Source organism: Cupriavidus sp. D39, from assembly GCF_026627925.1.
GTDB lineage: Bacteria > Pseudomonadota > Gammaproteobacteria > Burkholderiales > Burkholderiaceae > Cupriavidus > Cupriavidus ulmosensis.
The window spans coordinates 1,079,690-1,137,360 of sequence record NZ_JAPNLE010000009.1; the positions used below are offsets into that span (position 1 = coordinate 1,079,690).

At 64.5% G+C, this 57,671-nt stretch carries 34 protein-coding genes and 13 pseudogenes (2 of these 47 running past the window's edge); 22 read left to right on the forward strand and 25 right to left on the reverse strand.

All coding sequences use genetic code 11. The annotated features are described in order from the left end of the window. The 3 genes and pseudogenes from OMK73_RS16895 to OMK73_RS16905 form a co-directional block, all read right to left on the reverse strand. Window positions 1-3,003: pseudogene (locus OMK73_RS16895) on the reverse strand (hydantoinase B/oxoprolinase family protein) (its annotated part extends 619 nt beyond the left edge of the window); the annotation flags it as partial. A 163-nt stretch (window positions 3,004-3,166) separates the two neighbouring features. Beyond that, window positions 3,167-4,503, reverse strand: a pseudogene (locus OMK73_RS16900) (MFS transporter). A gap of 169 nt (window positions 4,504-4,672) precedes the next feature. Then, window positions 4,673-5,446, reverse strand: a complete 774-nt coding sequence (locus tag OMK73_RS16905) for a putative hydro-lyase (protein WP_267606411.1) — start codon at window positions 5,444-5,446, stop codon at window positions 4,673-4,675. Between the two features lie 238 nt (window positions 5,447-5,684). On the opposite strand from OMK73_RS16905, the gene OMK73_RS16910 reads away from it, so the two are divergent. Further along, window positions 5,685-6,617: a LysR family transcriptional regulator gene (locus tag OMK73_RS16910; RefSeq protein WP_267603029.1), complete on the forward strand. Its 933-nt coding sequence runs from the start codon at window positions 5,685-5,687 to the stop codon at window positions 6,615-6,617. A gap of 406 nt (window positions 6,618-7,023) precedes the next feature. On the opposite strand, the gene OMK73_RS16915 is transcribed toward OMK73_RS16910, so the two are convergent. Further along, entirely contained in the window at window positions 7,024-7,455 is a 432-nt protein-coding gene (locus OMK73_RS16915; protein ID WP_267603030.1) for a host attachment protein, read from the reverse strand. A 314-nt stretch (window positions 7,456-7,769) separates the two neighbouring features. Here OMK73_RS16915 and OMK73_RS16920 point away from each other — a divergent pair, with 314 nt between their 5' ends. Continuing rightward, window positions 7,770-8,138: a VOC family protein gene (locus tag OMK73_RS16920; RefSeq protein WP_267603031.1), complete on the forward strand. Its 369-nt coding sequence runs from the start codon at window positions 7,770-7,772 to the stop codon at window positions 8,136-8,138. Window positions 8,139-8,287: 149 nt separating this feature from the next. On the opposite strand, the gene OMK73_RS16925 is transcribed toward OMK73_RS16920, so the two are convergent. Beyond that, on the reverse strand, window positions 8,288-9,454 hold the full coding sequence (locus tag OMK73_RS16925; RefSeq protein WP_267603032.1) for a hypothetical protein: 1,167 nt from the start codon (window positions 9,452-9,454) through the stop codon (window positions 8,288-8,290). A 599-nt stretch (window positions 9,455-10,053) separates the two neighbouring features. Continuing rightward, on the reverse strand, window positions 10,054-11,394 hold the full coding sequence (oxlT, locus tag OMK73_RS16930; RefSeq protein ID WP_267603033.1) for an oxalate/formate MFS antiporter: 1,341 nt from the start codon (window positions 11,392-11,394) through the stop codon (window positions 10,054-10,056). Between the two features lie 440 nt (window positions 11,395-11,834). Between oxlT and OMK73_RS16935 the strand changes: the two genes are divergently transcribed. Further along, window positions 11,835-12,107: a LysR family transcriptional regulator gene (locus OMK73_RS16935; RefSeq protein ID WP_267606412.1), complete on the forward strand. Its 273-nt coding sequence runs from the start codon at window positions 11,835-11,837 to the stop codon at window positions 12,105-12,107. A 202-nt stretch (window positions 12,108-12,309) separates the two neighbouring features. Here OMK73_RS16935 and OMK73_RS16940 read toward each other — a convergent pair whose 3' ends face one another. From OMK73_RS16940 to OMK73_RS16985, 10 genes and pseudogenes are all read right to left on the reverse strand, one after another. Continuing rightward, on the reverse strand, window positions 12,310-13,707 hold the full coding sequence (locus OMK73_RS16940; RefSeq protein ID WP_267603034.1) for an NAD(P)(+) transhydrogenase (Re/Si-specific) subunit beta: 1,398 nt from the start codon (window positions 13,705-13,707) through the stop codon (window positions 12,310-12,312). Between the two features lie 10 nt (window positions 13,708-13,717). Next, window positions 13,718-15,283 (reverse strand): Re/Si-specific NAD(P)(+) transhydrogenase subunit alpha, encoded by a 1,566-nt coding sequence (locus OMK73_RS16945; protein WP_267603035.1) that lies wholly within the window; start codon window positions 15,281-15,283, stop codon window positions 13,718-13,720. Between the two features lie 64 nt (window positions 15,284-15,347). Beyond that, complete coding sequence (locus OMK73_RS16950) at window positions 15,348-16,121, reverse strand: fumarylacetoacetate hydrolase family protein (RefSeq protein WP_267603036.1); 774 nt, start codon at window positions 16,119-16,121, stop codon at window positions 15,348-15,350. A 113-nt stretch (window positions 16,122-16,234) separates the two neighbouring features. After that, window positions 16,235-17,482, reverse strand: a complete 1,248-nt coding sequence (gene frc / locus OMK73_RS16955; protein WP_267603037.1) for a formyl-CoA transferase — start codon at window positions 17,480-17,482, stop codon at window positions 16,235-16,237. 62 nt (window positions 17,483-17,544) lie between these two features. Further along, a complete protein-coding gene (locus tag OMK73_RS16960) occupies window positions 17,545-17,976 on the reverse strand; it encodes a PAS domain-containing protein (protein WP_267606413.1) in 432 nt (143 codons plus the stop codon). 120 nt (window positions 17,977-18,096) lie between these two features. Further along, on the reverse strand, window positions 18,097-19,347 hold the full coding sequence (gene frc / locus OMK73_RS16965; protein ID WP_267603038.1) for a formyl-CoA transferase: 1,251 nt from the start codon (window positions 19,345-19,347) through the stop codon (window positions 18,097-18,099). An 81-nt stretch (window positions 19,348-19,428) separates the two neighbouring features. After that, window positions 19,429-21,182: pseudogene (locus OMK73_RS16970) on the reverse strand (thiamine pyrophosphate-binding protein). Window positions 21,183-21,775: 593 nt separating this feature from the next. Further along, on the reverse strand, window positions 21,776-22,492 hold the full coding sequence (locus OMK73_RS16975) for a GntR family transcriptional regulator (protein ID WP_267603039.1): 717 nt from the start codon (window positions 22,490-22,492) through the stop codon (window positions 21,776-21,778). Between the two features lie 303 nt (window positions 22,493-22,795). Next, window positions 22,796-23,769, reverse strand: a pseudogene (locus tag OMK73_RS16980) (2-dehydropantoate 2-reductase). Between the two features lie 293 nt (window positions 23,770-24,062). Next, a pseudogene (locus tag OMK73_RS16985) lies at window positions 24,063-24,278 on the reverse strand (DDE-type integrase/transposase/recombinase); the annotation flags it as partial. Between the two features lie 478 nt (window positions 24,279-24,756). Here OMK73_RS16985 and OMK73_RS16990 point away from each other — a divergent pair. Next, window positions 24,757-27,618: pseudogene (locus OMK73_RS16990) on the forward strand (adenylate/guanylate cyclase domain-containing protein); the annotation flags it as partial. A gap of 38 nt (window positions 27,619-27,656) precedes the next feature. On the opposite strand, the pseudogene OMK73_RS16995 reads toward OMK73_RS16990, so the two are convergent. Next, window positions 27,657-29,223: pseudogene (locus OMK73_RS16995) on the reverse strand (IS3 family transposase). An 86-nt stretch (window positions 29,224-29,309) separates the two neighbouring features. Here OMK73_RS16995 and OMK73_RS17000 point away from each other — a divergent pair. The 3 genes from OMK73_RS17000 to OMK73_RS17010 all read left to right on the forward strand — a co-directional run bounded on the left by OMK73_RS17000 (window position 29,310) and on the right by OMK73_RS17010 (window position 32,034). Then, window positions 29,310-29,852 carry a hypothetical protein gene (locus OMK73_RS17000; RefSeq protein ID WP_267603040.1) on the forward strand — a complete coding sequence of 181 codons (543 nt, stop codon included), beginning with the start codon at window positions 29,310-29,312 and terminating at the stop codon, window positions 29,850-29,852. A 534-nt stretch (window positions 29,853-30,386) separates the two neighbouring features. Continuing rightward, a complete protein-coding gene (locus OMK73_RS17005) occupies window positions 30,387-30,698 on the forward strand; it encodes a helix-turn-helix domain-containing protein (RefSeq protein ID WP_267603041.1) in 312 nt (103 codons plus the stop codon). 4 nt (window positions 30,699-30,702) lie between these two features. Then, on the forward strand, window positions 30,703-32,034 hold the full coding sequence (locus OMK73_RS17010; protein ID WP_267603042.1) for a type II toxin-antitoxin system HipA family toxin: 1,332 nt from the start codon (window positions 30,703-30,705) through the stop codon (window positions 32,032-32,034). A gap of 204 nt (window positions 32,035-32,238) precedes the next feature. On the opposite strand, the gene OMK73_RS17015 is transcribed toward OMK73_RS17010, so the two are convergent. Continuing rightward, entirely contained in the window at window positions 32,239-32,892 is a 654-nt protein-coding gene (locus OMK73_RS17015; protein WP_267603043.1) for a glutathione S-transferase family protein, read from the reverse strand. Window positions 32,893-33,333: 441 nt separating this feature from the next. Between OMK73_RS17015 and phaZ the strand changes: the two genes are divergently transcribed. Further along, window positions 33,334-34,281 (forward strand): polyhydroxyalkanoate depolymerase, encoded by a 948-nt coding sequence (phaZ, locus tag OMK73_RS17020; protein WP_420715543.1) that lies wholly within the window; start codon window positions 33,334-33,336, stop codon window positions 34,279-34,281. A gap of 200 nt (window positions 34,282-34,481) precedes the next feature. Here phaZ and OMK73_RS17025 read toward each other — a convergent pair whose 3' ends face one another. Further along, complete coding sequence (locus tag OMK73_RS17025) at window positions 34,482-35,099, reverse strand: phasin family protein (protein ID WP_267606414.1); 618 nt, start codon at window positions 35,097-35,099, stop codon at window positions 34,482-34,484. 377 nt (window positions 35,100-35,476) lie between these two features. Between OMK73_RS17025 and OMK73_RS17030 the strand changes: the two genes are divergently transcribed. Both OMK73_RS17030 and OMK73_RS17035 read left to right on the forward strand, forming a co-directional pair. Then, on the forward strand, window positions 35,477-36,514 hold the full coding sequence (locus OMK73_RS17030) for an IS630 family transposase (protein ID WP_267601124.1): 1,038 nt from the start codon (window positions 35,477-35,479) through the stop codon (window positions 36,512-36,514). 60 nt (window positions 36,515-36,574) lie between these two features. Beyond that, a complete protein-coding gene (locus OMK73_RS17035) occupies window positions 36,575-37,159 on the forward strand; it encodes a cold shock and DUF1294 domain-containing protein (RefSeq protein WP_267603044.1) in 585 nt (194 codons plus the stop codon). 94 nt (window positions 37,160-37,253) lie between these two features. On the opposite strand, the gene rpoD is transcribed toward OMK73_RS17035, so the two are convergent. Next, window positions 37,254-39,215, reverse strand: coding sequence for an RNA polymerase sigma factor RpoD (gene rpoD / locus OMK73_RS17040; RefSeq protein ID WP_267603045.1), 1,962 nt, complete (start codon window positions 39,213-39,215; stop codon window positions 37,254-37,256). A gap of 433 nt (window positions 39,216-39,648) precedes the next feature. Next, entirely contained in the window at window positions 39,649-39,939 is a 291-nt protein-coding gene (locus tag OMK73_RS17045) for a HipA domain-containing protein (RefSeq protein ID WP_267603046.1), read from the reverse strand. Window positions 39,940-39,980: 41 nt separating this feature from the next. Here OMK73_RS17045 and OMK73_RS17050 point away from each other — a divergent pair, with 41 nt between their 5' ends. Next, window positions 39,981-40,766: a TatD family hydrolase gene (locus tag OMK73_RS17050; protein WP_267603047.1), complete on the forward strand. Its 786-nt coding sequence runs from the start codon at window positions 39,981-39,983 to the stop codon at window positions 40,764-40,766. Continuing rightward, a pseudogene (locus tag OMK73_RS17055) lies at window positions 40,763-40,978 on the forward strand (spermidine acetyltransferase); the annotation flags it as partial. The gene OMK73_RS17050 and the pseudogene OMK73_RS17055, both read left to right, overlap by 4 nt. On the opposite strand, the gene OMK73_RS17060 reads toward OMK73_RS17055, so the two are convergent. From OMK73_RS17060 to OMK73_RS17070, 3 genes are all read right to left on the reverse strand, one after another. Next, on the reverse strand, window positions 40,978-42,828 hold the full coding sequence (locus OMK73_RS17060; protein WP_267603048.1) for an NAD(P)-binding protein: 1,851 nt from the start codon (window positions 42,826-42,828) through the stop codon (window positions 40,978-40,980). The pseudogene OMK73_RS17055 and the gene OMK73_RS17060 sit on opposite strands and share 1 nt — an antisense overlap. 37 nt (window positions 42,829-42,865) lie before the next feature. Next, on the reverse strand, window positions 42,866-44,170 hold the full coding sequence (locus OMK73_RS17065) for a cytochrome c (protein WP_267603049.1): 1,305 nt from the start codon (window positions 44,168-44,170) through the stop codon (window positions 42,866-42,868). A gap of 137 nt (window positions 44,171-44,307) precedes the next feature. Further along, window positions 44,308-44,460 (reverse strand): DUF2970 domain-containing protein, encoded by a 153-nt coding sequence (locus tag OMK73_RS17070; RefSeq protein ID WP_267603050.1) that lies wholly within the window; start codon window positions 44,458-44,460, stop codon window positions 44,308-44,310. 218 nt (window positions 44,461-44,678) lie between these two features. On the opposite strand from OMK73_RS17070, the pseudogene OMK73_RS17075 reads away from it, so the two are divergent. After that, window positions 44,679-46,102 (forward strand): annotated as a pseudogene (locus OMK73_RS17075) (PLP-dependent aminotransferase family protein). A 6-nt stretch (window positions 46,103-46,108) separates the two neighbouring features. On the opposite strand, the gene OMK73_RS17080 reads toward OMK73_RS17075, so the two are convergent. Further along, on the reverse strand, window positions 46,109-47,620 hold the full coding sequence (locus OMK73_RS17080) for a glycine betaine ABC transporter substrate-binding protein (protein WP_267606415.1): 1,512 nt from the start codon (window positions 47,618-47,620) through the stop codon (window positions 46,109-46,111). A gap of 252 nt (window positions 47,621-47,872) precedes the next feature. Between OMK73_RS17080 and OMK73_RS38365 the strand changes: the two are divergent. The 9 genes and pseudogenes from OMK73_RS38365 to OMK73_RS39280 all read left to right on the forward strand — a co-directional run. Beyond that, window positions 47,873-48,918, forward strand: a pseudogene (locus OMK73_RS38365) (LysR family transcriptional regulator). Beyond that, window positions 48,915-50,375, forward strand: a pseudogene (locus tag OMK73_RS17095) (NAD(P)-binding domain-containing protein); the annotation flags it as partial. The pseudogenes OMK73_RS38365 and OMK73_RS17095, both read left to right, overlap by 4 nt. Before the next feature lie 31 nt (window positions 50,376-50,406). After that, complete coding sequence (locus OMK73_RS17100) at window positions 50,407-51,393, forward strand: ABC transporter permease (protein WP_267603053.1); 987 nt, start codon at window positions 50,407-50,409, stop codon at window positions 51,391-51,393. Then, window positions 51,390-52,321 (forward strand): annotated as a pseudogene (locus tag OMK73_RS17105) (ABC transporter permease). The gene OMK73_RS17100 and the pseudogene OMK73_RS17105 overlap by 4 nt, the downstream one beginning before the upstream one ends. Continuing rightward, a complete protein-coding gene (locus OMK73_RS17110; protein WP_267603054.1) occupies window positions 52,318-53,328 on the forward strand; it encodes an ABC transporter ATP-binding protein in 1,011 nt (336 codons plus the stop codon). Before OMK73_RS17105 ends, OMK73_RS17110 begins: the two are co-directional and overlap by 4 nt. Further along, a complete protein-coding gene (locus OMK73_RS17115) occupies window positions 53,325-54,362 on the forward strand; it encodes an ABC transporter ATP-binding protein (protein ID WP_267603055.1) in 1,038 nt (345 codons plus the stop codon). The genes OMK73_RS17110 and OMK73_RS17115 overlap by 4 nt, the downstream gene beginning before the upstream one ends. A gap of 49 nt (window positions 54,363-54,411) precedes the next feature. Continuing rightward, window positions 54,412-55,986, forward strand: coding sequence for an ABC transporter substrate-binding protein (locus OMK73_RS17120; RefSeq protein ID WP_267603056.1), 1,575 nt, complete (start codon window positions 54,412-54,414; stop codon window positions 55,984-55,986). Window positions 55,987-56,001: 15 nt separating this feature from the next. Next, entirely contained in the window at window positions 56,002-57,300 is a 1,299-nt protein-coding gene (locus OMK73_RS17125) for an acyl-CoA thioester hydrolase/BAAT C-terminal domain-containing protein (RefSeq protein WP_267603057.1), read from the forward strand. Between the two features lie 44 nt (window positions 57,301-57,344). Then, a pseudogene (locus OMK73_RS39280) lies at window positions 57,345-57,671 on the forward strand (CMD domain protein) (it continues 794 nt past the right edge of the window).

Sequence of the window (57,671 nt, forward strand, 5' to 3'; positions counted from 1 at the left end):
AGCGGGATGTCGTCCTTCACCAGCGTGCGGAACACATACAGCACCGCCGCCATGCAGACCGCCTTCGGCGCGTTGAAATTGTTCGGCAACTGCGCCGACGTTCCGGTGAAGTCGATCGTCGCGCCTTGCTTGTCGGGGTCGACACGAATCGCCACTTCGATCACGGCGCCATTGTCGAGCGGATAGCGGTAGCGGCTGTCCTTCAAGGCGCCGACGACGCGGCGCACCGCGGCTTGCGCGTTGTCCTGCACGTGGCCCATATAGGCCAGCACCACATCGCGGCCGAACGCGCCCACCATGCGACGCAGCTCGTCCACGCCCTTCTGGTTCGCCGCCACCTGGGCGCGCAGGTCAGCCATGTTCTGGTCGATGTTGCGCGCGGGATAGCGCCCCGAGGCCAGCAACGCGCGCGTGTCGGCATCGCGCAGCGTGCCGCCCGCGATCAACTGCCAGTTGTCGATCAGCACGCCCTCCTCCTCGACGTGACGCGAGTCGGGGGGCATGGAGCCCGGCGTGGTGCCGCCGATGTCCGCATGGTGGCCGCGCGAGCCCACATAGAACAGAGGCTCCGCACCGCGCTCATGGAAGACCGGTGTAATGACGGTCACGTCCGGCAGATGGGTACCGCCATGGTACGGATCGTTGAGCATGAAGACATCGCCGTCACGCATCTTGCCGCGATTACGTTCGATCACGGTCCGAATACTCTCGCCCATCGAGCCGAGATGTACCGGCATGTGCGGGGCATTGGCAATGAGATTGCCGTCGCGGTCAAAGATCGCGCAGGAGAAATCGAGCCGCTCCTTGATGTTCACGGAGTACGCCGTGTTCTGCAAACGCAGGCCCATCTGCTCCGCGATCGACATGAACAGGTTGTTGAAGATCTCGAGGCGCACCGGATCGACGGCTGTATCGGGCGCACGCCGCGCGGCACGCGCAAGCACCCGCGTGAGCACCAGGTTGCCCTGCGTAGTCATCTCGCCGCGCCATCCCGGCTCGATCACCGTGGTTCCGCTCTTTTCCGCCACGATCGCGGGACCGTCGAGCGTATCCCCGGCGAGTAGCGCTTCACGCTGGAACAGGCCGGTGTCGAGCCAGGCGCCGCTGGCGTACATGCGCACGGTTGCCACGCGCTGCGGCGCCCCGATTCGCGCCGGACGAGCGGTGCGATGTCCACCGGCGCGTCCGAGCGCCCGATGGCCTCGACGGATGCCACTTCGGCAATCAGCTGCGCGCCGTCAATCAGGAAGGAGTAACGCTGGCGATAAGCTGCCTCGAACGCCGCACGCATATCCGCCACGGAGCCGAACGGCACTGCGATGGCCGAGTCGGTGCCGTCGTAGCGCAGATGCACGCGCCGGATCGTATCGATGCGCTCAGCCGCCACGCCCTGCGCGAGGAGGCTGCGTTGCGCGTTGGCGGACAGCGCGTCGAGCGCGGCCTCGAGTTCGGGCAATGCCGCGTCGCTCAGTATCGATTCGACCGCGCGCTCGCGCATCGCCGTCTGTTCCGCGAGGCCCATGCCATACGCCGACAAGACACCTGCCAGCGGATGCGCCAGCACCTGCGTCATGCCCAGCGCATCGGCCACGCCGCATGCATGCTGGCCGCCCGCGCCGCCGAACGTCGTCAGTACATAGTTCGAGACATCGTGGCCGCGCTGTACCGAGATCTTCTTGATCGCATTGGCCATGCTGCCGATCGCGATCTCCAGGAAGCCCTCGGCCAGGGCTTCGGGGGTCTGGCGCTTGCCGGTCGCCGCGGCGATCTCGTCGGCCAGCGCGGTGAACTTGCGCACCACGGCGTCGCGGTCGAGCGCCTCGTTCGCCTGCGGTCCGAACATCTTCGGGAAGTATTCGGGCTGGATCTTGCCTAGCATCACGTTGCAATCCGTGACCGCAAGCGGACCGCCGCGGCGATATGCCGCCGGCCCCGGATTGGCGCCGGCCGATTCCGGCCCCACGCGCAGGCGCGTGCCATCGAACCCCAGCACGGAGCCGCCGCCCGCTGCCACCGTGTGGATGCTCATCATGGGCGCGCGCATGCGCACCCTGCCACCTGGGTCTCGAACACGCGTTCGAACTCGCCGTGATAGTGCGAGACATCGGTGGAGGTGCCGCCCATGTCAAAGCCGATCACGCGCGGGAAGCCGGCTTGCGTGGACGCCCTCACCATGCCGACGATGCCGCCGGCGGGCCCGGACAGGATGGCATCCTTGCCCTGGAAGTTGTCGGCGCGCGTCAGGCCGCCGCTGCTCTGCATGAACTGCAGGTTGACGCCGGGCATCTCGCCGGCCACCTGCTCGACATAGCGGCGCAGGATCGGCGACAGGTACGCGTCCACGACGGTCGTGTCGCCGCGGGAGACCAGCTTCATCAACGGCGACACCTCGTGCGAGACGGACACTTGCGCAAAGCCGATCTCGCGGGCCAGCGCGGCCACGGCCTTCTCGTGCGCCTGGTGACGATAGCCGTGCATGAGCACGATGGCCAGCGCGCGCGTGCCCTTGCCGTACACGGCCTCGAGCGCACGGCGGGCGCTCTGCAGGTCGAGTTCGCTCACCACCTCGCCGTGCGCGCCGATGCGCTCGTCTATCTCCACCACTTCGTCGTACAGAGACTCGGGCAGCACGATATCGAGATCGAACAGTCGCGGCCGGTTCTGGTAGGCAATGCGCAGCGCATCGCGGAAGCCGCGCGTGGTCACCAGCGTGGTGGGCTCGCCCTTGCGCTCCAGCAACGCGTTGGTCGCCACGGTAGTGCCCATCTTGACCATTTCCACCTGCGCCGAGGTGATCGGCTCTCCGGCGGCCAGGCCCAGCAAGTGACGAATGCCCGCGACGGCGGCATCGCGGTACTGCTCAGGATTTTCCGACAGCAGCTTGTGGGTCGTGAGGGTGCCGTCAGGCCGGCGCGCGACGATGTCCGTGAAAGTGCCTCCCCGGTCGATCCAGAATTGCCAGCGGGAATCCATCTGCGGTGCGGGAGTATTCAGTTGAGTCATGATGCGAAATGCCAGAATTGCCAGGTGTGGAGCGCAGCGCTAGCGCGCGCTGCGCCGACGAATCCGCCCGCGAGCCGCGCGCAAGGCACGGCTCGCCGGACAAGGGGTAAGGAGGATACGGGTCGAGGTGGCGGCCGGCGCCCTGGCGCCGGCTGCCGGGGACTTACATGCCGGCGGCTTCGAGCTCGCGGCCACGGGTTTCCGGCAGCGTCAGCGCGGCAATGATCAGCACGCCATAGGCCGCCGCGGCGAAGATGCCGATGCTAGCGCCGAGACCATATTGCTTGGACAGCGCGCCGATCAGGAAGGGAAAGAGTGCACCGACAGCCCGGCCGAAGTTGTAGCAAAAGCCCTGGCCTGAGCCACGCACCCGCGTCGGGAACAGCTCGGTCAGGAACGCGCCCATGCCACTGAAAATCCCCGAAGCGAAGAAGCCGAGCGGAAAGCCGAGCCAGAACATGGCACTGTTGCTCAACGGCAGCATCGTGTAGCCAAAGGCAACCGTCATCGAGCCCACCGCGAAGAGAATGAAGTTCGGCTTGCGGCCAAGCCTGTCGGTCAGATAGGAACTGACGAGGTAGCCGATCCACGAGCCGAAGATGATCATGGCCAGGTAGCCCCCGTCCCCATCACAGTCAGGTGACGTTCGGTCTTCAGGTACGTCGGCAGCCAGGTAGTGATCGCATAGTATCCGCCTTGTGCGCCAGTCGCCAGCAGCGCCGCGCGCACCGTCGTCGACAGCAGCTTCGGGCTGAAGATCTCCGTGAAACGGGGACGATCGCTCGCCTTGCCTTGCGCCGCCTTCTCCTTTTCGTAGACGTCAGGCTCCTTCACATAGCGGCGGATGACTACCACCAGCAGCGCCGGGAGCAGGCCGATGAGAAACAGCGCGCGCCACGCCAGTTCAGCGGGCATGACCGAGAACAGCACGGAATACAGGATGGCCGTCAACCCCCAGCCAATCGCCCAGCCCGACTGCACGAGGCCGACAGCCTTGCCGCGATCCTTGGCGCGGATCACCTCCCCGATCAGCACGGCACCGGCGGTCCATTCACCGCCGAAGCCGAAGCCCATCAGCGCACGCGCAGCCAGGAGCTGCTCGTAATTTTGCGCCAGTCCGCACAAGCCGGTGAAGACCGCGAACCACACCACCGTCAATTGCAGCGTCCGCACCCGGCCGATGCGGTCCGACAAGATGCCGGCAACCCAGCCGCCCAGTGCCGAAGCCAGCAATGTGAGCGTGCCGATGAAGCCGGCGTCGGCCAGGCTGATACCCCAGGTAGCGATCAGCGTCGGAATGACGAACGAGAGCATCTGCGTATCCATGCCGTCGAGCATGTAGCCGACCTTGCAACTCCAGAAGGCGCGTTTCTCGCGCGGCGACGCATCGCCATACCAGGAGAACAGGCTGCCGCCGGCGTCGACGGGCGCGGCTGGTGCCAGGGAGGAAACCGTTGCGGGATTGGCGGCAGCCGCCGCCGCGGGGGTGTTGTTGTCCATGAAACGCTCCTAGGCGCGTAGGGTGAACGGTATTTCGCGCGAGTACCGGGGCCGGCCCCCTTTGGTGGATGAGTACGGCCTTCCGCCTCGCGCGGATCCTTCGGTAACCGCCGGTGGTCTTCGGCGTCCGGCCTTGCTAAGGGAAAACGGACCGCGTTGCTCCGGCGGCCTAAAACACGGCAAGCGAGGCGTTCTTGATATCGGTCACCAGCATGTGGCCGGGCTTGTGCGCGACCGCCAGCGGCAACCTGGCGGCCATGATCGCGGTCTGGGGTGTGACGCCGCAGGCCCAGTAGACCGGCAACTCGCCCGGCTTGATCGTGACGGGATCCCCGAACTCGGGCCTGGCCAGGTCTTCGATCCCCAGTTCGGCCGGGTCGCCGATGTGAATTGGCGCACCATGGACGGCAGGGAAACGGCTGGTGATCTGCACGGCGCGAATCGCATCGGCACCGCGCATGGGCCGCATCGATACCACCAGGTCGCCACCGAAAACGCCCGCGCGCCGGTTCGCGATCCTGGTGCGGTACATCGGCACGTTGCGGCCTTCCTCGACGTGGCGCAACGGAATGCCCTCCTTAGCCAGCATCTGTTCGAACGAGAACGAGCAGCCGATGGCGAACACCACGAAGTCGTTCTGCCACAGGTCGGCCAGCGATTCGGTTTCTTCGGCGAGCCGCCCGTCGCGATAGACGTTATACGCAGGCACGTCGTTGCGAATATCCACCTCGCGCCCGAGTACCGGCACATGCCATTGCCCCGGCTCACCTACGCCCAACAATGGACACGGCTTCGGATTGGTCTGGCAGAAGCGCAGGAAATCGCTGGCGTGCGCCGACGGCAGGATGGCCAGGTTGGCTTGGGCGTAGTCGCCGCAATAGCCTGCAGTTGGGCCACGGAACTGGCCGCTGCGCACGGCCTGGCGAAAGTCGAAAGGCATCAGGTTCTCGGGCATCTGCGTTCTCATGTCGTTATGACGTTGTCGTGTATGCATTGAACGATAGAGAGTAAAATTTTTTATCGCCAACGACTTTTTGTTGGCACCTCCGTATAGAATTTCTTAACAATTTTGCGGGTTTTCCCCTACCCGCACCGAGCTGGTGCCAAAGCGGGACGAACGCTAATTGCCGGGATATCCGCGGCAATTTGACGCCTTCTGCAGCGATCCGCTCCACCGCCTGATGAATACGCGATTCCTCGAAACCTTTGTCACGCTGGCCAAATTGCACAGCTTTCGTGCGACAGCCGCCGCGCTGCACGCGACGCCTGCTGCCATTTCCCAACGGATAAAGGCACTGGAAGATGAGCTGCAAACCGCGCTGGTCGATCGGGAGAGTCGCGAATTTCGCCTGACACCCAATGGCGAGTACCTGCTCGGATACGCCAAGGGCGTGGTTGAGGCCGCACGGCGGCTGCAGGCCGCCGCCTCGGGCGACAGCAAAATCCGCGGGCGCCTGCGCCTGGGCGTGATCGAGACCGTGGTGCACAGTTGGTTGCCGAACTACATGCGACGGCTCGCCGCAGACTACCCCCAGCTGGAAGTCGAACTGACCGCCGATGTGAGCGTGGTGCTCCAGCGCAGGCTGATTGCCGACGAACTCGATCTCATCATTCGCGTCGAAGGCAGCGACGAAACCAACGTGGTGTGCAATGCACTTGCCAACTATCCCGTGCACTGGGTAGCGCGCGCAGGCTTGCTGTCGCACGCGCGCGGCGGGCTCGCCAGACAGGTGCTGCAGCATCCCATCCTGACGTTCGGTCGAGGGACCGCGCCGCATCGCGCGCTGGAGGACATCGTGGCCAAACTCGCGGGAGCCAACGGTGTGCCACTGTCGGAAACCCGAATTACCGGGTCGCCGTCGATTGCCGTGATCGTGCAGCTCGTGCGCGACGGTTTCGGCGTGGCCGCTATTCCGCGCCTGTTCGTCGACAAGCTGATCGAGAGCGGCGAAGTCGTGGAGTTACCGCTGCAGCCCGCGCCTCCGTCCATCGTGGTGTCGATGTCGCGGCGCGCCGACGCGCCGCTATTCGTGCACGGCGCCGCCAACTCGGCACGCGCGGCCTGTGCAGAATACTGCCGCAACAGCAACAGGCGGCTGGTTGAGCCGCTGTGACGTCGAATGACCGCACGCGCCCCCTTTTTCGGTGACCAGGAAGATCTGAGCCACAAGTAATAAAGTGGAACTTGCAGCACTTATCTGCACTTTCTTGTGAGCGCGCGGCGTCGAGGCTAGATGGGTTCTGCGGGCGAGGGCCGAGGGACGGTCGCCTAGCCCGGTAACGATCCAGACCCATGCCCAGCGCGCGCATGATCGGTACGGCACCGGATCGGCGCCACCGTGGAACAAGCTCACATGAAGCAGGAAGCGGTTCCGTTGGACTCAGGTGCCGGCACGCCCACGCCGCGATGCGGCGTGGACGTTCAGGAAAGGCATCGCGATTCGCTTCGGCGGCGCGCCGCGCTGGCCTGGGCAAAACGGAAAGTCCGAGCGGGGATCCAGGCCAACGCCGGGGCCAAGCTCAGCGGGCGGCGAGACGGCTTTGCACCTCGCGCGCGCCCAGCCTGGAGATATCCTCGTTGAGCTCCTCGAACACCACCTTCTGCACTTCCTTGTCAAGGTGCTCGCGCAGCATGCCTAGGAACTTCGGCGCGGCGGCGAGGCGGAGCTTGTCGTAACGCTGCTCCACGCGCGCCTGTTCGAGATATTGGCTCAGCATGCGGGCAAACTCGACACGTTCTTTTTCGGCCTGATCGATCCGCGGCGCCATCGAATGCATCGGTTCGCCCTTGCCGGCAAAGCGTCCCTGCGCATCGTCGCGCAACTCGCCATCCTTGGCACGTCCCAGTGGATTGACGAAGCCCTTGATCTCCTCGAGATCCCGCTCCATCCCGTGCGCCTGGAAAATCCGGGCTCGGCTGCCATCTGCGGTAAGCGTCCAGATAGTCGTCATTTCTAACTCCTTTCGTCGCGGCAGTAGGGATGTAAAAAGGATAGGCCCGGACCGGGCGATAGTCCCGACGGCCTTTGTAACGCCAGCCGCAACACGCTAACCTCATATTCAGGCCCGGATACAGGTACATGCTGAGGATCGTGTACGCCGCATTTCCAAGCGCGCGGCCCTCTATCCAGAGCGCGGAAAGCCAATGGCAAAAGCTGGAACCGACCAGATCCCCGCCACCCTGATTCCCGGCGACGAGATCGGGCCTGTGGTTGCCACCACCACCGTGCCGGTCCTTGCACATACGCCTTCCCGGAGATTGCGACATGGCCATCCAGCTCAACCACACCATCGTCTTTTCTCATGACAAGAAGGTGTCCGCCGACTTCTTCTGCGAGATCCTCGGACGTCCCGCGGCCGTGCCGTTCGGGCCGTTTCTTGCCGTACGGCTGGACAACGACGTCACCCTGGACTTCATGGACGCGCAAGGCGATGTTGCCCTGCAGCACTACGCCTTTCTGATCAGCGACGTCGAATTCGAGCAAAGCCTCGCCCGAATCCGCGCGCGCAATCTGATGTACTGGTCGGACCCATACCGCCGCCGCCCCGGCGAGGTCAGCACGGACGATGGCTGCCGCAGAATCTATTTCGAGGATCCGAGCAAGCATTTTCTGGAAATCTTCACGAAGGGATAAGACGCATGCGCATCGAGAGGAGGAGGCCCGACGCCTGCCACGGGCTTCGGCATTGCGGCTGGCTGGCAGGACGACTCGATCTACCCTAAGGCAGGCAGATCGAGCCGGGCGCGAGCCGGGCGACTACGCAAGCACCGTCTCCCTTGCGCTCAGCGTACGGTGAACACCGAGATCCCGGCGTTAGGAAACGTCGCGTCTTTTCCCGGCAGGTATGGCACATAAACTTGACCCGACGGCCCGTCGACCGCAACCGAATGCGCGCCGGCGCCCACCGCCAGTTCGGCGATGATCGTTCGGCTGGACCCGTCCACAATAGCCATTTTCGGAGTGAAGCCCGAAGCCGCCGCCGTGCCATTGGCTGTCCAGTGCCGTGCGGGCAGGAAATAACGGTTCGACACGTTGTCGTAGGCAATCTGATCGACGCCGCCGAACGGAAGTCTCGCGAGCACGTTGCCGTTGGTGCGGTCGAGAATCAGCGTAATGAGTGGCTTGCCCGCGCCCGGGTCGCATCCGACCATCACATCCTGGTTCGGTCCGAGCGCAAGGCCGCTGGGCGCACACGAGCCCAGCGGAAACGCTTTCGTGACGACCGGTTTCCCGGCGACAATCGAACTCGTCGGGATCACGTCAAGTTCGCCGTCCGGATTTGCCGCAGTTCCGTCGTTGTTGATGAGGATGCTTTTCGTGCCCGGGTCGTACGCGCATGACTCGAGGCCCGACGAACCGGTGAACGTCAAGCGCCCAACGATGGCCTGCGTATCCGTGTTGATGAACGTCGTGTACGGCGGGGTCTCGGCTGGACTTGTAATGGCGACCAGGTGATCGTCGGAATCGAAACAGCCTCCGTCGACGCGCGTACCTGAAGTATTGAGCGGAATCGTCTTGACAAGTAGTTGGGAAGAGGTGTCGATGATCTTAACCGAATTGACGTCTCCCACGTACAACGTGGTCGTGCCAGGCAAGCCTACCAGTCCGTTCGGTCCCGAGGTGTCCAGGCTTGCCCCGATGCCCAAAAAGCCACCCGGGATTTGCTCGAGCAGTTTATTCGTACTGGTGTCGACCACATCGATCGCCTTGTTGTTGCGGTCTGCCAAAAAGTATTTGCCATGATCGGCATAGCTGACATCGAAGGTGAACGGCGGGTTTGTCGCATTCGGCACCGCAATATTTGTCACCAGATGAGGCTGAGTGAGGTTTGCCTGAGCGAGGTTGTCCTGAGTGGGGTTGTCGTTTGACCCTCCGCATGCAGCAACCAAATACACGGCAATCGAGCATACGGCGGCCAGCGCACCGCGGTGCACGTTCTGTCTTTTCATGGCTGTCTCCTGGAACTACGCCGACCGTGAACAGGTCGGGAGGTTTCGATTTAACTTGCTTGCGCACGATATATTTCCGTGCCGTCCATTTCCATGGCTCGACAATGAAAAACATCAAATTCTATTCAAAATCTTTAATCATAAAATCCCCTTGATAAATTGATTAACCAATGCGTTGATGCACTGAATATCGCTTGCCAGGTCGACGCCGGTATCAACGCGAGTGCAAACAACCGTCTTCGGGTTAGAGATCGCGTGGATGTGATTGCACAGGACCAGGCGGTGCTCGTCGTGTGTCTCTTTAAGAACGGACAAGATAAGAACGGACAAGAACGCGGACCACTGGCTGTATCGGCACCTACCACCCGCAAACCAATGTCTGGTGCCATTGGAAAGCCGTTGCAGACGAATTTCGAGCGTTATAGCTTGCCGGCTCGTTGCGAGACATTCATGGTCGGCCCTCCCTTTCGCCGGGTTGGCTGTGCAATTGCTTCAGCGGCATGGGCATGGGCTGTCTCCTCTTGCGGCTGCGGCGAACTCGCCCGGTAGCGTCACGAAAGTCCGCCCGCGTCGCACGGACCGGTCCATTTCTGCTGCCTTTACTTCCCCTTGCGCGCGGATAGCGGGGCCAAGCAGGCCTGGCTGTCGGTGACGGGCGTGAGCGCCGCGGCATGGCCGGTAATGAAGCGCCTTCGTATCGGCGCCAGCACGAACTTGGCGGACAGGCCGGCGGCAATGGTGACCAGTGCCGCCACCGTGAACACCGCGTCCCAACTGCCCCGCGCCGATAATACCGAAGCCAGCGGCACCAGGATCGCCGCGGTGCCCTTTGCGGTATAGAGCGTGCCGGCATTGGCGGCCGCGAACTTGCTGCCGAAGGTGTCCGCGCACAGGGCCGGGAAAATCGAGAAGATCTCGCCCCAGAAGAGAAAGGTCAGCGCCGCGAAACCCATGAACCAGTAAGGGTTGTGGCCGAACGTCATCAGGCCCAGTAGCGCCAGGCCCTCGCCAATGAAGATGAAAAACATGGTGTTCTCGCGGCCGATGCGGTCGGAGATGAAACCGCACAGCGGGCGCGTGAGGCCATTGCAGAGGTTGTCGATCGACAGCGTCATGGTGAGCAGCGGCAGCGTGAAGCCCAGCATGGTCACTGGCATCGAGGCGAAGCCGAAGTCCTTGGCAATGGGCCCCAACTGCGCGGTGGCCATGATGCCGCCGGCCGCCACCGCGACGAAGGACGCATAGATGATCCAGAATACCGGCGTCTTCACCATTTGCCCCGGCGTGAACTCGACCGGGTTGGTCAGCACAGCCTTGGCTGCGGCTACACCCTTGGGCGGTCGCGGCTTGACCAGCAACAGCGCCATCAGGAAGATGCACACGCCCTGCAGGATGCCGAAGGTGAGGAAGGCCTGCTCGTAGCCGGCGCGCTGGATCATATTGGCGATCGGAATCACCGTCAGCGCCGAGCCAGCACCGAAGCCCGCCGCGGTAAGGCCGGCGGCGAGGCCCCGCTTGTCGGGAAACCATTTGAGCGCGTTGCCCACACAGGTGCCGTAGACGCCCCCGGCGCCGATGCCGGCCACCACTGCGGCGAAGTACAACTGGGGCAGGCTGGTGGCATAGGCGTTGATCACCCAGGCTAGTCCGACGCAAAGCGCGCCGCCCGCCACCACGGGGCGCGGCCCTAGCTTGTCGACCAGCCAGCCCTCCAGCGGCACCAGCCAGGTCTCGGTCACGATGAAGATGGAAAAAGCGACCTGGATAGCGGATTCACCCCAGTGATGCTTGGCATTCATGGGGGTGACGAACAGCGTCCAGCCGTACTGGAGGTTCGCCACCAGTCCCATGCAGACCACACCGATACAAAGCTGGAACCATCGGTTGTGCAGCCAGCCGCCGTGACTCACGGCAGGGCCTGCCGCGTTAAAGTGCGCCATGTGTAGTCTCCTGGATGGTGCGTTTCGCGCTCTATGGCACGGATAGCGGGGCTTCTCTTGCGGGGGAGCCCTTGGTCTATTGGGCGCGCCAGACATTGCGGCACGTGAATTGATGCTAGCCCATCCCGGTATCAGCAATACATAAAGTTTTTTACCATTATCATTACTGATCGTTTATATATTGCACAGGACTGCACGATGAGGAACGCCACGTTGCGTCAGCTGAAGGTTTTCTAGACAGTCGCACGCCAGCTGAGCTTCTCCCGCGCGGCGAAGGGCGTGGAAGGCCTGACAAAACATAAGCGATGATTTATGGTCTTTCTATATAACTTTAATTATCGCAAATCGTTCGGCACACCTATGCTCCGCTCAAGCCCACCTCTTCCAGAGAGCAAGGAATCCGATCCTGAACCAGGGTCCAGTCCGAAACGCACAACAGCCTGCCGGCCGGCACCACGGCCTCGCGCAGCGATGACGAGGACCATTTGACCGCCTACGATGCGGCCTTCACCGAACTCGGCCTGCGCTTTCGCTGGGACGCCGGGATGTACCACTGGCTGTGCGGGATCGAATGCGAGAAGACGCGCGTCGCCCGCTATATCGAGGAATACCACGCCCATTTGCTGAGGGCCTACGACGCGGACTTCCTCAGCCAGCTAATCTTCGACAAGAAGAACGAGTACCTGCGGGCGAGGGGGCGGCAAGCCAACTGAGGCTGCGGTTTCACGTCGGTGAGAGGGGCGCTGACAGGCGCTTTTTTTGCCGTACATTGGACTCTCGTTTGGGCGTTGGTCTCCCGCGTCGGCAATCGTGCGATACGTGTGTGCAGTGCATGCTCGTTTCATCATTGTCCGACCATGTTCCGTAACATGGCATGACCCCACGTCGACCAAGGCGCCAGCCGTCGCACCAGGCTCAGGCCTGGACTGTCTCCAGCTGCCTCAACAACGAATCCACACTGCCCTTCGCATCCCCAAACCACATCCGCGTGTTGTCCTTGTAGAACAGCGGATTGTCCACCCCCGCATATCCTGCGGCCATGCTGCGCTTGGACACCACCACTGTCTTCGCCTTCCATACCTCGAGGACCGGCATGCCGGCAATCGCGCTGCCCGGATCTTCCAGCGCGCCGGGGTTGACGATGTCATTGGCACCCACCACCAGCACCACATCGGCCTTGTCGAAATCCTCGTTGATCTCATCCATCTCCAGCACGATGTCGTACGGTACCTTGGCCTCGGCCAGCAGCACGTTCATATGGCCGGGCAGGCGCCCCGCCACCGGATGGATGCCGAAGCGCACCTTGACGCCCTGCGCGCGCAGTCGCCGCGTGATCTCGCTGATGGTGCCCTGCGCCTGCGCCACCGCCATGCCGTAGCCTGGCACGATGATCACATCGGCCGCGTCGCGCAGTAGCGCCCCGACCTCTTCACTTGACACCGGCACCACCTCGCCTTCCGCGGCGGCGCCAGCCTGCGCCGCCGCGGTGCCGAAGCCGCCCAGGATCACCGAGAGGAATTTCCGGTTCATTGCCTTGCACATGATGTAGCTGAGAATGGCGCCGCTCGACCCCACCAGCGCGCCGGTGATGATCAGCAGATCATTGCCCAGCATGAAGCCGGTGGCCGCCGCGGCCCAACCCGAGTAGCTGTTGAGCATCGACACCACCACCGGCATGTCTGCGCCGCCGATGGCCATTACGAGGTGCGCTCCGGCCAGCAGCGCGATCGCCGTCATCACGGCGAGCGGGACCAGGCCGTCCTGCGCCGACGGCGCGGCCAGAAAGGCGTAGCCCAACCACACGCAGGCACCCAGGGCGGCGGCGTTCAGCAAATGCCGGCCCGGCAGTAGCAGCGGCCTGCCGCCCAGCGTGCCCTGCAGCTTGAGAAAGGCAACGAGGGAGCCCGTGAGGGTAACCGCGCCGATCAGAATGCCCAGATAGGTCTCGATCTCGTGGATGCTCTTCTCCGCGCCGGCCAGCGGCGCCGCGCCGAGATAGTTGGCATAGCCCACCAGCACCGCCGCCAGGCCGACGAAACTGTGCAGCACGGCCACCAGCTGCGGCATCTGCGTCATCTCGACGCGGCGTGCCAGCAGCGCGCCGGCCGCCGCGCCCACGGTCATCGCCGCCAGCACCACGCCGATGCCGTCGCGGCCCGACACCAGCACGGTGGTCACGATGGCGATCACCATGCCAGCGATGCCGAGCAGGTTGCCCCGGCGCGCCGTGGCCGGGTGGCTGAGCCCGCCCAGGCTCAGGATGAAAAGCGCACTGGCGCTCACGTAGGCGATCTCACTGATTCCCGATGGCATGGCCTTCTCCTCAATCGCGCCGGAACATCTTCAGCATCCGCTGGGTCACCAGGAAGCCCCCGGCGATGTTGATGGTGGCAATCAGCACCGCGATGCCCGCGATCACGCTGCTAACCGCCGAAGGACTGCCCAGTTGCACCAGCGCGCCGACCACGATAATGCCGCTGATGGCATTGGTCACGCTCATCAGCGGCGTATGCAGCGACGCAGTGACATTCCACACCACCTGGTAGCCGACGAAGATGGCGAGCACGAACACCGTGAAGTGCGCCAGGAAGGCCGGCGGCGACACCGCGCCGAGCGCCAGCAGCGCCACTGCCCCCAGCACCAGCAGCGCGACCTTCCAGCCGGTGCGTTTGCCGCTTTCCGTGGCCGTGGCCGCGGCCGCGGTGGGCGCCGGCGTTTCAGCCGGCGCAGCAGGAGCAATTTCCACCGTCTTCGGCGGCGGCCACGACATGGCGCCACGATGGAGCACGGTGGCGCCGCGGATCATGTCGTCGTCCATGTCGACCGCCAGTTCGCCATCCTTGCCTGGCGTCAGTTCCGCCAGCAGGTGGCGCAGATTGGTGGCATAAAGCTGGCTGGCCTGGGCGGCCATGCGGCTGGGCAGGTCGGTGTAGCCGATCACCGTCGCCCCCGCGCGCTGCACGATCTCGCCGGGCGCCGTCAGCTCGCAATTGCCGCCCTGCTCCGCCGCCATGTCGACGACTACGCTACCCTGGCGCATGCTCTCCACCATGGCCGCCGTAATCAGCCGTGGCGCGGGCTTGCCGGGGATCAGCGCGGTGGTGATGATGATGTCCACTTCGCATGCCTGCTCGGCGAACAGCTGCATCTCCGCCTCGATGAAGGCCGTGCTCATCTCCTTGGCGTAGCCGCCGCTGCCGCTGCCGTCTTCATCCACTTCCACCGAGAGGAACTCGGCGCCCAGGCTTTCGATCTGCTGCCGCACTACCGGGCGCGTATCGAAGGCGCGCACCACCGCGCCCAGGCTGCGCGCGGCGCCGATCGCAGCCAGCCCGGCCACGCCGGCGCCGATCACCAGAACCCGCGCCGGCGGGATCTTGCCGGCGGCGGTGATCTGCCCGGCAAATGGCCGGCCAAAGGCATGAGCGGCCTCGATCACCGCGCGATAGCCCGCCATATTGGCCATCGAACTGAGCGCATCGAGCTTCTGCGCGCGCGAGATGCGCGGCACGCAATCCATCGCCAGCACGGTGGCGCAGCGCTGCGACAGGCGTTGCAGCAGCGCGGCCTGCTGCGCCGGCCAGATGAAGCCGATCAGGGTCGCACCCTTCTTGAGCAGGGCCGCCTCTTCCACCCCGAGCGTGGGGTGGGCCTGTGGCGGCCGCACCTTGATTACGACGTCGACCGTGGCCCACAGGCTGGCGGCATCGACGATGTCAGCACCAGCCGCACGATAGGCCTGGTCGGGGCACGCCGCCTGTGCACCGGCGCCGCTCTCGACCACCACCCTATAGCCGAGCTTGATCAGCTCCCTGACCGAATCGGGCGTCGCGGCGACCCGCCGCTCCCCGGCGTGTACTTCGAGGGGCACACCGATTGTCATTGCCATCTTGTTCACCGTTCCCTGGATGTGCGCGGCCTGCCGGGGCTTGAGACCCTGCCGCGCCGGCTGCCTAGCCGCGCAAATGGTTCACCAGCGCGCCGATCCCTTCGATCGCCACCTCCACCACCGCGCCGTCCTTCATCGAGCCGACGCCGAGCGAGGTACCGCAGGCGATCACGTCGCCGGGCATCAGCGAGAGGTCCTGCGAGATCCGACTGACCTGCTCCTGCGGGGAAAAGATCATGTCGGCGAGCGGGTAGTTCTGCCGCTCCACGCCATCGAGCCGCGTCACCACGCTGGCCGAGCGCCAGTCGAAATCGGCGACGATGACGGGCCCCAGGCAGCCGAAGGTATCGAAGCCCTTGGCGCGGCACCATTGCGGGAAGCTGGGGTCCGCCGCGATCAGGTCGGCCGCCGTCACATCGTTGACGATGGTGTAGCCGAAGATATGGTCGGCAGCCTCGGCCGGCGAGACATTGCAGCACTTGCTGCCGATCACGATGCCCAGTTCGCCTTCATAGACGATCTTGCCGACATAGCTTTTGGGCCGCACGATCGCATCGCCGGGCCCCGCCACCGAGCTGGCGGGCTTGATCAGGAACAGCGGATGTAGCGGCACGGGCTTTTCCAGCTTTTTGGCCAGCGCATGAAAATTGTTCCACAGCGCTACCAGCTTGCCTGGCTCGCAGGGGCTGAGCGGCGTCACCTCGCCCAAGTCCAGCACGATGCCGGTTGGGACCGGCTCACCGAACATGTCTCCGCCGTATTCGGTGACGCGATCGTTCTCCAGCACGCCGAAGCCGATATTGCCATCGGCGAGCCGAAAGCGTATCCACGATTTCATCGCAATGTCTCCTGCATGATTATGGGGTGCGCTCGGGCCGTGCCGAGAGGCTGCGGGCCGTCGCATCTTGTCCCGCATGCTAAGCACGCGCTCGATCACCGTTTAGTGCGCGGTCAAATGGCACCGTCGGCGCGCAATTGAGCAACCTGATCCGGGGTATAGCCAAGTTCGGCCATCACTTCGTCGGTGTGTTCGCCCAACAGCGGCGAGCGCGTAACGTCGGTGGGGCTGTCGGACAGCTTGATCGGGTTGCCGACCGTCAGGTACTTGCCGCGGGTCGGGTGGTCGACCTCGACCACGGTGCCGGTCTTGCGCAGCGACGGCTCCGCGGCGATCTCCGTCATCGACAGGATCGGGCCGCACGGGATGTCGTACTTGTTCAGGATCTCCATCGCCTGGAATTTGGTCTTCGACATCGTCCAGCGCTCGATCTCGGCGAAGATCTCTTGCAGCTTCGGCAAGCGCGCGGCCGGCGTCTTGTACTCGGGGTCGTCGATCCACGCCTCGCGGCCTATCACCTTGCAGATCGCGCCCCATACTGGCGCCTGCGTGATGAAATAGATGTACGCGTTGGGATCCGTCTCCCAGCCCTTGCACTTGAGGATCCAGCCCGGCTGGCCGCCGCCCGATGCGTTGCCGGCACGCGGCACCACATCACCGAAGGTGCCGTTCGGATACTGCGGATACTCCTTCATTACGCCGGTGCGCTCGAGCCGCTGCTGGTCGCGCAGCTTCACGCGGCACAGGTTCAGCACGCCGTCCTGCATGGCGGCAAGCACCTTTTGGCCACGACCGGTGGTCTTGCGCTGGTACAGCGCGGTGACGATGCCGAGCGCGAGATGCAGACCGGTGCCGCTGTCGCCGATTTGCGCGCCCGAGACCATCGGCGGGCCGTCGTCGAAGCCGGTGGTCGACGCGGCGCCGCCTGCGCACTGCGCGACATTCTCGTAGACCTTGCAATCCTCGTAGGGGCCCGGGCCGAAGCCCTTGACCGACGCGACGATCATCGCCGGGTTCAGTTCCTGGATGCGCTCCCAGGTGAAGCCCATCCGATCCAGCGCGCCAGGCGCGAAGTTCTCGACCAGCACGTCGCACCCCTTCACGAGCGCCTCGAGCACCTTTTTGCCTTCCGGATGCTTGGTGTCGATCGTGACCGAGCGCTTGTTGTGGTTGAGCATCGTGAAGTAAAGACTGTCGACATCCGGAATGTCGCGCAATTGCTCACGCGTCACGTCCCCCACGCCCGCTCGTTCGACCTTGATCACATCCGCTCCGAACCACGCCAGTAACTGCGTACAGGTCGGCCCGGATTGCACATGCGTGAAATCAAGGATGCGAACACCATCCAATGCTTTGCCCACTTCAGTCTCCCGGCTTAACTTATATATCGTCTGCTGGTTCGCGCCCGGCCCATACACGCGAGTCATGCGCTGGAGGTGGCCTCCAGTTCCGCCAGGCGTTTGCTCAAGTTGCGCTCCTCGTTAAAGCGGCTGGTTTCATCGCGGATCACGGCCACGATCCCGGTCACGGCTTGTTGGGGCGAATGCAGCAGGGCTACCGTAAAGGCGATCGATAAGGCTCGCCCATCCTTATGCGCCGCCGGAACGCGCAGCACCTTGTTACCGTAGCGGGTTTGCCCGCTTGCCATGGTCTTGTGATAGCCGTCCCAATGACGCCCGCGCAAGCGTTGCGGAATAATCAAGTCCAGCGACTGCCCGATCGCTTCGCTTTGCGTGAAGCCAAACATGCGCTCGGCGGCAGGGTTCCATAGCGTGATGGCCCCGCTGGCGTCCGAGATGACGATTGCATCGCCGACTGCCGCGATCAGTTGCTCGAAGTCGATAGCTGCTTGCATAGACCTACCCGAAGTTGAAAAACTGCTGTTCAAGTGATGAACCGACTCAGTACAGCGCTCGGACGGGGCGCCGTACCTGGCAGCACCGAAGCCGAAGCTTCGGATCCGCGGTTGCCGTCTTCAAACAGCCTGGAGGTCGCGCAAGCGCGCGATCTGCGCCTTGCTATATCCGAGGCTGGCCAGCACATCCTCGGTGTGCTCGCCCAGCAACGGCGAAGCGGTGATTTCAGGCTTCAGGTCGGAGAACTTGATCGGGCTGCCTACCGTGAGATAGGTGCCGCGCTCCTTGTGCGGGACTTCGGTGATGCTGCCGCTCGCGCGCAACGACGGGTCGTTGGCGAGTTCTTTCATGGTCAGCACCGGCGCGCACGGAATATCGAACTTGCGCAGAATGTCCACCGCTTCGAACTTGGTCTTGTCGGCCAGCCAGTCTTCGATGGTCTTGAAAATCTCGAAGATATGCGGCTGGCGCGCCTGGGCCGTGCTGTAGGCCGGGTCCTCGATCCATTCGGGCTTGCCCAGCGCCTTGCAAATCGGCGCCCATGCGTGACCCTGTATGGTGAAGTAGATGTAAGCGTTCGGATCGGTTTCCCAGCCCTTGCACTTCAGCACCCAGCCCGGCTGGCCGCCGCCGCCGGCATTGCCGCCACGCGGCACCACATCGCTGAATGTGCCGTGCGGATACTGTGGATATTCCTCCAGGTAGCCTAGCCGGTCCAGGCGCTGCTGGTCGCGCAATTTGACGCGGCACAGGTTCAGCACGCTGTCCTGCATCGACACCGCCACCTTCTGGCCGTTGCCGGTTTTATCGCGCCCGATCAGGGCGGTCAGGATGCCGATCGCCAGGTGCATGCCGGTATTGCTGTCGCCCAGCGCCGCGGCGCTGATGGTCGGCGGGCCGTCCCAGAAGCCGGTGGTGGAAGCCGCGCCGCCGGCGCACTGCGCGACATTCTCATAGACCTTCAAATCGTCGTAGTGATGCCCGTCGCTGAAGCCCTTGACCGACGCCACGATCAGCTTCGGGTTGAGTTCCTTGAGGCGCTCCCAGGAGAAACCCATCCGGTCTAGCGCGCCTGGGCCGAAATTCTCCACCAGCACGTCGGATTCCCGCACCAGCTTTTCCAGCACTTCCTTGCCTTCGGGCTTCTTGGTGTCCAGGGTCAGCGACTTCTTATTGCTGTTCAGCATCGTGAAATACAGTGCGTCGACATCCGGGATGTCGCGCAACTGGCTGCGCGTCACATCGCCCGAACCGGGACGTTCGACCTTGATCACGTCGGCGCCGAACCAGGCCAGCAGTTGCGTGCAAGCGGGACCGGCTTGCACGTGCGTAAAGTCGATGATTCTGATCCCTTCGAGTGGCATGCTCATGATCGGTGACTCCTGAATAGCTATCGTTGGTTATGCGCTGATGCAGAAATGTTCGCTGCGCCCCGTTCCGGGCCCCACGCCTTACTTGTACATGGTCTGTGCCATCGTCCCCGGCGCGTAGACCGAGGGATCGACCCAGATGTTGATGACCGCGCTCTTGCGCGTCTTTTGCACCGACTCGCGGGCGCGCTGCAGTGCGCCCGCGATCTTCGCCGGGTCGCGGACTTCCTCGCCATAGCCGCCAAGCATCTCGGCGAACTTGCCGAACGGCACGTCGCTGAGCAGGTTGCCGACGTTGCCGCGTTCGTCACCGTACTTGGCAAGCTGCCCGTAGCGAATCTGGTTCATTGCCGAGTTGTTGCCGATGACCGCGATGTACGGGACGTTGAAACGGTTGGCGGACTCCATGTCAAACGCCGTCATGCTGAAGGCGCCGTCGCCGTAGTAGCACAACACTTCCTTTTCGGGATTGGCGAGCCCGGCCGCGATCGCAAAACCGGTACCGACGCCGAGCGAACCCAGCGCTCCCGGGTCCATCCATTGGCCCGGACGACGCGGTCGCACTGCCTGCGCCGAGATCGTCACCACGTCGCCGCCGTCGCCGATATAAATAGTGTCGTCGGCGAGGAATTCGTTGATTTCATAAGCGACCCGGTATGGGTGAATCGGCGTGCTGTCGGATTTGAACAGTGGCATCAGCTTGGCCGTTGCCACTTCCTCAGCTGCGGCCAGATCGCGCATCCAGGCCTGGCGAACCTGGCGCTTGTCATGCTTGATACGGCCGCTGGCAGCCTGCAGCACCGCGCCCAGGATCGCGCCCGGATCGCCGACCAGGCCCAGGTCGATGTCGCGGTTCTTGCCGACCGTGCGGTAGTCCATATCGATCTGCACCAGCTTGAGGTCCTTGCTGATGCGTTTGCCATAGCCCATCCGGAAGTCGAAGGGCGTGCCAACGATAATGATCAGGTCGGCTTTGGCGAACGCTTGCGAACGGGTGCGATCGAAGTGATGCGGGTCGCCCGGCGGCAGCAGGCCGCGGCTGGCGCCGTTGAAGTAGCCTGGGACATCGAGCCCGCGCAGCAGCGCGACCGCCTCCTCATGGCCGCGCGCGGTCCAGACCTGTTGGCCGTACAGGATGGCCGGCCGCTCCGAATTGACCAGCATGTCGGCCAGCTTCTCGATGTCCCGCGGGTCGCCGATCGACCTGGTGGAAGCACGATAGTGGCCCGGGCACGGAATCACCGCCCGCGCGAGGTCGACTTCGCGGTCGAGCACGTCGCGCGGGATCTCCAGGTAGGCCGGGCCGGGCGCGCCGTTGAAACATTCGCGCGCGGCCATCGAAATCATGTCGGCCACCCGCTCCGTGCTCGGAATGGTGGCGGCGAACTTGGTGATGGGCGACATCATGTCGACGTGCGGCAGGTCCTGCAGCGAGCCCATTTTGTGCTGGGACAAGGCGCCCTGCCCGCCGATATGGATGATCGGGCTTTCCGAACGGAAGGCGGTGGCCACCCCGGTGACGGCATTGGTGCAGCCAGGGCCGGCCGTGGTCACCACGCAGCCGAGCTTGCCGGTCTGGCGCGCATAGCCGTCCGCCGCATGCGCGGCGATCTGCTCGTGGCGCACGTCGATGATGCGGATGCCTTCGTCCACGCAGCCATCATAGATATCGATGATGTGGCCGCCGCACAGGGTGAAGATGGTGTCCACCCCTCGTTCTTGAGCGCGCGCGCCACCAGGTGGCCGCCGGAAACGACGCCGGCATCGCGCGTCTTCTGCTTGAGAGTGTCTTCGGCCGTGGTGGTCTCGGGCCGCGTGGATACGACTGCAGACATGTTTGGGTCTCCTCGTTGACTTTTGCGACTGGGGTGAACCAGCGTTGCTGGTATCTCGACGCCCTTTCGCCCTTGGTTCGCCTACTGGCAATTGCTGCCGGTCTCGTGGCTTCGATCATCTGCTGACCGCCTCGTTGACATACAGTATGTGATATATCAAAAGGCCACAAGAAGAATTTGCATCTTTGATCTAAAAATTGACGCTGCGGTGCAGCAGATAGCTATTTTTTGCCGTGAATTGAGCGAAATCACTGAATTTGACCGATTCATTCCAGTTCCGCACAAGATTTCAGGCAACCGAAAAAGCGTTTTTACAATCACTTTATCTAGTTTATATATATTACATATAACATTTCACAAATCGAGTTATCCGGTTTCGCGGCTCGCCTGTGCCCGGCAGCGATCGCCTGAAGGTGTTCCAGGCCGCCCACGGCACCGAGGGGCATCTTCATGCTCGGCAAGATCGGCGACTCGGCCGAGGAAGAGGCGGCCCGGTCCCTGAAGGACGCCCGCGCGAGCGGCAAGAAAGCCATCGCTAAGTAAGCAGAAGCGGCGGACAGGTCTGCCGCTTCTGCTTCAGCCCGCCCAGCTCATTACAGGAAATCGGCGTGCTTCTCGACGTATTCCGCCAGGTTGAGCGAGTGCTGCCGTACCAGTTTCTCGGCCAGCTCGGTATCGCGCTTTTCCAGCGCCTCGATGATGCGCAGGTGGTCCATGATCGAGCGCACTCCGCGCTCGCTCTGCGAGATGGTCATCTTCCGGATCGCGCGCACGTGGATGAAGATGTTCTTGATCGCGTCCATGATGGCTTGGGACTTCGACAACTGCACGATCGCCTGATGGAAGACTAGATTGGCGTCCGAGTATTCCTCGATATGCTCGGCCGGGGTGGCATCGCGGAAACGGTCGAACATATGCCGAAGCCAGGCGATCTCGTTGTCGGTGGCGCGCAGCGTGGCCAGGCGGGCCGCCATGCTCTCGAGCGCCGCCCACACCTGGATCATCTCGATGATCTCGCGCTTGGTCTTGCGCACAATGTAGATGCCGCGCCGCGGCACGGTACGCAGGAAGCCCGCCTGCTCCAGCAGCGTCATGGCTTCTCGAATCGGCGTGCGGCTCACGCCCAGTGCCTCGCTGAGGACCCGTTCATCGAGCCGGATCTCCTCGTGTGACTGGTAGATGTCGGCGTCGGCAATGGCCTGCCGCAGCATCGCGTAGGCTTGGTCGCGCAAGCTAGCCCCGGCATGGATGGGCTGCAGCGACAGGGTCAGGGCAGCGGGTTGAACCTCGATTTGGCTTTGCGCAGACATGAATGAACTTGTTTCGGACCGGGGCCGTGGCAATCGGAATGGCTGCCCCCGACGAGCCCGCACAACTTACCCAAGAACAACGTCTCATCAGCGCAAAGCACAGCGCAATCCGCCTTTGTCATGAATCACGCCGTCGGGGCATGGGCGAGTTTCACCACGGGAATATCACAACGACTGCAATGTCAGCCCGACGACGCGGCCCGCCGTGCCGTCGGGGTGATGCCGCGGCAGCCACTGCGCCGCATGAGCCGCTCACTCGCGGCCGGCACAACGGCATCCGCCAGCTCGCTTGGCTCCCGCTTGCTAGGCCGCCTGCGCCATCCGCTCGCGCTGCTTGATCAGGGCAAGCACCGCGTCGATCATCGGCGTGCGCTGCCCGACCAGATGGCCCATTTCCTGCACCACCGTCAGGAGCGGATCGATCTCCATGGCCCGCCCCCTTCCAGGTCCTGCAGCATCGAGGTCTTGTGTGCCCCTACAGCCCCTGCACCGTCGATACGCCGCTCCACGTCGACACGGAAGTGCACGCCAAAGCGTTCTGCAATCTCCTTGGCTTCCAGCATCATCTCGCGCGAAAGCGCTCGCGTGCCGGGGTCCGAGGTAATCACATCCAGGGTCGCATGGGTGAGCGCGCTGATCGGGTTGAAGCACAGATTGCCCCAAAGCTTGAGCCAGATCTCGTCGCGGATACTGTCGCGGATGGGTGCATCGAGGTCGGCGGCCACCATCATCTCGCTCAGGCGCCGCACCCGCTCGGACTTCGAGCCGTCTGGCTCCCCCAGCGGGAATTTCTTGCCATAGACGTGGCGGATGACGCCGGGCGCGACGATCTCCGCAGCCGGATAGAGCACGCAGCCGATCGCCCGCTCCGGCCCCAGGCCCCGCCACTGGCGGCCACCCGGGTCAACGCTTTGCAGCGTGGTGCTGGCGTACTGGCCGCCGTGTTGATAGAAGTACCAGTAGGGAATGCCGTTGACGCCAGTTACCACCGCCGTATCCGGCCCCAGCAGAGGCTGCATCAGATCCACCACCCCCGGCACCGAATGTGCCTTCAGCGTGATGAAGACGTAATCCTGTGGCCCCAGTTCGCGTGGATCGCTGGTGCAGTTGACCTTGGCCACTCGCTGCTCACCGTCGATCTGCAGCGTGACGCCGTTGGCCTGCATGGCCGCCAGGTGTGGCCCCCGCGCCACGAAGCTCACCTCTGCTCCCGCGCGCGCCAGTTGTGCGCCGATATACCCGCCGATGGCGCCGGCACCATAGATGCACACTTTCATATTGCTGTCTCCCGCTGGATCGTTTTGATATATCACATACTATATTTCATCGCGGGAGGCCACAACCACAATCTGAGGCGACCGTCGTGCCATCGGCACCTCATGCGGGGCAAGGGCATGTACCAACGGCAGCTACAGGAGGGCCGTCGGGCTTGCCGTATGAATCTTGCTGTGTCGCCGGCGTGGCGCCGGATCGTCGCAATGCTGTTTGGCGAACCAAAAATAATGCCTGGCGCGGAGGGCTCTGGTGCAAATTACGGGCTCGTGCGAAGAACGGCGTCTTCACCGTTACGTCATCGTGCTGAAAGGACGGCCTTCCGAACAGCAGGCGCAGTGGAATCCTTGAGGCGCAGCTCTGTGAAGTTGAATTGACCTTTGCGAATGCGATGCATCAACTCGATGCCGGAGATCGTAGCGGCTGCATGCCTGAAGCGTTTGCAACCGAGCATCGCATTGACCCTGGACTTGATGTTGCGATGATCCTGCTCGATCAAGTTGTTTAAGCACTTCGATGATCGCAACATCGTGTCCTCGGGCAGCAACGTCACGCGCGATGAGACGCCGCTTAACCGTCCAGCGTGATGGTTTTCGGAGCGAGCCCTTGACTCGAGATCGCCTTCGCGACGAAGGCCTTTTTCAAGACTATCTTTCGATCCACCTGATCGGCCTGTATCGAAGATAAAGCGGCCAGGTCATTGAGGACTGCCCCGAGGACGCATTCAGATGGCCATGGTCACAAGCAGCAAGGCGAGATTGAAATTCTGAACGATCGCACGCTGTTCATCCTTGTCGAATCCGGCCGGCATGGAGAACGAGAGCACTATTCTGTGTGTGCGCTGGTACTGTCGCCATAAGCTGTGGTACCGCGATGTGGTCGAAATGATGGCCGAGCTCGGACCGGGGTGCACGGCAAGCCGCCGATCTTGATGCGGAAATCGATAAGGCGTCTAATTACTCAGAAGCAGGCCGAGGAAGTCAAGAGGCTGTATGCGCTGTGCAAATTGCGGGTTCGAGAGTGCCATGAGAGCCAGATTCTGCGAGGCGTGCGGGACCAAGCTTGCACGGATCTGCCCGAATTGTGGCTACGAACTGAGTCCCACCGCCAAGTTCTGCAGCGAATGCGGCTCGCCCCTGAACGAGTCATCCCAAACGTCGTCCGCCCTCCCTGATCCCGCCGTTCCCGCGCCCATTCACTACACCCCTGCCTACTTGGCCGAGCGCATCCTGGCCGAGCAGGCGGCCCTGGAAGCCAGGGGCGCAACGGCCGGCGAGCGCAAGACCATCACGGCCCTGTTCGCCGACATGGCCGGCTCCACGGCGTTGATCCACGACCTGGACCCGGAAGAGGCCCGCCGCCTGATCGACCCCGTCATCGCCCTGATGATGGAGGCCGTGCACCACTATGAGGGCTACGTGGCCAAGTCCCTGGGCGACGGGATACTGGCCTTGTTCGGTGCCCCCATTGCCCACGAGGACCATCCCCAGCGGGCGTTGTATGCGGCGCTACGCATGCAGGACGCGATGCGCCGCCACGGTGGCCGGATCCGTCTGGAGCAAGTAATACCGCTTCAGATCCGGGTAGGAATCCACACCGGAGAGGTGGTGGTGCGCTCGATCCGCAAGGACGACCTGCGCACGGACTACGACCCGGTGGGGCACACGATCCACATCGCCTCCCGGATGGAATCGATGGCCACGCCCGGCTCCGTCCTCATGAGCGAATCCACCCATAAGCTGGCCGAGGGGTATTTCGAGTTCAAGGCCCTGGGGGCCACCCAGGTCAAAGGAATTCCCGCGCCGCTCGCCGTCTATGAACTCCTCGGCCTCGGGGCGTCGCGCACGCGCTTGCAAGTGGCAGAGCGCCGCGGCTTGGCACGGTTTGTGGGCCGGGAGGCCGAACTGGAGCAATTGCGCAGGGCGTTGGAACAAGCCAAGGCGGGGCACGGGCAAATCGTCGGGGTGGTGGGCGACGCCGGGGTCGGGAAGTCGCGGCTCTTCCATGAGTTCAAGGCGCACTCACAGCGAGGCTGTCTGGTGCTGGAGACCTTCTCGGTTTCGCACGGCAAAGCCTTTGCCTATTTGCCGTTGATCGAACTCTTGAAGAACTATTTTCAGATCACCGCCCAGGACGATGAGCGAGGGTGCCGCGAGAAGATCACCGGCCAGGTGCTGAACCTGGAGCGCAGTCTGGAAGACTTGTTGCCCTACCTGCTCTATCTGCTGGGGATCAGCGCGCCGAGTTCGGCATTGCCGCACATGGACCCCCAGATCCGGCGCCAACGCACTTTCGAGGCAATCAAGCGATTGCTGGTGCGCGAGAGCCTCAACCAGCCCGTCGAACTCCTGTTCGAGGACCTGCAATGGCTCGACAGCGAGACCGAGGCTTTCCTCGCGTTTCTCATCGACCGCATGGCAAGCGGGCGGATTCTCCTCCTCGTGAACTACCGGCCCGAGTATCAGCCTGGCTGGGGCCACCGAAGCGACTACACCCAACTGCGGCTGGATCCCTTGGGCCAGGTCGAAGCCCAAGGATTGCTCACTGCCCTGCTGGGCAATGATCCCGGACTCATGTCCCTCAAACTGCTCATCCTCAAGAAGACCGAGGGCAACCCCTTTTTCATGGAGGAGGTGGTTCAAACCCTGGCCGAGGAGAAAGCACTGCTCGGCGAGCCCGGGCATTACCGGATCGAGAAGACCCCGCCTGCGCTGCATATCCCGACCACCGTGCATGGCGTACTCGCCGCCCGCATGGATCGGCTCCCCATCGCGCAGAAGGAGTTGCTGCAGAGCCTTGCCGTGATCGGCAAGGAGTTTCCTTTGGGCCTGATCCAGCAGGTCGTCGCGCAGCCTGAGGACGACCTGCGCCGTCTTCTGTCCGGCCTGCAGGTCGCAGAGTTCATTTACGAGCGGCCAGCATTCCCGGAGGTGGAATATACATTCAAGCATGCCCTCACCCAAGAAGTCGCCGGCAACTCCCTGCTCACGGAACAACGCAGCGTGCTGCATGAACGCACGGCGCAGGCCATCGAGGCGCTCTTCCACACTCGGCTGAAGGACCACTGCGGCGAGCTGGCACACCACTACAGCCTCAGCGGCAACATCCCGAAAGCGGTGGAGTACCTGCGCTGTGCGGGGCAACAGGCCCTCCAGCGCTCCGCCAATCTCGAAGCGATCCGGCACCTCGGCGCGGCCCTGGAGCTGCTCAAGCGCCTGCCCGACACACCGGAACGCGCTCGCCAGGAACTCACATTGCAGCTTACCCTCGGTCCGGCCTGGATGGCCGCCAGAGGTTATGCCGCCCCGGAGGTGGAGGTGACCTATACCCGCGCGCTGGCATTGTGCGAGCAGGTTGGCGAGACGCCGCAGCGCTTCTCAGTGCTGTTGGGACTGCGGATGTTTTATCAATTGCGTGCGCAGTACGAAACGGCACATAAGCTGGGTGAGCGGCTGCTCAGCTTGGCTCAGGACGCGCAAGACCCGGAGTTCCTCGTGGAGGCTCATAATCTGCTGGGAACGACGTTGTTCTTTCTGGGCGAGTTCAGAGTCGCCCGTGCCCACCTGGAGCAAGTGCTGGCCCTCTATGATCCGGAGCAGCATCACGCCCATGCCTATCTGTATGGGCTGGACCCGGGCATACGTGGGCTTACGTTTCTGGCCTGGATCTTGTGGTATCTGGGCTATTCGGATCAGGCCCGCAAGCGAAGCCAGGAGGCGCTTACCCTGGCCCAGGAGGTGTCTCACCCCCATAGCCTGGCGCACGCCCTGGTGTTTGCCGCCGAGCTCCATCAGTTTCGGCGGGAGGCGCAACTGACCCAAGCATGCGCCGAGGCCGTCATCACGCTCTCGACCGGCGGATTTCAAGCTAGTTGACGCCTAAACTTTTGACTTTAAGCGGCAAGTTTTGAGTCTAAGCCCTCCAATGGTTGGCGTCGCTGTTCGGTGGCGTGGTGATCGGGGTTGAGATGGACGACGAGGACCGGCTGCCAGTTACGAATCGGGCCGCTCCAGCGATGCGGGTGCCGTGCTTTTGCAGCTTCGTAGACAGCAGCGCGTTGGATGAGCAGCGCAGTGTCCAAGCCGGCATGTCGCTCCGCGGGCGTGACGAAGTTGATTGCACTATGACGATGCTCGTGGTTGTACCACTGTACAAATGTGTCGACCCAATGCCGGGCGGCGAACACAGTGGCGAACGGCCGGCATGGATGAGTGGGCCGGTATTTCATCGTTCTAAAGAGCGATTCAGAGAACGGGTTGTCGTTGCTGACCGCGGGGCGGCTGAACGAAGGCGCTACGCCCAGCGCTTGCAGGGTAGCGAGCATCGTGGCCCCCTTCATTGGGCTGCCGTTGTCCGAGTGCAGCACAACCTGATGCGGCGCAATACGCTCGCGCAGGCAAATATCGCGCATCACCTGGGCGGCCAGTTCGCTGCTCTCGGTTTCATAGACTTGCCAGCCAACGATCTTGCGGCTAAAAATATCCAAGAACAAGTACAAGTAAAAATACAGGCCTTTCACATGGGTAGGCAAATAGGTGATGTCCCAACTGAACAACTCATTCGAGGTCGTCGCGCATAGCGCGCGCGGCTTGCTGCGAGGCTGGGCCGGCTGCTGGGCACCTCGGTGTTTGAGCTGGTTTTCCGCTTTCAGAATGCGATTAAATGTCGACTCCGAGGCAAGGTACTGCCCTTGATCGGCCAACCGCGGGACGATCTGGCTGGGCGGGAGATGACCGAATTCGGCCGAGTTGGCCACTGCCAACACGCGCTGGCGCTCCAGGGCGCTGAGTCGGTTTTTAGGCAGTTGCACCCGCATAGGCCGCTGATCGCCTCGTTGCGTATCGCGCCGCCAGCGTTGCAAGGTGCTCTCACTCAGATTGATCGCCGCACAAGCCCGATCCTGCCGTGCCCCCATCGTCATGGCCTCTTCCAGCAAACCAATGATCTGATTGCGCTCTGTCAGGGCGGTCATCTGACCTCGTCCTCCCAGAGCGCTCGGAACTTTTTTGCAGCACCAGCAATGCCGCCGCCTCCGCTAAGGCGCGGTCTTTGCGCTGCAGCGCTCGCTTGAGCTGCTCTACTTCTTCTTTCAGCCCACGCAACTCCGGACCAGCACCGGTCGCGACACCTTTGCCTTGGAGACAAAACGCCGCCTTCCACTCCGCCAGGTGATGGGCAAACAAGCCTTTTTCCCGGCACCATGCATGCAAAGCTTCCTCCGACAGACCGTGCGTTTCCTGCAGCGCCAGCAATTGCTCTTCCGCCCGCCAATCCTGCGGGCGTCTCTCATGCTGCGCTAGCGCGCCAACCTGGCCTGCCGGTTTCTTTTTCATCCAGTTCTTTAAGGTGTGATAGCTGACGTTCAGATCTTCCGCCACGGCATGTACTGTCCGCTCTCCGCGGGAATACGCCTTGACCCGCGCTTGCTCTATGAATGCCGAAGAATACTTTGCTTTCATCTATGCCTCTATCTTTCTCTTGAAAAGAATTTAGAGGCGTCAACTAGTCTGCCACGGGGGCGACCGAGCAAGGGTTTCCGTTCTGGTTGGCTTGGGGAACCATCCTTCGGGGCTGGGCGCTGGCCGAGCAGGGAGGCAGCGAGGAGGGAATCGCCCAGATACGCCAAGGCCTGACCGCCTACGAGGCCACGGGGGCTGAGCGGGCACGGTCGTATTTTCTGGCGCTGCTGGCCGAATCCTATGGGAACGCGGGGCAAGCCAAGGCGGGACTGAGCGTGCTGGCCGAGGCGCTGGCGATGGTGGACAAAACAGGAGAACGTTGCTACGAAGCGGAGTTGCATCGGCTCAAGGGAGAACTGCTGCTCCATCCGTCGAGCATCCAGACCCGCGCATCCGCGGGCCACGAAGACGCTGAGGCGTGTTTTCACAAGGCGATCGCGGTAGCCCGCCACCAAGGCGCCAAGTCGCTGGAGCTGCGCGCGGCGCTGAGCCTGGCTCGGCGATGGCAACGACAGGGCAAGACGGAGACAGCCCGACAGAGGCTGGCCGATATCTATGGCGCCTTCACGGAAGGCTTCGACACCGCTGACTTGCAACAGGCCCAGGCGCTGCTCGAGGAGTTAACGTAAGCGAAGGGGGACGCCCGGGCCCATATTCGAGTGCGGTTGTTAAGGATCGTTAATTCTGCGAATGGCGACCACTAATTCTGCGAACGTGGCGCGACGTAGGCAACCAGCCGAAGAACGGGTACTTCCGCAATGTCCGTGGTGCGACGAACAGTTGCCCGAGAAACAATGAGCGTTTGGCGGCGCGGTCAGGACAATGCACGCCAAGGCCGAAGGGATTCACTGCTTCGCGACCCAGTAAATCGTAGCCCGCCATCCGGTGGGCTTTTCGACAGGTTTTGAATCAGCCGGCGAAGCGCCGGTTCAGGCTTCTACCCGCTGTTCCTTGAACAGAACAACCGCGCAGAAACTCAGCTGTCCCACGCCATACTGTCATTATGGCATCGTTACGCCTCCCTTTCCGGTAGTTATGTTATCTAATAGCACAATACGCCTGCTATAGCGGGTATATCGACGTCTATATTGACATACCGATATAGATACCGGACCATACGGTATATCCGCGTGTCCGGGCGTACTTGCCGAGTAACCTACGTTATGCCTGCTATTCGAAGCACATCGACAGGTGATGAAATCGCCGCTGAAATCGGTGCAAGACTGCGCTCCAAGCGCCTAGAACGCAACTTCACGATCGAAGACCTGGCGAAGCGCGCCGGGATCGGCCGGACCGCTCTAGGCGATCTAGAGGCCGGACGGGATGTCCGCGTATCCACGCTGGTGAAGGTGATGCGAGCGCTGAGCATGATCGGCAGCCTAGATGCGGCCCTCCCGGATACCTTGCCATCAAGCGAAGCGCTGTCCGCGCGAGGCGAAGTCCGCAAGCGCGCCTATAAACCCAAGGAGCGATAGTTTGGTGACGCAAAGGATAACGCAAAGGAAGTCGCGCTCGCCGCAGCGTGCCCGTCCGGCACAAGGCGTTCTCGCGAGCGCCCATGTCCTCATGCACGGCCAGACCGTCGGTGCCGTCACTGAGTTCGATAACGGCCGGATTGGCTTCAACTATGACCCGGAGTACCTGGGCACCGGGGGACCGAGCATTTCCCCTGAGTTCCTGCCATCCCAGTCAGGCACGTTCGAGTTTCCCGAACTGCGGCGGGTCGACGCGTTTCTGGGTCTGCCCGGCGCCCTGGCGGACGCGCTGCCGGACACCTTCGGCAACCTGATCATCAAGAAGTATTTCGAGGACCGAGGCGAGCCTGACAAGGCGATGAGCCCCGTGCAGCGCCTGCTCTATATCGGCGACCGCGCAATGGGGGCGCTCGAGTTCCGGCCCAGGATCGACCGGCGGGCGACGGCGGGCGAGAGCGAAGCCCTTGAGGTTGGCACGCTCGTGGAGGCCGCGCGCAAGCTCGTGGCCGGGGAACAGGATGGCGCGATCCAGGAACTGATGCGGATTGGCGCAAGCGCCGGCGGCGCGCGGGCCAAGGCGCTGATTCTTTGGAACCGTCGGGATAAGCAGATCCGTTCCGCGTTCGTCAAACCGCGCAAGGGCGAGGAAAGCTGGCTGATCAAGTTCGGCGGCGTCGAGTCGGCCAACCCGAATGACCATCACGCCCAGCCTTTCAACCGAGTTGAATACACTTACGCTCTCCTGACGAAGGAACTCGACATCGACATGGCGCCGGTCGACTTCATCGAAGAGGACAACGGCCGCTTCCACTTCCTGACCAAGCGATTCGATCGCGGCGAAGGCGGTGGCCGAGTGCATATGCACAGCCTGGCCGGTCTCACGCACATCGACTACAACATCCCGCGCGCCTACAGCTACGACCAGTACTTCCGCTGGATCCGGGCCTTCCAGATGCCCCATACAGCGATCGAGGAAGCCTACCGCCGAATGATCTTCAACGTAGTGGGACGCAACCAGGACGACCATGTGAAGAACTTCGCTTTCCTGATGTCACCCACCGGCGAATGGAGCCTGTCACCCGTCTATGACCTGACGTTCTCCGCAGGCGCTGGTTACACGCTGCAGCACCAGATGACCATCGGCGGCAAGGCGGACAATTTCACCGTGGACGACCTGGTCGACTTCGGCAAGAAATTCGACGTGGCCAATCCCAAGGCCGTGATCGAGCGCACCGTCGATGTCTTCAGCGGCTGGGCGGCGCTGGGCCAACACTGGAAAGTAGCACCGAAGGAGATTGAGGCGCGCGCCGGGCGCCTGCGCCTGTTCAAACTCTGAGCGCTCGGCTTCTTCTCCCGCCTGAAAGGCCGGAGATTCCTACTGCACTACCCGATGTCTCGACAGGCAAATTGGGCGTGCCCCGCCTAAAATATTGATCGCGCCGACCACGTCGGCGTGCCCCTCGACGCAGCACTCCACGCACATGCAGCGCTTGTGTGCCGCGATTCTCGCCGTTCTTTGCCTGGCAGGTATCCTGGCCGCTCAGAACTCCATATCCAGCTCGTCGATCTCTTCGGGCTCCCGCCCTGCCGCCTCCATCCATTCCAGCATCTCCGGCAACGCCATGATCGTGCGGCAATAGCCTTCCGATACCACATCAAGCTTGACCTCGTAGGTGCGAAACCGGGTGACGACTGGCGCATACATGGCATCGGCCATGGTGCGCGCTCCGAACAGATAGGGCCCGCCATAAGCCGACAGGCATTCGCGCCAGATGGCGGTGATCCGATCGATATCGCTCTGGGCGCGCGACCAGACCTTGAAACCGGAGCGGTGGACACGCAGGTTCATCGGCAAGGCTGCGCGCATGGCGCTGAATCCCGAATGCATTTCGCCGCAAATCGCCCGGCAGTGAGCTCGGGCAATGCGGTCCTCGGGCAAAAGCCGAGCCTCCGGCCGCACTTCGTTCAGATACTCGGCAATGGCCAGGGTATCCCAGATCGTGACACCCTCGTGTTCCAGTCGCGGCACAAGGGTCGAGGGCGACAGCAGCAAGAGTTCCGCGCGGCTGGCCGCGTCCGTCACCGGCACCAGGATCTCCTCAAAATCCATCCCGCTGAATTTCGCCAGCAGCCAGCCGCGCAGCGACCACGCGCCATAGTTCCTGCTGTTGATGGTCAGGGTTGTCCTTGACATGGCGAACTCTGAGATATAAAGGAGTGACTTAGTAATATCGACGCAACGTCATGCGTATCGCAGCGGCGTATCGCAGCGTGGCTGCCGATGTGCGTTTTGTGAGTCACCCCATGATTTACCAGGCGTACCAGATGCTGGCCGACCTGATAGCTCCACTGCAGTCGGCGACCGACGATGCAGCCGCGTCCTGCGCTGCGTCGCCAATGCTTGCGTCCGGGCCCGCATTCGCGCGGGAGTGGTGCGCGCTCCTGGAATGGAGTTCGCTAGTGCGCCTGCGCCACGAGCGCCCCCTTTTGACATCCCCGCGGTCCGAGGTAACGGTGCCAGCGGTGCCAGCGGTGCCAGCGGTGACAGGGTTGCGGTGAGCGAAGAGGTGGTGCTCGCCACGCCGTTTTGCTCCCTTTGCATTTTAGGCGGGACATCACGCCCGGACAACCACGTGTGCTGCTGATCGCGCCTCTGGCGGGCCATTTCGCCAGTTTGCTGCGCGCCACGACAGCCACAATGCTGGCAGACCACGATGTCTATCTCACCGACTGGCATAACGCGCGCGACATTCCGTTGTCCTGCGGGTCCTTCGGCTTTGACGAGTTCGTCGCCCAGTTGATCAGCTTGCTCGGCTGGCTCGGCCCAGGAACGCACGTAGTGGCGGTCTGCCAGCCGGCGGTGGCCACCCTGGCCGCCGTCGCGCTGATGGCCGAAGACCGCGATCCTGCGCTACCGCGCAGCATGACGCTGATGGCCGGGCCGATCGACACGCGCATCAATCCGACCCGCATCAATGAACTGGCGGTACGCACCCCGCTCGCGTGGTTCGAGGCCAACCTGATCGACACCGTGCCGGCACGCTTCGAGGGAGCGATGCGGCGTGTCTACCCCGGCTTCGTGCAGGTGTGCGCCTTCCTGTCCATGAACCTGGATCGGCATATTGCCTCGCTGATCCAGGCTTACCAGTACAAGCTGGATGGCGAGACGGCCAAGGCCGAGGCGATCCGGGCCTTCTACACCGACTATTTTTCGACGATGGACCTGCCGGCCGAGTTTTATCTCGAGACCGTGAGCCGGGTGTTCCAGCAGCATGCCCTGCCGCGAGGCTGTTTGACGGTCGCTGGGCGGCCCGTGGACCTGCGCGCCATCCGCCACACGGCGCTGCTGACGGTCGAGGGGGAAAACGACGATATCTGCGCGGTTGGGCAGACCGAGGCGGCGCAGGAGTTGTGCAGCGCGTTACGGCCCAACCTGAAATCCCACTATGTCCAGACTGGCGTCGGGCACTACGGCGTGTTCGCCGGCCGGCGCTGGGCGACGCAGATCTATCCACTGCTGCGCAAGCTCATCCACGAAACGGAACAGCGCTGCGTGGAGGCCGCCCAGCCGGTGCACGGCTGATGGCGCTCTCGAGAGGCCCGCCCTTCCCGTCCCACATCAGAGAAGCACCAGCCCACGCATGCCACTTGCCTGCAATTGCCTGCAATTCCCCGCCGGGCCGACCGTCCAATACGCGTTCGAGGCTGGGCAAGGAAAGCAGGCGCCACCTGCCCCGCATCGCACGGGCGCAGATCAGCCGCTGCGGGTGGCTTGCTTCTCGGTCAAGCCTTGGCGGTGCGCGACGCGTGCTCGACGATCTGCTTAGCCGTTTTGGATGCCGTGTGGCTCGCAGTGCTGAAGTTCTGCTCTGCGGCCTCGACCGCTTGCTTCGCGGTTTGGTACATCGACTCACACAATTTATTGGTTGCGGCGATCACCGCGGTGAGGGTGCCCACTGCGCCTTCCGAACCGGCCGGGGCGCTGCTGGCGAGAGCATCGACCAACTCCTGCATGCGGCGCGTGTACGCTTCGAACTGCGCCTCGCTCACCTTGGTGAACTCGGCCTGGGTGGCCGCCCCGATCTCGCCAAGGCGTTGGCTGTAGGAGAGCACCTTCTCGCCGACGGGCTTCATCAGGCCGGCCTGCAGCGCGAGCCACTCCTGCGGGCCCTTGGCGGACAACGCCATCTGCAAGTTCTCCTGCGCCTCTACGATCGTCGACTTCATGACTTGCAGATTCAGCTCAACCAGTCTCTCGAAGCCATCGAAGGCCTTGTTCACCAGGCCGAACATCACAGCGACGTTGGCCTGCTGTGTGGCGGTGAATTGTTCGGGGGAGATGGGTTCATCATGCACTCCTGAAATTGGCCGGGTGCGCGGCACCTGCCGTCGGACGGCCATGCTTGTGCGATTGCCAAGGCTCGAGATCAGCGTGAACGAGTGACGTGAGATCCCGGACGTTCTCGACAAGGAGGGGAATTGCCAGTTCATGGCGGACCCGATCCATTCAATATCGCCCCACCCGTATTTGCAAGGCTAGGCATGCGTTTTTTTGAGCGCTTTCGCGCCTGATACCTGCAGCGCATACGCAGCCACCTACATATTGAGGACGATGCGTGGCACCAGGGCACGCAGGAGCGCCACCGGCTGGGCTGGAGCACGAAGCATGGGCGATCACTTGCGCATCGAGGCGTGGCGCTGGAAGGCTGGCGTTAAACATGACGACATAAGTATTGCAGCATGTATGATTGCGTGGTTACTCTAATGGAGAGGCAGCCATGCGCAGACTCGAGATTGCAGACGCACAGATCATGCAGTTGGCGATTCGACAGGAGATCGAGCGAAGCGAGGAGTCGCGGTATGACCACCGCCTGCACGGGGTGCTGCTGGTCAGCATCGGTTACTCGTGCACTGAAGTGGGCCAGATGTTCGGTCAAGCGGCCACGACAGTTCAGCGATGGGTCCGACGTTTCGAGCGGGGCGGTTTCGACGGATTGCGGGAAGGTGAACGGCCCGGTCGCCCGCGTGCGTTGAATGACTCGCAATGGCGTCGCATCGAGGCGGATCTGCGCAAGACACCACGCGACTTCGGATTTGAAGCGGGCCTGTGGGATGGGCCCGTTCTATCGGAGCACTTGCGTCAGCGCTATGGCATCAAGCTGGGCGTGCGGCAGTGCCAGAGGCTGTTTCGCCAGATGGGTTTCCGGCTGCGCAAGCCGCGCCCGCAGGTCGCCCAGTCTGATCCTGTTCGCGTTGCGGCGGTAAAAAAACTGCGGCGACTGGCAAAGCGCGACGACATTGAGTTATGGAGCCTGGACGAATGCCATTTCCAGCAACACGGATCGCGCTGTCGCATGTGGGTGGCCCCGGAAATCCGCGATCCGGTGTTGATGCATGCGCCGACGCGAAAGTCGGTGGCATGTTTTGGCGCCGTCAGTCTGAGCACGGGTCGCTTCATCTGGCAGGTATGCCCTGTCTTCAACGCAGAAACGTTTGCATCCTTTCTTCGCCAACTACTGCGCCATCGACGTCGCGGCAAGCGCATCGTCGTGGTCCTGGACAACGCCAAGTACCACCATGCCGTTCTGCTCAAACCGTTACTGCACAAATACAGGCGGCACATGACGTTGTTGTTCCTGCCACCATACAGCCCGCAACTGGCGCCTATCGAACGCGTATGGAAACTGACACGGCGCCTGGGGTTACATAACCGGTACTTCGCCACCCTCGTAGAAGTTCTCTCGGCAGTCGACGCCTGCTTCCAGCAATGGAAGAGACCAAACGAGGTACTACGACGACTATGCTGCATTATTTAAGACGTTGTGTTTAGAAGGGTGGCGTTAAAATGTGCGCCGCCGAGAGACCTACAAACAAAAATGAAAAAAGCGGGCCGCGTCAAATCCTGGCATGCCGACAAGGGCTATGGGTTCATCGACATCCATGCCGACTTGAACGACATCTTCTTTCACATCACCGCGCTGCAGAGCCGTGCCGTCCAGCCCAAGCCTGGCGACGGCGTGACGTTTGAACTGGGCAAGGGCAAGGACGGCCGCACGCAAGCTACCAGCGTCTCGATACTGGGCGCGCCGAAGGGGCAGAGCCAGGCGAGCCGGGCAACCCTGCTGCCTGCCTTCATGGCGGCAGTGGCGTTGATGGCCATTGCGGGCGGCGCCCTTTGGGGATACCTGCCACGATATGCCGGCCTCGTCAGCCTTGTGATGAGTGCCGTTGCGTTCCTTGCCTACGCGTTCGACAAGAACAGCGCCAAACGCAATGCATGGCGCACGCCCGAGGCCTGGCTGCACTTCCTGGCGCTGTGCGGCGGCTGGCCGGGCGCGCTTGCCGCGCAGCGCCTGCTGCGCCACAAGAATCGGAAGCAGCCGTTCCAGCTGGTCTTCTGGGGCACCGTTGTCTTGAACCTTGGCGCCCTCGTCATGTGGAAGACGTATTTGCCTGGCTGAAACAACGAAGGGGGTTACGGCTTTTTACTTCGCCGTAACCCCCTTTGCCTTGTCTTCGCCTGGCGCGGCCTGCGCGCCAGGACCAGAACCCTGCTTAGCCTTCCTTCAGGAACGCCTTCAGATGGTCCGCGCGGCTGGGATGCCGCATCTTCTTCATCGCCTTGCTTTCGATCTGGCGAATCCGTTCGCGGGTCACATCGAACTGCTTGCCGACTTCTTCCAGCGTGTAGTCGGTAGACATGTCGATGCCAAAACGCATGCGCAGCACCTTGGCTTCGCGCGGCGTCAGGTCGTCGAGCATCTCGCGCACGGTGGCGCGCAGGCTCGCGTGCAACGCGGCTTCGGCGGGAGACGCGGTGTCGGAGTCGGCAATCATGTCGCCCAGGCTCGTGTCGCCGTCTTCGCCAACCGGCGTTTCCATCGAAACCGGTTCCTTCGCGATCTTCATGATCGAACGGACCTTCTCTTCCGGCATTTCCATGCGCTCGGCCAGGGCCGCGGGATCCGCTGCCTTGCCGGTGCGCTGCATGATTTCGCGCGAGATCCGGTTGAGCTTGTTGATCGTCTCGATCATGTGCACCGGCACCCGGATCGTCCGGGCCTGGTCGGCGATCGCGCGCGTCACGGCCTGGCGAACCCACCAGGTTGCATAGGTGGAGAATTTCCAGCCACGACGATACTCGAACTTGTCGACTGCCTTCATCAAGCCGATGTTGCCTTCCTGGATCAGGTCCAGGAACTGCATGCCGCGATTCACGTACTTCTTGGCGATCGAGATCACCAGGCGCAGGTTGGCTTGCGTCATCTCGTGCTTGGCCTGGCGCATCTGCCGCTCGGCCGCCAGCATCTGGCGATTCACCAGCTTCAGCTCCGACAGGGGCAGCACCACGCGGGCGTGGATGTCGATCAGCTTTTGCTGATGCGCTTCGAGGTCCGGCAGGCTACGGGAGACGGAGTCGCTGTACGAACGCGACTCGCCGGCGATCCCGCGGCCCCAGGCGAGATTGGTCTCGTTGCCGGGGAAGCGTTCGATGAACTCCTCACGGGGCATGCCGCAACGCTCGACCATCAGCTGCAGGATCTGGCGCTCGACCACGCGCACTTCTTCCACCACCGTCTGCACATCGGCACACAGGCGCTCGATGGTCTTTGCGGTAAAGCGGATCGACTTGAGTTCTTCCCGAACCGCGAGCTGTGCCATGAGGAAGCCTTCCGACTCCACGCCGTGCGCGGTGTAGGCCTTGCGCATGGCTTCGAAATGATTGGCGACACGAGCGAAGCGGGTCAGGCAATCGTCACGCAGCTTGGCCAGGCTGGCGGTTTCGTTGGCTTGCGCAGCCGCACCTTCGTCGACGGGCTCGTCCGAGGCGCTTTCATCCTCGGTGACGACTTCGTCGCGGCTGGTGTCGTCTTCGGCTTCGGCGACTTCGCCCTCGCCTTCGATCAGGCCGTCGACGAGTTCATCGATACGCGTTTCGTCGCGGGCGACACGCTCCGACAGCTCAAGAATCGTCGCAATGGTGGACGGGCAGGCAGCGATGGCGTGCACCATGCGGTTCAGGCCATCCTCGATGCGCTTGGCGATCTCGACTTCCTGCTTGCGGGTCAGCAGCGTTGCCGAGCTCATTTCCCGCATGTACATCCGCACCGGATCGGTGGTGCGGCCGAATTCCGAGTCGACCGTCGAGAGCGCGACTTCCGCCTCTTCATCGGCCTGGTCGTCCGAGGCGGCGACCGCGCTGTCGCGCAGCAGCAGCGCTTCGGCATCCGGCGTCTGCTCGTAGATCGTCACGCCCATTTCGGCGAACGTGCTGACGATGCTTTCCATCGCCGCGGTGTCCGTGAAATTGCCTTGCAAATGGTCGCTGATGTCCGCGTGCGTCAGGTAGCCTCGCTCCCTGCCCAGCTGGATCAGTGCGCGCAGTTGCTGGCTGCGCTCCGTTGCTTCGGTTGCGGGATCAGCTTGAGTCGTGGACGCCGCACCCCTGCCGACAGGCTTTTTGCCGGTCAATGCTGTCTTTGTTTCTGCCACCGTCCGTTGTGCGCCACTCGCCATTAACTGCTGCTCCCTTGCTGAATTACTTCTTAACTGTTGCTGTTGCCCGTACGAGGGTACACCCAACGCACCTCTGGCTGTGACCCATCACAGGATGGGTACCTGTCGAGAGATGCATGGCTGACGCCACCACTACCGGGTTCTCCCAGTATGGTGGTCTGCGCTCGTTTAGGCCAAAGGGCGATATTCTACCTTCGTTGGTGCGACGCAGCACGTGCTAAAAGTTATTTACCGCATCGCCGAGGTCCTTCAGCCCCTCTTAAATTTGCGTTGCCAGGCCACTCCATGCTAGGCAATAGCCCCTTTTTACCCACAAAACGGGCAAATTACCCGTTAAATGTGATGCAAAAGGCCGATATGGCATCATCGAGATTTGTGGCCGAAAGTACCGTCAGGATTTACATACACATTTGTTTTTTTCTTGCCAGCCAGGCTACCAGGCCCGGAAAGGCCGACTTCTTCTCTTGGCGGGGCGGATGCCGATTTCCCTGCCCGGATGCCCAGGTCCGCTTGCCTGCCAGCGGCAGCCCCGGGATATCCGCCTGGCCTGGTACTCGCGGTAGGCCGTCACCGTGACAATGTTGCACACCGGCGCCAGCCGCACTTCCTCTACAGAGATATAGACCACTGCGAAGTTTTTCAAGTGCGCGTCTGCATTGCGCAACGCATAGTTCACGAGCAACCGCGCAAACAACCGCCTCGCACTGTCCTGGTTAGACTGCACGCCTGTGTATCGCCAGCCACCCCACTCCCTTAGCCAGAGACATGCACCTGATCGACATTGGCGTGAACTTCCACTCCTCCCAGATCGCCCCGCACACCGACGCGATCCTTGAGAGGGCCACCGCAGCGGGCGTGGTCGGCATCCTCGCCACCGGCACCTCGTTGGAATCGAGCCGGAAGGCACGCGACCTGGCCAGCCGGCATCCCCATCTCCTCTTTGCCACGGCCGGCGTCCACCCGCACGGCGCCAAGGACTGGTCGCCAGCGGTCCTGCAGTCCCTCCAGGCCCTTTGGGAGAGCCCTGGCGTGGTGGCAATCGGGGAATGCGGGCTCGACTACAACCGCAACTTCTCGACGCCCGCCGACCAGCGCCATGCCTTCGAGGCACAGCTTGAGGCCGCGGCTCGCTGGAAGAAGCCGCTGTTCCTCCATTGCCGGGACGCCTTCGAGGATTTCTACGCCATGGTGGCACCCGCCGTGCGCGCGGGCGCCCACGGCGTGGTGCACTGCTTCACTGGCGCAGCCGATGAAGCCGCCGCCTTCGTAGCGCTAGGCCTGGACATCGGCATCACCGGCTGGGTCACGGATCTCAAGCGCGGCCAGGCGCTGCGAGCAGCCGTGCAGGCCATCCCGCTCGAGCGGCTGCACCTGGAAACGGATGCCCCCTATCTCGGCCCGAAGAACCACAAGAACCGGCGGCCCTACAACGAGCCCGCCAATCTCCCCTGGATCGCACAGGCGGTCGCCGAATTGAAGGGACTGACCACGCGCGAAGTGGCGGAGCAGTGCACCCGCAACAGCCGCCGCCTGTTTGGCATTGCGGCATGAGGCGCCCTGCCTCAAACCTGCTCCTGCGCCCGCTGGAGCGCAGCCACCTGCATTTCGTCCACAGCCTGAACAACGACGTCGAGATCATGCGTTACTGGTTCGAGGAACCGTACGAAACCTTCACCGAGCTGTCGCAGCTATACGACCGCCACGTGCACGACCAGCGCGAGCGCCGCTTTATCTGCGAAAACCTGGACGGCGAGGCCGTCGGTCAGCCAGCCAGCTCGCCCACCGCCCTCCACGCCTGATCAATGGCGGACGTCAACGACGGGCTGCCGGCGCTGTCGCTATTGGCGATCACCACGTTGCCGGCGCGGGCGCGCAGGCGCTCCAGCACGGCCTGCGCTGCCGCTTCTTCCTCGAACAAGCTGTTGGGCATGTAGCTGTAGCCGTGCGCCCAGCGGTTGACCGTGATGCCACGGATGACGTCCTTGGCGGCAAAGCCGCCTGGCGCCAGCATGCGATCGAGCTGGCTGCGCACGCCCTTCTCCAGCTCGCTGAATGGCGTTCCCAGCAAGAAGGCGCGCCCCGCGCGAAAGCGCTCGCGCGCCTGCATGCCGCTGTCCGGCACGGTGGGCACATAGAGCATATGCAGCACCACCGGATCGGCCGGACGCGCGCCGGCCGGCTTCTCCAGCCACAGGTCGGTGTAGGCCATGGCGGGCGCGTGGATGCGGCTGGTCTTGAGCGCCTCGAAGGCACGCCAGTTGTCCAGCGCCACCTTGGTGTAGACCACGGGCGCCTTCACGTCGGATCGCAACGCTTGCTTTTGCGCATCCGGCAGGCCGGGCATGATGAACGGGATCATCATGTTGTAGCCGGCCAGCACCACGTGCGCGGCTTCGACCCTGTGCAGGTTGCCCTTCCAGCCGTAGGTCACACGCGTGATGCGCTGGTCGGGTTCGACGGCGATGGCCGTGCTGTTCAGCCGCACCTTCACCTTTGCATCCTCGCTATCGAGCCGGCTGTAGTCGAAGCTAGCCGCGCCGATCGCGTCGGGGCTGGCGATGCTTGCCACGCCCGGGATCAGGTTCTGCACCAGCAGCCGCGCCAGCGTGGCGTTGCCATCGGCAAACCAGAGCTTGGACGCGGGCGACTTGCCAAGGCGCTGGTTGAGGCTGGGCGCTGGCATGCTCTTGCCGGCCGGCAAGCCGATGGCCAGCGCGTCGAACACGGACACGCCGTCGGCGTCGAGCGCATAGGCATCGTTGCTGCGGCTGCGGAACAAGCGCTGGCCGTCCAGTCCCAGGCCGGCCTTCTCGCGCAGGAAGGCCGCGTAGCTGGTGCGCTTCAGGTAGGCCAGCCGCTCGCCGTCGCTCATGCCGGCCAGGTAATCCGTGCCGCCGTCGGCCAGCCGCGCCAGCGCGGCGCGGTCCTGCTGCGGCAGCGGTGCCTGGTCGAGGAAGGCCTTGAAGGCGGCGGCATCCGCAGGCTGCGCGCCCATGCCTGCGCCCATGCCATTGCGGGCATCGATCAGCCCCGCAAACGGATCGCCGGCAAGCAGCTGGTCCCGGCCAAAATGCTCCTGGTCGAAGAACACCGAGCGGCCCATGCCCAGCTCGCGGTACGGGTCGCGCTCGGCGGCCTGATGGCGCTTCGCGTCCACACCGAGGCCGGCCAGCAGCGTGGCCACCGCGCGGCTGTCCAGCGCGGTCGATGGCATCTCGGCGCTGCCGCCGTATGTCACCAGTTTCTGCCCGCGCACAGTGAACTCGTTGCGCTTGGCGTGCCCGCCGAAATCGTCGTGGTTGTCCAGGATCAGGATGCGCTTGCCGGCGCCAAAGCGGCGCTGGTAGAACCACGCGGCCGCCAGCCCGCTGAGCCCGCCACCCACCACCACCAGGTCGAAGACTTCGCGCGCCATCACGGCGGGATATTTGGCGCCCTCGCGGGCCAGGCTGTGCGCGAGCGTGTAGGTGCCCGCATGGTTGCCGCGCAGCCCGGTCAGCGCCGGCGGGTAGCCGGCGCCACGTTCGGCGGCCTGCAATAGCTGGGAGGGCGCCAGCCCCGCGGCGATGGTGAGTGCGGCGCCGTTGAGGAAATCTCTGCGCGTGATGGTCATGGCAATAGGATTCGCTTGATTTGGGTGGCGCGCGGGCTCAACGGGATGCGGCGGCGTCCCGCTGGCGGCCGAGCGCGGCGCGGCGGGCAGCGACAGTCGATTCCTTGACCGGGCTGGCCTGGTTGCCCCAGCCCGTACGGATAAAGGTCAGCACGTTCGCCAGTTCCTGGTTGTCCAGCGTCCAGCCATAGCCGGGCATGTGGTAATCGGTGGCCGCGGTGCCCACGTGCGCGGTCACGGCGCCATCGAGCAGCAGGTTGGCCAGCGAGGACGGATCGGGATCCACCACGGTGGGATTGCCCGCCAGCGGCGGGAAAACACGGGCAAAGCCCTTTCCGTTGGCGCCATGGCAGGGCATGCAGAACTCGGCGTACTGGCGCGCGCCGGTGGCGTCGAAACGGCCCTGCGCGAGCGTGTCGGCGGTGCTGGCGTCATAGACATATGGCGTTTCGTCGCTGCGCGCTCCGGGCACTGACTTGAGGTACGCGGCAACGGCCTCCAGGTCCGGGCGTGTCATGAACTGCGTGGACGACGCAATCACCTCGGACATCGGTCCAAAGGAGGTCGCGTGCGTGTTGCGGCCGGTTTGCAGGTATTCGGCAATGTCCTCGCGCGACCAGTTGCCCAGCCCGGTGCGCGGATCGCCGCGCAGGTTGGTGGAGGCCCAGCCCTCCACGCTGGCGCCGGCCAGGAAGTGGCGGCTGCGCTCATCCAGCCCCTTCTCGGCCATCAGCGTGCCGCGCGGCGTATGGCAGGCGCCGCAGTGGGCCACCGCCTGGACCAGGTAAGCGCCGCGATTCCACGCGACGCTCTGGCCCGCGTCGGTGCGAACCGGGCCGGACTCCAGGAACAGCCAGTTCCAGACGCGCAGCAGCCAGCGCATGCCGAACGGCCAGCGCATTTCGGGCTCGGCGGCGTGTTGCCGCACGGCCTTCACTTCGGTGCGCAGGTAGGCGTACAACGCTTGCACGTCCAGCTCGGCGAGTTTGGCGTAGGACGGGTAAGGCATGGCGGGATATAGCCGCTTGCCATGCCTGGCCACGCCCTCGCGCAGTGCGCGGTCGAATTCCTCGAACGAGTAAGCGCCAATGCCGCTGTCCACGTCCGGCGTGATGTTGGTCGAATAGACGGTGCCGAGGCCGGTCTTCATTGGCAAGCCGCCGGCAAAGGGCGCGCCGCCGGCGCTGGTGTGGCAGGCCGCGCAGTTGGCAACCTTGGCCAGGTAGCGGCCACGCTCGATCTGCGCGGCGCCGGGGGCGTCGGCCGCCGCCGCGAAGCATGGCGCCAGCAATAGGACAGCAAAGGCAACGGAAGCGGAAAACCGCCTTATGGCAAAGCGCATGGGGCTGATTATCGTTTTAAGCGCCGCGCTGGCGTTCAGTGCGGCGAATGTGCACAGCCCGCACGCAGCGGGCTGTACTTCGTGGTTGCGGGCCTGGATGGCCCCGTGGGCACGGGATGGATTGACGGGCTCGCGTTTCAGGCGTGCGTCACCGCCCAATGGGCCAGCGACACGAGCAGCAGCACCAGCCCCGCTGCCAGCGCCACGCCGGTCAGGATCAACGGCACCGGCCGCACGGCCTGCAGGTCGCGCATATGTTCCTGGCCCTTGCGCAGGCCAAAAATCCCCACAACACCGTCAGCACCAATCTCAAGGGGTTCATTTCGCTCTTCCTTACATGCTTGCCAACCGCCGCGTGACCTTGCGGCGCTTTGGCTTTTGGTAGTTACGGGGGATTATGGCGTCGGCTGGCAAGGAATAACAGAATCAGATCTGCGATAATTTTGCGTATCAGTTTGAGCGCCTGATACTGCGCCCGTCCTTTTCCACGGCAACGCCCCCTGCCCTCATGAAGCGCTACGAAGAACTGGCGGAAACGCTGGCCAAGGACATTCGCAACGGCAACCTGCCGCCCGGCGCCAAGATGCCGTCGATCCGCAAGACCGTGACACAGTTCGGCGTGAGCCCGGCCACCGCGTTCCAGGCGTACTACCGGCTGGAGGAGCGCGGGCTGGTGCGGGCACGCGAGCGCTCCGGCTACTACGTGACCGGCCAGGTCGGCCGGCCACTGCCGCAACCGGCCGTGCGGCCCTCGCACCCTCGCACCAGGTCTCGACCGATGTCGATATTTCCAAGCTGGTCTTCTCGGTGCTGGACGCCGCGCGCGATCCGCAGCTCATCCAGCTTGGCTCGGCCTTCCCTTCGCCCGAACTGTTCCCCTGGGAGCGGCTGGGCAAATCCCTGGCCCGGGCCGGACGCGAGCTCGATCCCTGGTATTCGGTCAACGACATGCCCGCCGGCCACCTGGCCCTGCGCCAGCAGATCGGCCTGCGCTACCTCGGCGCGGGCGCGCCGCAGCCCACCGACGAGATCATCGTCACCAACGGTGCGCTGGAAGCTCTCAACCTGTGCCTGATGGCGGTGACCCAGCCCGGCGACGTGGTGGCGATCGAATCGCCCGGCTTCTATGCCGCGCTGCAGGCGCTGGAGCGGCTGCGCCTGCGCGCGGTGGAGATCCCGGTGGACCCGCGCGAAGGCATCGACCTGGACGCACTGGATGCCGCGCTCCAGCGCCATCCGATCAAGGCCTGCTGGTTCATGACGCAGTTCCAGAATCCGCTGGGCGCGAGCATGTCCGAGGCCAGGAAGCAGGCGCTGGTGGCCTTGCTGGCACGCCACGGCGTACCGCTGATCGAGGATGACGTCTATGGCGAGCTGTATTTCGGCAATCGCTGCCCCCTGCCCGCCAAGGCCTTCGACCAGGAAGGGCTGGTCATGCATTGCAGCTCGTTTTCCAAGACGCTGGCGCCGGGCTTCCGGGTGGGCTGGGTAGCGCCCGGGCGGTATGGCGAGGCGATCAAGCGCCTGCGGCTGATGACCACGCTGTCGGCGGGCGTGCCCACGCAGGTGGCGCTGGCCGAGTACCTGCAGAACGGCGGCTACGACAAGCACCTGCGGCGCCTGCGCCATCTGCTGGAGATGCAGCAGGGCCAGCTGATCGCGGCGATCGGCCGGCATTTCCCGGAGAACGTGCGGGTCTCGCAGCCCGCCGGCGGGTACTTCCTGTGGGTGGAGTTTGCCGCCGGATTCGATGCGCTGGCGCTGCATCGCGCGGCGCTGGAACATGGCATCGGCATTGCGCCGGGCCCGATCTTTTCAGCACGCCAAGGCTATCGCAACTGCATCCGGCTGAACTATGGCCACCTGTGGAGCGATGCGGTGGAAGCCGCCGTGGCCAAGCTGGGCGAGCTGGCGAAGGCGCAATTGCAATAAGGCGCGTCAGGTTATCGTTCCGCCCCGGGCATGCCTGCCCAGATACCATTCCCCCAGCTCGAACCCGGCCTGCACCAGCAGCGCAAGCACGGCGGCCGGGATGGCGCCCGCCATCAGCAGCACATGGTCGTTCAGCGCCAGCCCGGTGGCAATGCGCTCGCCATAGCCGCCAGCGCCGACAAAGGCGGCAATGGTGGCGGTGCCCACGCTGATGATGGCGGCCGTCTTGATGCCGGCCAGCAGCACCGGCATCGACAGCGGGAGCTCCACATAGCGCAGCACCTGGCCGGGCGTGAAGCCCAGGGCGCGCGCCGCCTCGCGCATGCCGGCTGGCACCTGCTGCAGGCCGGTCAGCGTGTTGCGCACGATCGGCAGCAGCGCATAGAGGAACAGCGCCACCATCGCCGGCCAGACGCCGATGCGCCCCAGCAGCGGGATCAGCATCGCCAGCAGGGCCAGCGACGGCACGGTCTGCAGCACGCTCACCGCGGCCATCAGCGCCTGCCCCAGCCGCTGCCGGCGCGCGGCGACGATGCCCAGCGGCACGCCCAGCAAGGTGGCCGCGCCAACCGCACCCAGCACCAGGGCCAGGTGGCGCCAGGTCAGCCGCAGGGTATCGCGGCCAAACAAGGTGCCGGCTAGGCCGGCGCGCGCGCCGGCCGTTGCGTCCGTCGCGCCGGCATTGCCATGCGCCAGGAAGGCCCGCGCCACGGCGGCAAAGGATTGCCCATCCAGTTCCGCCGCGGCATTCATGGCGATCATGTCCGCCGCGCTCACCTTGCCGGCCAGCCCCGTCAATGCCTGCCAGGCGGCCGGGAAGCGCTGCGGCAGGTCCAGGCGGTAGAGCACCACGGCGTCATAGCGGGGGAAGTAATGGCGGTCATCCGTCAGCACGCGCAGCCCGTATTTGCGGATCTTCGCGTCGGTGGAATAGATGTCGATGGCGTCGACCTGCCCGTTGGCCAGGGCTTCGTAGGCCACGCCGTGGTCCAGCCCGAGCGGCCGCTGGCGCAAGCCGTAGCGCTGCGCCAGCCCGGGCCAGCCATCCGCCCGGCCCAGGAATTCATGCGACAGCCCGAGACGCAGTTGCGGCCGCGCGGCCAGGTCGCCCAGCGTCGCCAGCCCGAGTTGCTGCGCCTTGTGCGCCTCCACGGCGAGCGCATAGGTGTTCTCGAAGCCAAGCGGAATCCCTGCCGCCAGGCCCAGCGGCGCCAGCGCCTGGTTGATCTGCGCCAGGCTGGCGCCGGCGGGCAGCTTGAGGATTTCGCTGGAAACGGTGCCGGTGTAGTCGGGATACAGGTCGATGCTGCCGGCCTTGAGCGCCTCGAACACGATCGCTGTGTTGCCAAGGCCCGGCGTGTGCTGTGCGCTGCCCTGGGCGGCAGCGGCCTGGGTGAGGATTTCCCCGAGGATGTAGGACTCGGTGAAGCGCTTGGAGCCGACCCGCAGGGTATCGGCGCGGGCCGTGCCGGCCGCGGCCAGCAGCGACAGGCAGGCCAGCGCCCAGCACAGGAGCATGGCCAGCCAAGGCTCGGTACGGCGCGGGCTTCCGGGTTGCAAGGTCAAATGAAGCGCTCTCCTGGGCATGGTGCGTGGCACGCGGACTGCCGGGCCGGTTCATCACATGATACGTGCATGGCCTCGACAGCGACGCCGGCGCGCACCCACTTTGTGCCGCATGAGCACATATGAAAATAGTATTTGCAATCTGAATGCTAGCAGGGTGAGAATCCACAAAACACATACATAGCATCAGCAACTCGGGCCCCCATGGAAATCCGGCAACTGGAAGCCTTCGCGGCAGTCATGACCAGCGGCAGCGTGACCGCCGCCGGGCGCCTGCTGGGGCGCTCCCAGCCGGCCATCACGCGCCTGATCCAGGAGTTGGAAAGCGAGATCGGCTTTGCGCTGTTCGCCAGAAGCGGGCCACGCGTGAGCCCTACCGAGCGTGGCTTCCTGCTGTATGAGGAGGTGGAGCACGCGCTGGTCGGCCTGCAGCAGATCCGCGCCCGCGCCGCCGAAATCGCCCGCGAGGAAAACCGCTCGCTGCAGATCGCGGCCACGCCGGCCCTGGCGGCCGGGTTGTTGCCCCTGGCCCTGGCCGGCCACCAGCCGGATCATGCGACGGCCACAACGGCCGGGAAGGCAGGCTCCCCAGCCACGCCAGCCACATCCATATCAATAGCGCCTCCCCCGAAAAGGTCGTGCATTCGGTGCTGACCGGCGCGGCCGAGATCGGGCTGACCAGCCTGCCGCTGGAGCACCGCGGCGTGACCGTGCACTGGATCGGGCAGGCTGCCTGCGTGGCCGCGGTACGCGCCGACGATCCCCTGGCGGCGCTGGCCACCATTCCTCTGGCCGCCTGCAGCGGCCGGCGCATCGTCACCATGCAGAACCCCTACCGGCTGCGCCGCCGCCTGGACGAGGCCTTTGCCCGCGCCGGGGTGGAGCCGGCCGCGCTGATCGACACCAACTCCTCGCTCAATGCGCTCACCGCCGTGCGCGCCGGGCTGGGCATTGCCGTGCTGGAGCCGGTGACCGCGCGCGGCGTGCCGCTGGCCGATATCGTGGTGCGCCCCATCGATGCCGACATTCCCTTTTACTTTGGCGTGATCACCCCGCAGGCCAGGCCCGCCAGCGCGGCGGTGCTGGCGCTGATCGACACGCTGGCTGACGCGGCCCGCGCGCTGCTGCCGGACTTTACCCAGCGCGGACCGGAACAGCACGGCGCGCTGCTGCAAGCGCTGTATGGCGACGCCGCCGCCACCGAGCCGGCCGCCGGCACGCCCTACGACACGGAACAAACCGACCTATGAACTCGCCCGCTGACACCTTCCCGGCAGCCGCCGCCAACGCCGCCGGCCTTGCCGCCCTGGAAGCGCGCCTGCGCCAGGACCTGTCTTGGCTGGAACTGCCCGCCAAAAGCTGGACCGTGGCGCGCACGCACGACGGCGAGCCAGTGCTGGACGTGGCCGTGATCGGCGGCGGCATGGCCGGCATGGCCGCGGCGGCCACGCTCAAGCACCTGGGCATCAACGCGCGCATCTTCGATCGCTCGCCGGAAGGCTTCGAAGGCCCTTGGGCCACCACCGCGCGCATGGAAACGCTGCGCTCGCCCAAGCAGCTCACCGGCCCCGCGCTGGGCCTGCCCGCCCTGACCTTCCGCGCCTGGTTCGAGGCGCAGTTCGGCGCCGACGCCTGGGAAGCGCTGGACAAGATCCCGCGCCTGCAATGGATGGATTACCTGCGCTGGTATCGCCGGGTGCTGGACCTGGACGTGCGCAACGAACACGGGGTCGAGCGTGTGGTGCCCCGCCCCGATGGCCTGGTGGTGCTGGAAATCCGCTCGCCCGCCGGCGCGCAGACCGTGCTGGCGCGCCGCGTGGTGCTGGCCACCGGCCGCGACGGACTGGGCGGCGCGCACGTGCCGCCCTTCGCGCAGGACCTGCCGCGCTCGCGCTGGGCGCATTCGAGCGATGTGTTCGACTACAGCACCTTGCGCGGCAAGCGCGTAGGCGTGATCGGCGCGGGCGCGTCCGCCATGGACAGCGCCGCCACCGCGCTGGAGGCGGGCGCGGCCAGCGTCGACCTGTTGATACGGCGCGCCGACATCCCCCGCGTCAACAAGGGCAAGGGCGCGGGCAACCCCGGCCTCACGCACGGCCATCCCGGCCTGCCGGATGACTGGAAATGGCGCATCCGCCATTACATCAACGCCCAGCAGGTGCCGCCGCCGCGCGGCAGCACGCTGCGGGTCTCCCAGCACGAGAACGCGCGCTTCAACCTGGCCTGCCCGATCGAGCGCATCGAGCAAGCCGGCGACGGGCTGCTGGTGCATACGCCCAAGGGCGCGTTCGAGCTGGATTTCCTGATCTTCTCCACGGGCTTTCGCATTGCGCTGGAAACGCGCGAGGAGTTCGGCGCCTTCGCCCGCCATATCCGCTACTGGCGCGACCGCTACACCCCGGCCACGGGGCAGGAAGACCAGGAGCTGTCGGACTCGCCGGACCTTGGCCCGGCCTTCGAATTCCTCGAGAAGACGACGCACGCTTGCCCGGGCCTGTCGCGCATCCACTGCTTCTGCTATCCGGCGGCGCTGACGCACGGCACCGTATCCGGCGACATCCCCGCCATCAGCGACGGCGCCAGGCGCCTCGGCCAAGGCATCGCCGCCCTGCTCTACCAGGAGGACGTGGCGCTGCACTACGCCAATATGGAAGCCTTCGCCGAGCCCGAAGTGTTCGGCGATGAGTGGGTCCCCGCCGGGCCGCCCCGGCGCTGCCCAGCGACGCGGCGAACGCATCATGAGCCGCTGGCCGATTCGATGGCTGGCCAAGCGGCTGGCGCAATCGCTGCTGGTAGTGCTGGCGATGACGGTGATCGTGTTCGCCGGCCTGCACGCGATCGGCAATCCGGTCGATATCCTGATCGGCCAGGACGTGGACCAGGTCGAGCGCGCGCGCATCATCGCCAGGCTGGGGCTGGACCAGCCGCTCTGGCGCCAGTATCTCGCCTTCCTGCAAGGTGCCCTGCATGGCAACCTGGGCAACAGCTTTGTCTATAACGTGCCCGCCATCCAGCTCATCCTGCAGCGGCTGCCCGCCACGCTGGAACTCGCCGTCGCGGCGCTGCTGCTGGCGGTGCTGGTAGGCGTGCCCTGCGGTCTCTTTGCCGGGCTGTACCCGGAGCATCCGGTCTCGCGTGTGCTGATGACCGGCAGCATCGTCGGCTTCTCGCTGCCCGCCTTCTGGGTCGGGCTGATGCTGATCATGGCCTTCAGCGTGCGGCTCGGCTGGCTGCCCTCGGGCGGGCGCGGCGCCACTGCCGAGTGGCTGGGCGTGCCGTGGTCGTGGCTGACCGCCGACGGCCTGCGCCACCTGATCCTGCCGGCCATCAACCTGTCGCTGTTCAAGGTCTCGCTGGTGCTGCGGCTGACCCGCGCCGGCGTGCGCGAGGTGCTGCCGCAGGACTGGGTCAAGTTCGCGCGCGCCAAGGGCCTGTCGCCGATCCGGGTGGTGCTGGGCCATGTGCTGCGCAACACGATGATTCCGCTGGTCACCGTGCTGGGGCTGGAGTTCGGCTCGACCATCGCGTTTGCGGTGGTGACCGAGAGCATCTTCGCCTGGCCCGGCGCCGGCAAGCTGATCCTCGACAGCATCAACGCGCTGGACCGCCCGGTGATCGTTTCCTACCTGATCGTGGTGGTGTGCCTGTTCGTCACGCTGAACCTGATCGTGGACATCCTGTACAAGCTGCTCGACCCGCGCGTGCGGCTGGAGGCCGCCACATGAGCGCCATCGACAACACCGCTGCCGCCGCTGCGGCGGCGCCCCAGGCGCTGCGCCGCGAATCGCCGTGGCGCCGCATGGCGGCGGATTTTTCGCCTCGCGCACCGCCGTGTTCGGCCTGGTGCTGCTGGTGGTCCTGGTGCTGGCCGCGGTCTTCGCGCCGCTGGTCACGCCGCAGAATCCGTACGACCTGCTCCAGCTCGACGTCATGGACGCGCGCCTTGCGCCCGGCACGCCGAGCGGCACCGGCACCTACAGCTACTGGCTCGGCACCGACGGCCAGGGGCGCGACATTTTCTCCGGCATCCTCTACGGCCTGCGCATCAGCCTGAGCGTGGGCGTGGGCTCGGCGCTGATCGCTGGCGTCATCGGTACCCTGCTCGGCTTGCTGGCCGCCTATGCCGGCGGGCGCGTGGACAGCGTGATCATGCGCACCGTGGACCTGCTGCTGTCGTTCCCGTCGATCCTGGTCGCGATGATGATCCTGGCCTTCCTCGGCAAGGGCGTGACCAATGTGGTGCTGACGCTGGTGATCCTGGAGTGGGCTTACTATGCGCGCGCCGCGCGTGGCCAGGCGCTGGTGGAAAGCCGGCGGGAATACGTAGAAGCCGCGCGCGGCCAGGGCATTTCCAACTGGCGCATCGTGGTGGGCCATATCCTGCCGAACTGCCTGCCGCCGCTGATCGTCATTGCCTCGCTGCAGGTGGCGCGCGCCATCACGCTGGAGGCTACCCTGTCCTTCCTCGGCCTGGGCGTGCCGGTGACCGAGCCCTCCCTAGGCCTGCTGATTGCCAACGGCTACCAGTTCATGCTGTCCGACGAATACTGGATCAGCTTCTTCCCCGGCATCGCGCTGCTGGTCACGGTGGTGGCCATCAACCTGGTGGGCGACCGCCTGCGCGACGTGCTCAACCCGAGGTTGCAGAAATGACCACGCCGGACATCAACAACGCCGCGCCGACGCTGGAAGTCCGCCATCTGCGCACGCACTTCGAAACCCGGGCGGGCGTGCTGCCGGCAGTGGACGACGTGTCCTTCACCGTGCCGCGCGGCCGCATCCTCGGGCTGGTGGGCGAATCCGGCTCCGGCAAATCGGTCACGGGCTTTTCCATCATGGGCCTGGTCGACGCGCCGGGACGCATCGTCGGCGGCGAGATCCTGTTCCAGGGCCGGGAGCTGACCAGCATGCGGCCAGCGGAGCTGCGCCGGCTGCAGGGCAACCGCATCGCGATGATCTTCCAGGATCCGATGATGACGCTCAATCCGGTGATGCGGGTGGACGCGCAGATGATCGAGGCCGTGCGCGCGCACAGCCCCGCCAGCCACAAGCAGGCCCGCGAACTGGCACGCGACACGCTGGGCATGATGGGCATCCCCAGCCCGGAGGAACGCCTGCGCGCCTACCCGCACCAGCTCTCCGGCGGCATGCGCCAGCGCGTGGCGATTGCCATCGCCATGCTGCACCGGCCCGACCTGATCATGGCCGACGAGCCGACCACCGCGCTGGATGTCACCATCCAGGCGCAGATCCTGTCCGAAGTGCAGAAGCTGGCACGCCAGCATGGCACCGCGCTGATCTGGATCACGCACGACCTGTCCGTCGTAGCCGGCCTGGCCGATGAAGTCGCCGTGATGTATGCCGGCCGCATCGTGGAGCAAGGCCCGGTCGACGCCGTGCTGGACCATCCGCTGCACCCCTACACCGCCGGCCTGATCGGCAGCCTGCCGAGCCTGAACAAGCGCGGCCAGCGGCTGCGCCAGATTCCCGGCATGACGCCCAACCTGCTGACGATGCCGCCGGGCTGCGCCTTTGCGGCACGCTGCCCGCGCGTGTCCAGTGCCTGCGGGCAGGCGCCCGTCATCACCTCGCCGCAAGCCATGCGCCAGGTACGCTGTTTCCATCCAGGCCAGCCGGCCGTTGCCGCGGAGTTCGCATGAAGCCGACCGGACACGCTGCCGGCGAGCCGCCGCAATTGCCCGCCCTGATCGACGCTCATGGTCTCGCCAAGCGCTTTGGCGAGCAGTATCCCGGCCGTTTTGGCCGCGCGCTGCAGCGCATGGGCTGGTCGGAGCCCGCGCCCGTCACTCACGCGGTGGACGGCGTGGACCTGCAGATCCGCCGGGGCGAAGTGGTTGGCCTGGTCGGCGAATCCGGTTGCGGCAAATCCACGCTTGGCCGCATGGTGGCCGGCCTGCTGCAGCCGTCTGCTGGGCAGATCCGTGTGGATGGCCAAAGCATCGAGGGCCTGGATGCGAGCGAGCGCCGCGCACTGCGGCTGAAGATCCAGATGGTGTTCCAGGATCCGTACGCCAGCCTGAATCCCCGCTTGCGCGTGGACCGCATCGTCGGCGAAGGCGCACGGCTGCACGGGCTGGTGGACGCGGCCGGCTTCGACGATTACGTTAGCGCGCAGCTGGAGCGCGCCGGGCTGGACCCGGCGCTGCGCCAGCGCTACCCGCACCAGTTCAGCGGGGGGCAGCGCCAGCGCATCGGCATTGCCAGGGCGCTCGCCGTGCAGCCGGAATTGCTGGTGTGCGACGAGGCGGTGGCTGCTCTGGACGTGTCGATCCAGGCGCAGGTGCTCAACCTGTTCATGGACCTGCGCGAGCAGCTTGGCCTGACCTATCTCTTTATCAGCCACGATCTTGGCGTGGTGGAGCATGTATCGGACCGCGTGGTCATCATGTACCTGGGCCGCGTGGTGGAGAGCGCGCCGACGCAAGACATCTTCCGGCAGGCCAACCACCCGTACACGCAAGCGCTGCTGGCGGAAATCCCGCGCCTGGACTCGCGCCACAAGACCTTCACCGCCATCAAGGGCGAGATTCCCAGCCCGCTGGCGCCGCCGCCGGGCTGCCACTTCCATCCGCGCTGCCCGCATGCCATGGCGCGCTGCCGGACCGAGGTGCCGCGCCTGCGCGGCATCGCCGTGAACCATCTCAGCGCCTGCCACCTGAACGAGGTTGGCTAATGCGCGCCACGCTTCTCAAATACTCTCATCGCCCCGAGGAAACCTGCCCATGAAACGCCTGCTGTCCCTCTCGATCAGCGCCACCGTTGCCGCCATGCTCTGCGCCGGCGCGGCCTGCGCGCAGTCCTTGTCGATCGCCTTTGCCGATCCGCTTTCGTCGCTGGACCCGCAGCTCAATAACCACGCCGGCGACCGTTCGGTGGACCTGCATTTCTGGGACCTGCTGATCGAGAACAAGGACAACAAGCTGCAACCGGGGCTGGCCCTGTCGTGGAAGGCGCTGGACGACAAGACCTGGGAATTCAAGCTGCGCCGCGATGTGAAGTGGCAGGATGGCAAGCCCTTCGGCGCGGAGGACGTCATCTTCTCCTACCAGCGCGCGCGCAATGTGCCGGGCAGCGTGGCGTCGTACGCGGGCTACCTGCGCACCATCGAGTCGATGAACGCCAAGGACCCGTACACCCTGGTCATCAAGACCAATATCCCGAACCCGGACCTGCCGCTGAACCTGGCCTCGATCCATATCGTCAGCAAGCATGTGGGCGAGAAGGCCAGCACCGAGGACTACAACAGCGGCCGTGCCGTGGTCGGCACCGGCCCGTACAAGTTCATCTCCTACACGCCAGGCGACCGCGTGATGATGGCGCGCAATGACGGCTACTGGGGCGGCAAGCCGGCCTGGCAGCAGGTCAACTACCGCTATATCAACAACGGCCCGGCCCGCACCGCCGCGCTGCTGTCCGGCGACGTCGATGTGATCGACAAGGTGTCGGTCTCCGACCTGGCCAAGCTCAAGCAATCGCCCAATGTCAGCGTGTTTCCCTACGCCGGCCTGCGCGTGATGCTGCTGCAGCCGAGCTTCAAGCCCGGCCCAAATCCGTACATCACCGATAACGCCGGCAAGCCGCTCGACAAGAACCCGCTGCTGGACGTGCGCGTGCGCCGCGCGCTGTCGCTGGCCATCAACCGCCAGGCGGTGGTGGGCCGCATCCTGCAGAACACCGCCAGCGTGGCCAACCAGTGGATGCCCAAGAGCACTTTCGGCTACAACCCGGAGGTCAAGGACATTCCCTACGATCCGGAGCAGGCCAAGAAGCTGCTGGCCGAGGCCGGGTTCAAGGATGGCTTCAAGCTGACCATCCACGCGCCGAACGACCGCTATCCGCAAGGCCCCGAGACCGCGCAGGCGGTAGCCCAGTTCTGGACCCGCATCGGCGTCAAGACCCAGGTGGAAGTGGTGCCCTGGTCGGTCTACGCCGGCCGCGCCAACAAGAACGAATACGCGGTCAGCATGCTGGCCTGGGGTAACGGCACCGGCGAGGCCAGCTATGCGCTGGTCAACGTGCTGGCCACCGTGGATGCCAAGAAGGGCCTGGGCGCCTCCAACTGGGGCCACTACAGCAATCCGGCCGTGGACAAGACGCTGGACGAATCCACCGCCGAGTTCGACGTGCCCAAGCGCGAAGCCATCCTGCGCCGCTCGGTCAAGCTGGTGTCGGACGATGTAGGCGTGCTGCCGCTCTACCACTACCAGAACATCTGGGCCGCCAAGAAGGGCCTGAAGGTAGCGCCGATGACCAGCGACCGCACCGCGGCGATGATGGTCACGCGCGACGGCAAGTAAGGCGGAGCGGCGAACATGGCACAGCTTCACATCACGCCGGTCGACGACCTGATCGACGTCGCGCGGCGGATTTCCGTATCGGGCCTGCGCCCCGGCGAAACCATCGCCATCGCCACGCGCACGCTGCGCGGCCGAGGTATCCCCTGGGCCAGCGAAGCCGTGTTCGTGGCGGACGCCGCCGGCACCGTGGACCTGGAGCGCGACGCGCCACTGTCCGGCAGCTACGCCGGCGTGAGCGCCATGGGCCTGCTGTGGTCGCAGCGCCCGGTCGACAGCGACAGCCGCGAGCAATTCCATGCCGACGCCACCCGGCCGCTCGTGACCGAGGTCACGGTGCGGGCAGGCGGCGGCGAAACAAACGGCGAACTGGTGCAGCGCCTGGCGGCTGCCGGTGTGACCCGCCGGGAAGTGCGCGAGGACGGCCTGGTCGGCACGCTTTACTTGCCCGCGGGCCCCGGCCCGCATCCGGCGGTGATGGTGCTCAACGGCTCGGGCGCCGGCCTCAACGAACCGCGCGCCGCGCTCTATGCCTCGCGCGGGTACGCCGCGCTGGCATTAGCGTACTTCAAGGCGCCGGGGCTATCGGACTACATCTCCAATACGCCTTTGGAATACTTCGAGCGAGGCCTGTACTGGATCCGCGAACACGTCCGGCCGGCGCACGATTTCATCGCGCTGTCGGGCCAGTCGCGCGGCGGCGAGCTTGTGCTGCTGCTGGGCGCGACCTTCCCGGAGCTGGTGTCGGCGGTGATCGGCTACGTGCCCGGCGCGGTGGTGCACAGCGCGCAGAACGCCGCCGACCCCGCCATCGGCCGCGAAGGCCCGGCCTGGCTGCACCACGGCAAGCCGCTGCCGCACGTGTGGGAGAACAACCGTACGGCAAGCTGGGCGCCCTTTGACGAAGGCCCGGCGCCGCACCGGCATGAACGCGCCATCCTGACCGCGCTGCAAGACCCCGACGCGGTGGCGCGCGCCCGCATCCGGGTCGAGGATATCCGCGGGCCGGTGATGCTGCTGTCGGGCACCGACGACGGCTCCTGGCCTTCCAGCCTGTATTCGCGCATGGTGGCGGACAAGCTGGCCGAGGCCGGGCATCCGCATGCGGTCAGGCACCTGGATTTCGAGGAGGCGGGCCATGCCATCCTCTTCCCCTACGTGCCGACCACGCAGATGGTCTATGCGCATCCGGTGTCCAGGCGCATCAGCACCACGGGCGGCACACCGGCGGCGAATGCCGTGGCGGACGAGCAATCGTGGATCGGCGTGCGCGAGTTCCTGGCGCGTGCGGTCGCCAGCCATGCCGGCCAGGCCTGAACGACCGAACAACAAAATCACTGAGTCAAGACCGAGAACCCATCATGACCCAAGCCAACCCAGCCACCGCCGACGTGGTGGACCACGCAGCCGGCCTCGCCGCCGGCTCGGCCACCCATGCACTGCGCCATCAGCGCGAGAAAGTCGCCGCCTCCACGCAAGGCAGCTATGACGCGCTGTTCGATCCCGCCCTGCCCGGCCTGCCGCTGACCGAGCGCCTGCTGGTGGCGCTCTATGCCGCGCGCCTGACACCCGCGCCGGAACTGGTTGCGCATTACAGCGCGCGCCTGGCGCAGGCCGGCGCCGATGCCGCCCTGGTCGCCGTGGCCGGGCAAGGCGATCCGGAATCGCTGGCCGATCCGCGCCTGCGC

Excerpts from the sequence above, each read along its gene's own strand:
- OMK73_RS17115 (WP_267603055.1), top strand. The coding sequence starts at position 53,325 with ATGAAGCCGACCGGACACGCTGCCGGCGAGCCGCCGCAATTGCCCGCC.
- OMK73_RS16920 (WP_267603031.1), top strand. The coding sequence starts at position 7,770 with ATGGCCATCCAGCTCAACCACACCATCGTCTTTTCTCATGACAAGAAG.
- oxlT (WP_267603033.1), bottom strand. The coding sequence starts at position 11,394 with ATGGCGCACTTTAACGCGGCAGGCCCTGCCGTGAGTCACGGCGGCTGG.
- OMK73_RS17015 (WP_267603043.1), bottom strand. The coding sequence starts at position 32,892 with ATGTCAAGGACAACCCTGACCATCAACAGCAGGAACTATGGCGCGTGG.
- OMK73_RS17110 (WP_267603054.1), top strand. The coding sequence starts at position 52,318 with ATGACCACGCCGGACATCAACAACGCCGCGCCGACGCTGGAAGTCCGC.
- OMK73_RS16960 (WP_267606413.1), bottom strand. The coding sequence starts at position 17,976 with ATGCAAGCAGCTATCGACTTCGAGCAACTGATCGCGGCAGTCGGCGAT.
- OMK73_RS17050 (WP_267603047.1), top strand. The coding sequence starts at position 39,981 with ATGCACCTGATCGACATTGGCGTGAACTTCCACTCCTCCCAGATCGCC.
- OMK73_RS17080 (WP_267606415.1), bottom strand. The coding sequence starts at position 47,620 with ATGCTCCTGTGCTGGGCGCTGGCCTGCCTGTCGCTGCTGGCCGCGGCC.
- OMK73_RS17025 (WP_267606414.1), bottom strand. The coding sequence starts at position 35,099 with ATGGCCGTCCGACGGCAGGTGCCGCGCACCCGGCCAATTTCAGGAGTG.
- OMK73_RS16940 (WP_267603034.1), bottom strand. The coding sequence starts at position 13,707 with ATGCCATCGGGAATCAGTGAGATCGCCTACGTGAGCGCCAGTGCGCTT.
- OMK73_RS17065 (WP_267603049.1), bottom strand. The coding sequence starts at position 44,170 with ATGCGCTTTGCCATAAGGCGGTTTTCCGCTTCCGTTGCCTTTGCTGTC.
- OMK73_RS17100 (WP_267603053.1), top strand. The coding sequence starts at position 50,407 with ATGAGCCGCTGGCCGATTCGATGGCTGGCCAAGCGGCTGGCGCAATCG.
- OMK73_RS16950 (WP_267603036.1), bottom strand. The coding sequence starts at position 16,121 with ATGAAATCGTGGATACGCTTTCGGCTCGCCGATGGCAATATCGGCTTC.
- OMK73_RS16915 (WP_267603030.1), bottom strand. The coding sequence starts at position 7,455 with ATGACGACTATCTGGACGCTTACCGCAGATGGCAGCCGAGCCCGGATT.
- OMK73_RS17060 (WP_267603048.1), bottom strand. The coding sequence starts at position 42,828 with ATGACCATCACGCGCAGAGATTTCCTCAACGGCGCCGCACTCACCATC.
- rpoD (WP_267603045.1), bottom strand. The coding sequence starts at position 39,215 with ATGGCGAGTGGCGCACAACGGACGGTGGCAGAAACAAAGACAGCATTG.
- OMK73_RS17005 (WP_267603041.1), top strand. The coding sequence starts at position 30,387 with ATGCCTGCTATTCGAAGCACATCGACAGGTGATGAAATCGCCGCTGAA.
- frc (WP_267603038.1), bottom strand. The coding sequence starts at position 19,347 with ATGAGCATGCCACTCGAAGGGATCAGAATCATCGACTTTACGCACGTG.
- OMK73_RS16975 (WP_267603039.1), bottom strand. The coding sequence starts at position 22,492 with ATGTCTGCGCAAAGCCAAATCGAGGTTCAACCCGCTGCCCTGACCCTG.
- OMK73_RS16945 (WP_267603035.1), bottom strand. The coding sequence starts at position 15,283 with ATGGCAATGACAATCGGTGTGCCCCTCGAAGTACACGCCGGGGAGCGG.
- OMK73_RS17035 (WP_267603044.1), top strand. The coding sequence starts at position 36,575 with ATGAAAAAAGCGGGCCGCGTCAAATCCTGGCATGCCGACAAGGGCTAT.
- OMK73_RS16910 (WP_267603029.1), top strand. The coding sequence starts at position 5,685 with ATGAATACGCGATTCCTCGAAACCTTTGTCACGCTGGCCAAATTGCAC.
- OMK73_RS17125 (WP_267603057.1), top strand. The coding sequence starts at position 56,002 with ATGGCACAGCTTCACATCACGCCGGTCGACGACCTGATCGACGTCGCG.
- OMK73_RS17120 (WP_267603056.1), top strand. The coding sequence starts at position 54,412 with ATGAAACGCCTGCTGTCCCTCTCGATCAGCGCCACCGTTGCCGCCATG.
- OMK73_RS16925 (WP_267603032.1), bottom strand. The coding sequence starts at position 9,454 with ATGAAAAGACAGAACGTGCACCGCGGTGCGCTGGCCGCCGTATGCTCG.
- OMK73_RS17030 (WP_267601124.1), top strand. The coding sequence starts at position 35,477 with ATGCGCAGACTCGAGATTGCAGACGCACAGATCATGCAGTTGGCGATT.